Source organism: Neorhizobium descurainiae (assembly GCF_051400715.1).
Taxonomy (GTDB): Bacteria; Pseudomonadota; Alphaproteobacteria; order Rhizobiales; family Rhizobiaceae; genus Neorhizobium.
The window spans coordinates 55,134-110,362 of the sequence record NZ_JBLFFK010000020.1 but is presented as its reverse complement, the minus strand read 5'-3'; the positions used below and the strand labels follow the sequence as shown (position 1 = coordinate 110,362).

57 protein-coding genes (2 of these 57 cut by a window edge) are annotated in these 55,229 nt (G+C 62.2%); 30 read left to right on the top strand and 27 right to left on the bottom strand.

Annotated elements, in window-relative coordinates:
- The 5 genes from livM to ACMGE0_RS26430 form a co-directional block, all read left to right on the top strand.
- Positions 1 to 1,155, top strand: partial view of a high-affinity branched-chain amino acid ABC transporter permease LivM gene (livM, locus tag ACMGE0_RS26450; protein ID WP_436818868.1) — the 3' portion only. Its footprint begins 234 nt before the window's first position; the window shows 1,155 of its 1,389 coding nt (coding positions 235-1,389); its start codon lies beyond the left edge, outside the window; it ends in the stop codon at positions 1,153 to 1,155.
- On the top strand, positions 1,155 to 2,021 hold the full coding sequence (locus ACMGE0_RS26445) for an ABC transporter ATP-binding protein (protein ID WP_436818867.1): 867 nt from the start codon (positions 1,155 to 1,157) through the stop codon (positions 2,019 to 2,021). The genes livM and ACMGE0_RS26445 overlap by 1 nt, the downstream gene beginning before the upstream one ends.
- Positions 2,021 to 2,749, top strand: a complete 729-nt coding sequence (locus ACMGE0_RS26440) for an ABC transporter ATP-binding protein (protein WP_436818866.1) — start codon at positions 2,021 to 2,023, stop codon at positions 2,747 to 2,749. Before ACMGE0_RS26445 ends, ACMGE0_RS26440 begins: the two co-directional genes overlap by 1 nt.
- A gap of 11 nt (positions 2,750 to 2,760) precedes the next feature.
- Positions 2,761 to 3,114: a DUF6867 family protein gene (locus ACMGE0_RS26435; protein ID WP_436818865.1), complete on the top strand. Its 354-nt coding sequence runs from the start codon at positions 2,761 to 2,763 to the stop codon at positions 3,112 to 3,114.
- 142 nt (positions 3,115 to 3,256) lie between these two features.
- On the top strand, positions 3,257 to 4,375 hold the full coding sequence (locus tag ACMGE0_RS26430; RefSeq protein WP_436818864.1) for a branched-chain amino acid ABC transporter substrate-binding protein: 1,119 nt from the start codon (positions 3,257 to 3,259) through the stop codon (positions 4,373 to 4,375).
- A 143-nt stretch (positions 4,376 to 4,518) separates the two neighbouring features.
- Here ACMGE0_RS26430 and ACMGE0_RS26425 read toward each other — a convergent pair whose 3' ends face one another.
- The 3 genes from ACMGE0_RS26425 to ACMGE0_RS26415 all read right to left on the bottom strand — a co-directional run bounded on the left by ACMGE0_RS26425 (position 4,519) and on the right by ACMGE0_RS26415 (position 10,337).
- Complete coding sequence (locus ACMGE0_RS26425; RefSeq protein WP_436818863.1) at positions 4,519 to 5,763, bottom strand: hypothetical protein; 1,245 nt, start codon at positions 5,761 to 5,763, stop codon at positions 4,519 to 4,521.
- Between the two features lie 259 nt (positions 5,764 to 6,022).
- Complete coding sequence (locus ACMGE0_RS26420; RefSeq protein ID WP_436818862.1) at positions 6,023 to 6,958, bottom strand: response regulator; 936 nt, start codon at positions 6,956 to 6,958, stop codon at positions 6,023 to 6,025.
- Entirely contained in the window at positions 6,951 to 10,337 is a 3,387-nt protein-coding gene (locus ACMGE0_RS26415; protein ID WP_436818861.1) for a hybrid sensor histidine kinase/response regulator, read from the bottom strand. The genes ACMGE0_RS26420 and ACMGE0_RS26415 overlap by 8 nt, the downstream gene beginning before the upstream one ends.
- 350 nt (positions 10,338 to 10,687) lie before the next feature.
- Between ACMGE0_RS26415 and olsC the strand changes: the two genes are divergently transcribed.
- Positions 10,688 to 11,524: an ornithine lipid ester-linked acyl 2-hydroxylase OlsC gene (olsC, locus tag ACMGE0_RS26410; RefSeq protein ID WP_495885025.1), complete on the top strand. Its 837-nt coding sequence runs from the start codon at positions 10,688 to 10,690 to the stop codon at positions 11,522 to 11,524.
- An 18-nt stretch (positions 11,525 to 11,542) separates the two neighbouring features.
- Here olsC and ACMGE0_RS26405 read toward each other — a convergent pair whose 3' ends face one another.
- From ACMGE0_RS26405 to ACMGE0_RS26390, 4 genes are all read right to left on the bottom strand, one after another.
- A complete protein-coding gene (locus tag ACMGE0_RS26405) occupies positions 11,543 to 11,986 on the bottom strand; it encodes a DUF488 domain-containing protein (protein ID WP_436818859.1) in 444 nt (147 codons plus the stop codon).
- A gap of 82 nt (positions 11,987 to 12,068) precedes the next feature.
- The gene (locus ACMGE0_RS26400; protein WP_436818858.1) at positions 12,069 to 13,730 is read right to left on the bottom strand and encodes an alpha-amylase family protein; all 1,662 of its coding nucleotides are present in this window, start codon (positions 13,728 to 13,730) and stop codon (positions 12,069 to 12,071) included.
- A 118-nt stretch (positions 13,731 to 13,848) separates the two neighbouring features.
- Positions 13,849 to 14,505, bottom strand: a complete 657-nt coding sequence (locus ACMGE0_RS26395; protein ID WP_436818893.1) for a phytochelatin synthase family protein — start codon at positions 14,503 to 14,505, stop codon at positions 13,849 to 13,851.
- A gap of 89 nt (positions 14,506 to 14,594) precedes the next feature.
- The gene (locus ACMGE0_RS26390; RefSeq protein WP_436818857.1) at positions 14,595 to 14,915 is read right to left on the bottom strand and encodes a putative quinol monooxygenase; all 321 of its coding nucleotides are present in this window, start codon (positions 14,913 to 14,915) and stop codon (positions 14,595 to 14,597) included.
- A gap of 224 nt (positions 14,916 to 15,139) precedes the next feature.
- Here ACMGE0_RS26390 and urtA point away from each other — a divergent pair, with 224 nt between their 5' ends.
- The 16 genes from urtA (at position 15,140) to ureG (ending at position 29,046) form a co-directional block, all read left to right on the top strand.
- Positions 15,140 to 16,429, top strand: a complete 1,290-nt coding sequence (urtA, locus tag ACMGE0_RS26385; RefSeq protein ID WP_436818856.1) for an urea ABC transporter substrate-binding protein — start codon at positions 15,140 to 15,142, stop codon at positions 16,427 to 16,429.
- Positions 16,430 to 16,618: 189 nt separating this feature from the next.
- A complete protein-coding gene (gene urtB, locus ACMGE0_RS26380; protein WP_436818855.1) occupies positions 16,619 to 18,223 on the top strand; it encodes an urea ABC transporter permease subunit UrtB in 1,605 nt (534 codons plus the stop codon).
- Complete coding sequence (gene urtC / locus ACMGE0_RS26375; RefSeq protein WP_436818854.1) at positions 18,220 to 19,392, top strand: urea ABC transporter permease subunit UrtC; 1,173 nt, start codon at positions 18,220 to 18,222, stop codon at positions 19,390 to 19,392. Before urtB ends, urtC begins: the two co-directional genes overlap by 4 nt.
- Before the next feature lie 19 nt (positions 19,393 to 19,411).
- Positions 19,412 to 20,173 (top strand): urea ABC transporter ATP-binding protein UrtD, encoded by a 762-nt coding sequence (urtD, locus tag ACMGE0_RS26370; RefSeq protein WP_436818853.1) that lies wholly within the window; start codon positions 19,412 to 19,414, stop codon positions 20,171 to 20,173.
- Positions 20,174 to 20,404: 231 nt separating this feature from the next.
- Complete coding sequence (gene urtE / locus ACMGE0_RS26365) at positions 20,405 to 21,100, top strand: urea ABC transporter ATP-binding subunit UrtE (protein WP_436818852.1); 696 nt, start codon at positions 20,405 to 20,407, stop codon at positions 21,098 to 21,100.
- A 269-nt stretch (positions 21,101 to 21,369) separates the two neighbouring features.
- Positions 21,370 to 22,446 (top strand): CE1 family esterase, encoded by a 1,077-nt coding sequence (locus ACMGE0_RS26360; protein ID WP_436818851.1) that lies wholly within the window; start codon positions 21,370 to 21,372, stop codon positions 22,444 to 22,446.
- Complete coding sequence (locus ACMGE0_RS26355; RefSeq protein ID WP_436818850.1) at positions 22,383 to 23,207, top strand: urease accessory protein UreD; 825 nt, start codon at positions 22,383 to 22,385, stop codon at positions 23,205 to 23,207. Before ACMGE0_RS26360 ends, ACMGE0_RS26355 begins: the two co-directional genes overlap by 64 nt.
- 34 nt (positions 23,208 to 23,241) lie before the next feature.
- Positions 23,242 to 23,544 (top strand): urease subunit gamma, encoded by a 303-nt coding sequence (locus ACMGE0_RS26350; RefSeq protein WP_085420014.1) that lies wholly within the window; start codon positions 23,242 to 23,244, stop codon positions 23,542 to 23,544.
- Between the two features lie 19 nt (positions 23,545 to 23,563).
- A complete protein-coding gene (locus ACMGE0_RS26345; protein ID WP_436818849.1) occupies positions 23,564 to 23,869 on the top strand; it encodes an urease subunit beta in 306 nt (101 codons plus the stop codon).
- A 76-nt stretch (positions 23,870 to 23,945) separates the two neighbouring features.
- Entirely contained in the window at positions 23,946 to 24,215 is a 270-nt protein-coding gene (locus ACMGE0_RS26340) for an AbrB/MazE/SpoVT family DNA-binding domain-containing protein (protein WP_436818848.1), read from the top strand.
- Entirely contained in the window at positions 24,212 to 24,619 is a 408-nt protein-coding gene (locus tag ACMGE0_RS26335) for a type II toxin-antitoxin system VapC family toxin (protein WP_436818847.1), read from the top strand. The genes ACMGE0_RS26340 and ACMGE0_RS26335 overlap by 4 nt, the downstream gene beginning before the upstream one ends.
- A 3-nt stretch (positions 24,620 to 24,622) precedes the next feature.
- Complete coding sequence (gene ureC, locus ACMGE0_RS26330) at positions 24,623 to 26,332, top strand: urease subunit alpha (RefSeq protein WP_436818846.1); 1,710 nt, start codon at positions 24,623 to 24,625, stop codon at positions 26,330 to 26,332.
- Between the two features lie 10 nt (positions 26,333 to 26,342).
- A complete protein-coding gene (locus ACMGE0_RS26325) occupies positions 26,343 to 27,206 on the top strand; it encodes an AbiJ-NTD4 domain-containing protein (RefSeq protein WP_436818845.1) in 864 nt (287 codons plus the stop codon).
- Between the two features lie 35 nt (positions 27,207 to 27,241).
- Positions 27,242 to 27,718: an urease accessory protein UreE gene (gene ureE / locus ACMGE0_RS26320; protein ID WP_436818844.1), complete on the top strand. Its 477-nt coding sequence runs from the start codon at positions 27,242 to 27,244 to the stop codon at positions 27,716 to 27,718.
- Positions 27,719 to 27,724: 6 nt separating this feature from the next.
- Complete coding sequence (locus ACMGE0_RS26315; protein ID WP_436818843.1) at positions 27,725 to 28,396, top strand: urease accessory protein UreF; 672 nt, start codon at positions 27,725 to 27,727, stop codon at positions 28,394 to 28,396.
- A gap of 38 nt (positions 28,397 to 28,434) precedes the next feature.
- Positions 28,435 to 29,046: an urease accessory protein UreG gene (gene ureG / locus ACMGE0_RS26310; protein ID WP_436818842.1), complete on the top strand. Its 612-nt coding sequence runs from the start codon at positions 28,435 to 28,437 to the stop codon at positions 29,044 to 29,046.
- Positions 29,047 to 29,209: 163 nt separating this feature from the next.
- On the opposite strand, the gene ACMGE0_RS26305 is transcribed toward ureG, so the two are convergent.
- The 7 genes from ACMGE0_RS26305 to ACMGE0_RS26275 form a co-directional block, all read right to left on the bottom strand.
- Positions 29,210 to 32,545 (bottom strand): efflux RND transporter permease subunit, encoded by a 3,336-nt coding sequence (locus tag ACMGE0_RS26305; RefSeq protein WP_436818841.1) that lies wholly within the window; start codon positions 32,543 to 32,545, stop codon positions 29,210 to 29,212.
- Between the two features lie 22 nt (positions 32,546 to 32,567).
- Positions 32,568 to 33,767 (bottom strand): efflux RND transporter periplasmic adaptor subunit, encoded by a 1,200-nt coding sequence (locus ACMGE0_RS26300; protein WP_436818840.1) that lies wholly within the window; start codon positions 33,765 to 33,767, stop codon positions 32,568 to 32,570.
- 290 nt (positions 33,768 to 34,057) lie between these two features.
- Positions 34,058 to 35,029, bottom strand: a complete 972-nt coding sequence (locus tag ACMGE0_RS26295) for an ABC transporter substrate-binding protein (RefSeq protein ID WP_436818839.1) — start codon at positions 35,027 to 35,029, stop codon at positions 34,058 to 34,060.
- Positions 35,030 to 35,083: 54 nt separating this feature from the next.
- A complete protein-coding gene (locus ACMGE0_RS26290) occupies positions 35,084 to 36,214 on the bottom strand; it encodes an ABC transporter permease (protein WP_436818838.1) in 1,131 nt (376 codons plus the stop codon).
- Positions 36,211 to 37,095, bottom strand: a complete 885-nt coding sequence (locus ACMGE0_RS26285; protein WP_436818837.1) for an ABC transporter permease — start codon at positions 37,093 to 37,095, stop codon at positions 36,211 to 36,213. The genes ACMGE0_RS26290 and ACMGE0_RS26285 overlap by 4 nt, the downstream gene beginning before the upstream one ends.
- Complete coding sequence (locus ACMGE0_RS26280; protein WP_436818836.1) at positions 37,092 to 37,472, bottom strand: endonuclease domain-containing protein; 381 nt, start codon at positions 37,470 to 37,472, stop codon at positions 37,092 to 37,094. The genes ACMGE0_RS26285 and ACMGE0_RS26280 overlap by 4 nt, the downstream gene beginning before the upstream one ends.
- Before the next feature lie 208 nt (positions 37,473 to 37,680).
- Positions 37,681 to 38,478 carry an ABC transporter ATP-binding protein gene (locus ACMGE0_RS26275; protein WP_436818835.1) on the bottom strand — a complete coding sequence of 266 codons (798 nt, stop codon included), beginning with the start codon at positions 38,476 to 38,478 and terminating at the stop codon, positions 37,681 to 37,683.
- Between the two features lie 127 nt (positions 38,479 to 38,605).
- On the opposite strand from ACMGE0_RS26275, the gene ACMGE0_RS26270 reads away from it, so the two are divergent.
- The gene (locus tag ACMGE0_RS26270) at positions 38,606 to 39,025 is read left to right on the top strand and encodes a cupin domain-containing protein (RefSeq protein ID WP_436818834.1); all 420 of its coding nucleotides are present in this window, start codon (positions 38,606 to 38,608) and stop codon (positions 39,023 to 39,025) included.
- 230 nt (positions 39,026 to 39,255) lie between these two features.
- Here the strand turns inward: ACMGE0_RS26270 and hydA are convergent, their stop codons facing one another.
- Genes hydA through ACMGE0_RS26250 form a run of 4 tightly spaced genes read right to left on the bottom strand, consistent with a single transcriptional unit; the run spans position 39,256 to position 42,581 of the window.
- The gene (gene hydA, locus ACMGE0_RS26265; RefSeq protein WP_436818833.1) at positions 39,256 to 40,710 is read right to left on the bottom strand and encodes a dihydropyrimidinase; all 1,455 of its coding nucleotides are present in this window, start codon (positions 40,708 to 40,710) and stop codon (positions 39,256 to 39,258) included.
- Complete coding sequence (locus tag ACMGE0_RS26260; RefSeq protein WP_436818832.1) at positions 40,707 to 41,063, bottom strand: type II toxin-antitoxin system PemK/MazF family toxin; 357 nt, start codon at positions 41,061 to 41,063, stop codon at positions 40,707 to 40,709. Before ACMGE0_RS26260 ends, hydA begins: the two co-directional genes overlap by 4 nt.
- A gap of 20 nt (positions 41,064 to 41,083) precedes the next feature.
- Positions 41,084 to 41,296, bottom strand: coding sequence for an antitoxin MazE-like protein (locus ACMGE0_RS26255; RefSeq protein WP_436818831.1), 213 nt, complete (start codon positions 41,294 to 41,296; stop codon positions 41,084 to 41,086).
- A gap of 34 nt (positions 41,297 to 41,330) precedes the next feature.
- Entirely contained in the window at positions 41,331 to 42,581 is a 1,251-nt protein-coding gene (locus ACMGE0_RS26250; RefSeq protein WP_436818892.1) for a Zn-dependent hydrolase, read from the bottom strand.
- A 245-nt stretch (positions 42,582 to 42,826) separates the two neighbouring features.
- Between ACMGE0_RS26250 and ACMGE0_RS26245 the strand changes: the two genes are divergently transcribed.
- Positions 42,827 to 43,471, top strand: coding sequence for a TetR family transcriptional regulator C-terminal domain-containing protein (locus ACMGE0_RS26245; protein WP_436818830.1), 645 nt, complete (start codon positions 42,827 to 42,829; stop codon positions 43,469 to 43,471).
- A gap of 77 nt (positions 43,472 to 43,548) precedes the next feature.
- Here ACMGE0_RS26245 and ACMGE0_RS26240 read toward each other — a convergent pair whose 3' ends face one another.
- Complete coding sequence (locus ACMGE0_RS26240) at positions 43,549 to 44,589, bottom strand: glutamine synthetase beta-grasp domain-containing protein (RefSeq protein WP_436818829.1); 1,041 nt, start codon at positions 44,587 to 44,589, stop codon at positions 43,549 to 43,551.
- Positions 44,590 to 45,034: 445 nt separating this feature from the next.
- Between ACMGE0_RS26240 and ACMGE0_RS26235 the strand changes: the two genes are divergently transcribed.
- Positions 45,035 to 45,232, top strand: coding sequence for a DUF2735 domain-containing protein (locus ACMGE0_RS26235; RefSeq protein WP_436818828.1), 198 nt, complete (start codon positions 45,035 to 45,037; stop codon positions 45,230 to 45,232).
- 53 nt (positions 45,233 to 45,285) lie between these two features.
- On the opposite strand, the gene ACMGE0_RS26230 is transcribed toward ACMGE0_RS26235, so the two are convergent.
- Positions 45,286 to 46,326: a YeiH family protein gene (locus ACMGE0_RS26230; protein WP_436818827.1), complete on the bottom strand. Its 1,041-nt coding sequence runs from the start codon at positions 46,324 to 46,326 to the stop codon at positions 45,286 to 45,288.
- A gap of 111 nt (positions 46,327 to 46,437) precedes the next feature.
- Between ACMGE0_RS26230 and ACMGE0_RS26225 the strand changes: the two genes are divergently transcribed.
- Complete coding sequence (locus ACMGE0_RS26225) at positions 46,438 to 47,331, top strand: LysR substrate-binding domain-containing protein (protein WP_436818826.1); 894 nt, start codon at positions 46,438 to 46,440, stop codon at positions 47,329 to 47,331.
- Between the two features lie 54 nt (positions 47,332 to 47,385).
- Here ACMGE0_RS26225 and ACMGE0_RS26220 read toward each other — a convergent pair whose 3' ends face one another.
- Positions 47,386 to 48,285: a LysR family transcriptional regulator gene (locus ACMGE0_RS26220; RefSeq protein ID WP_436818825.1), complete on the bottom strand. Its 900-nt coding sequence runs from the start codon at positions 48,283 to 48,285 to the stop codon at positions 47,386 to 47,388.
- 101 nt (positions 48,286 to 48,386) lie between these two features.
- Here ACMGE0_RS26220 and ACMGE0_RS26215 point away from each other — a divergent pair, with 101 nt between their 5' ends.
- Together ACMGE0_RS26215 and ACMGE0_RS26210 are read left to right on the top strand one after the other, a co-directional pair.
- Entirely contained in the window at positions 48,387 to 49,400 is a 1,014-nt protein-coding gene (locus ACMGE0_RS26215) for a zinc-dependent alcohol dehydrogenase family protein (protein ID WP_436818824.1), read from the top strand.
- Positions 49,401 to 49,508: 108 nt separating this feature from the next.
- Positions 49,509 to 49,988 carry a hypothetical protein gene (locus ACMGE0_RS26210; RefSeq protein WP_436818823.1) on the top strand — a complete coding sequence of 160 codons (480 nt, stop codon included), beginning with the start codon at positions 49,509 to 49,511 and terminating at the stop codon, positions 49,986 to 49,988.
- A gap of 32 nt (positions 49,989 to 50,020) precedes the next feature.
- Here ACMGE0_RS26210 and ACMGE0_RS26205 read toward each other — a convergent pair whose 3' ends face one another.
- From ACMGE0_RS26205 to ACMGE0_RS26190, 4 genes are all read right to left on the bottom strand, one after another.
- Positions 50,021 to 50,353, bottom strand: a complete 333-nt coding sequence (locus tag ACMGE0_RS26205) for a HigA family addiction module antitoxin (RefSeq protein ID WP_436818822.1) — start codon at positions 50,351 to 50,353, stop codon at positions 50,021 to 50,023.
- Between the two features lie 9 nt (positions 50,354 to 50,362).
- Positions 50,363 to 50,653 carry a type II toxin-antitoxin system RelE/ParE family toxin gene (locus ACMGE0_RS26200; RefSeq protein WP_436818821.1) on the bottom strand — a complete coding sequence of 97 codons (291 nt, stop codon included), beginning with the start codon at positions 50,651 to 50,653 and terminating at the stop codon, positions 50,363 to 50,365.
- 71 nt (positions 50,654 to 50,724) lie between these two features.
- Entirely contained in the window at positions 50,725 to 52,038 is a 1,314-nt protein-coding gene (gene preA / locus ACMGE0_RS26195; protein ID WP_436818820.1) for an NAD-dependent dihydropyrimidine dehydrogenase subunit PreA, read from the bottom strand.
- 14 nt (positions 52,039 to 52,052) lie between these two features.
- Complete coding sequence (locus tag ACMGE0_RS26190; RefSeq protein ID WP_436818819.1) at positions 52,053 to 53,426, bottom strand: NAD(P)-dependent oxidoreductase; 1,374 nt, start codon at positions 53,424 to 53,426, stop codon at positions 52,053 to 52,055.
- Between the two features lie 222 nt (positions 53,427 to 53,648).
- Between ACMGE0_RS26190 and ACMGE0_RS26185 the strand changes: the two genes are divergently transcribed.
- On the top strand, positions 53,649 to 54,059 hold the full coding sequence (locus tag ACMGE0_RS26185; RefSeq protein WP_436818818.1) for a DUF2325 domain-containing protein: 411 nt from the start codon (positions 53,649 to 53,651) through the stop codon (positions 54,057 to 54,059).
- Positions 54,040 to 54,261: a hypothetical protein gene (locus ACMGE0_RS26180; protein ID WP_436818817.1), complete on the top strand. Its 222-nt coding sequence runs from the start codon at positions 54,040 to 54,042 to the stop codon at positions 54,259 to 54,261. The genes ACMGE0_RS26185 and ACMGE0_RS26180 overlap by 20 nt, the downstream gene beginning before the upstream one ends.
- A 207-nt stretch (positions 54,262 to 54,468) precedes the next feature.
- On the opposite strand, the gene ACMGE0_RS26175 is transcribed toward ACMGE0_RS26180, so the two are convergent.
- Positions 54,469 to 54,789, bottom strand: a complete 321-nt coding sequence (locus ACMGE0_RS26175) for a DUF423 domain-containing protein (protein ID WP_436818816.1) — start codon at positions 54,787 to 54,789, stop codon at positions 54,469 to 54,471.
- A 55-nt stretch (positions 54,790 to 54,844) separates the two neighbouring features.
- Positions 54,845 to 55,229, bottom strand: the 3' portion of a protein-coding gene (locus tag ACMGE0_RS26170) for a group II truncated hemoglobin (RefSeq protein ID WP_436818815.1). The gene runs 5 nt beyond the window's last position; 385 of the gene's 390 nt are visible here — the last part of the coding sequence; its start codon lies off the right edge, out of view; it ends in the stop codon at positions 54,845 to 54,847.

Here is a 55,229-nt window from a genome sequence, read left to right as displayed (position 1 = left end):
GACCGCCGCAAGCTTGCCAAGGCCAAAAGCGGCATCCTGGAGATTTCCGAGGAAAAGGGCTTTCTGCGCACGCATTTCCTCAAGATCGCGCTGATCGCCCTGCTGCTCTACCCGCCGGTCTCGGTGATGCTGTTCGGACCGCAGGGTTCGCTGAAATATGTCGACAACTTCGGCATCCAGATCCTGATCTACGTGATGCTCGCCTGGGGCCTCAACATCGTCGTCGGCCTCGCCGGCCTGCTCGACCTCGGCTATGTCGCCTTCTACGCGGTCGGCGCCTATTCCTATGCTCTGCTGTCCTCGTATTTCGGCCTTTCGTTCTGGGCACTGCTGCCGCTTGCCGGCATTCTCGCCGCCCTGTGGGGCGTCATACTCGGCTTTCCGGTCCTTAGGCTGCGCGGCGACTATCTCGCCATCGTGACGCTCGCCTTCGGTGAGATCATCCGCCTCGTCCTCATCAACTGGACGGACGTGACCAGGGGCACGTTCGGCATTTCCGGCATCGCCAAGGCTTCGATCTTCGGCTTCTATTCCTTCGATGTCGGGGCGCCGAACAATTTCGCCAAGGCTTTCGGCCTGCCGATGTCGTCCGCCTATTACAAGATCTTCCTCTTCTACGTGATCCTGGCGCTCTGCCTCGTCACCGCCTACGTGACGATCCGGTTGCGCCGCATGCCGATCGGCCGCGCCTGGGAGGCGCTGCGCGAAGACGAGATCGCCTGCCGCTCGCTCGGCATCAACACGGTGACGACCAAGCTCACCGCCTTTGCGATCGGCGCGATGTTCGGCGGCTTCGCCGGCTCCTTCTTCGCCACCCGCCAGGGCTTCGTCTCGCCGGAAAGCTTCGTCTTCCTGGAATCGGCGGTGATCCTGGCGATCGTCGTTCTCGGCGGCATGGGTTCGCTCACCGGCATCGCCATCGCCGCGGTGGTCATGGTGGGCGGCACCGAGCTGCTCCGCGAAATGGAGTTCCTGAAGCTCGTCTTCGGCCCGGATTTCACGCCGGAGCTCTACCGCATGCTGCTCTTTGGCCTTGCGATGATCGTCGTCATGCTCTTCAAGCCGCGCGGTTTCGTCGGCAGCAGAGAGCCGACCGCCTTCCTGAAGGAGCGCAAGGCGGTCTCCGGCAGCTTTACCAAGGAGGGCCACGGCTGATGGCCTCCGGGATCGATACGATGACGAGCGATACCATCCTCAAGGTCGAGCACCTGTCGATGAAGTTCGGCGGCCTGATGGCCATCAACGACTTCTCCTTCGAGGCGCGGCGCGGCGAGATCACCGCGCTGATCGGACCGAACGGCGCCGGCAAGACGACCGTCTTCAACTGCATCACCGGCTTCTACAAGCCGACCATGGGCATGATCACGCTCAGGCAGCGGGACGGCAAGGAGCACCTTCTGGAGCGGCTGAGGGATTTCGAGATCACCAAGCTCGCCAAGGTCGCGCGTACCTTCCAGAATATCCGGCTGTTTTCGGGTCTTACCGTCCTGGAAAACCTCTTGGTGGCGCAGCACAACGTGCTGATGAAGGCTTCTGGCTACACGATCCTCGGCCTGATCGGCCTGCCGACCTATCGCAACGCCGCCAAGGCGGCGATCGAGAAGGCGCAGTATTGGCTCGAAAAGGCGGACCTCGTCGACCGCGCCGACGATCCGGCCGGCGATCTGCCCTATGGCGCGCAGCGGCGGCTCGAAATCGCTCGCGCCATGTGCACCGGCCCGGAACTGCTCTGCCTCGACGAGCCCGCCGCGGGCCTCAACCCGCGTGAATCGGCGGCGCTGAACACGCTGCTGCATTCGATCCGCGACGAAGGCGTCTCGATCCTGCTCATCGAGCACGACATGTCGGTGGTGATGGAGATTTCCGACCATGTCGTGGTGCTGGAATATGGCCAGAAGATTTCCGACGGCACGCCGGACCATGTGAAGAACGACCCGAAGGTGATCGCCGCCTATCTCGGCGTCGAGGATGACGAGGTGGAAGAGGTGATTGCGGAAGAACTCGAAGGAGGGGCGCACTGATGGCCGGCGACACCCTTCTGAAGGTCCAGGGCGTCGAGACCTATTACGGCAATATCCGTGCGCTCGCAGGCGTCGATGTCGAGGTCAACAGGGGCGAGATCGTCAGCCTGATCGGCGCCAACGGCGCCGGCAAGTCGACGCTGATGATGACCATCTGCGGCAGCCCGCAGGCCCGCGACGGGCAGGTGATCTTCGACGGCGAGGACATCACCCGGCTGCCGACGCACCTGATCGCCCGCCGCCGCATCGCCCAATCGCCGGAGGGCCGGCGCATCTTTCCGCGCATGACGGTTCTCGAAAACCTGCAGATGGGCGCGGGTCTCGACAACCTCAAGCATTTCAAGGAGGACGTCGAGAAGATCTTCGTGCTCTTCCCGCGCCTGAAGGAGCGCCAGAGCCAGCGCGGCGGCACGCTTTCCGGCGGCGAGCAGCAGATGCTGTCGATCGGGCGTGCACTGATGGCGCGGCCGAAGCTGCTCCTTCTCGACGAGCCGTCGCTCGGTCTGGCGCCGCTGATCGTCAAGGGCATTTTCGAGGCGATCAGGAAGCTCAACCAGGAGGAGGGGCTCACCGTCTTCCTCGTCGAGCAGAACGCGTTCGCGGCGCTGAAACTCTCCGACCGGGCCTATGTCATGGTCAACGGCAAGGTGACGATGAGCGGGTCCGGCAGGGAGCTTCTCGCCAATCCGGAAGTGCGCGCCGCCTATCTCGAAGGCGGAAGGCATTAAGGAGACTGGATATGCAGGGACTTTTCTTCGAAGACGATACCGGCGTCCGCTACGTCCTGCGCTTTCTCGTGGTGCTGATCGGCTTCTGGACCGCCTGGCGCACCGGCAAGGCGGTCGCGGAAGGCTGGAGCGGCATTCCGACGGTGGTCGTCTACACGCTTCTGCTAGGCATCGTGATGCGTTTTCTGCACTACGCGCTGTTCCAGGGGCCGTTCATCAGCGGCTTCTACTACGTCGTCGACGTCGTGCTTCTGCTGATCTTTTCGATCGCCGGATTCCGCCTGCGCAGGACGCGTCAGATGGTGCAGAATTACTATTGGCTCTACGAGCCGACCTCGGCTTTTTCCTGGAAGAAGAAAGATTGACAGGCAGGTGAAACTGTCCTCAGATTGCTTGAGGTCAATCCTCCAATGGAACCTAGAGTGGAACAATTTCCGGCACGGTCATGGTGGGTATCGCGCCGGCTTTTCAAAACCAAACCCGCTTCAAGAAACTGGGAGTAAATCAATGAAGAAGTCTCTTCTTTCCGCTGTTGCGCTGACGGCCATGGTCGCTTTCAGCGGCAGCGCATGGGCCGATATCCTCGTCGGCGTCGGCGGACCGCTCACCGGCCCGAACGCAGCCTTCGGCGCGCAGCTGCAGAAGGGCGCCGAGCAGGCCGCCGCTGACATCAACGCCGCCGGCGGCATCAACGGCGAAAAGATCAGGATCGTCCTCGGCGACGACGTATCCGACCCGAAGCAGGGGATTTCGGTCGCCAACAAATTCGTTGCCGACGGCGTCAAGTTCGTTGTCGGTCACTTCAACTCCGGCGTGTCCATTCCGGCATCGGAAGTCTATGCGGAAAACGGCATCCTGGAAGTGACCCCGGCGGCTACGAACCCGGTCTTCACCGAGCGCGGCCTCTGGAACACCTTCCGCACCTGCGGCCGTGACGACCAGCAGGGCGGCATTGCCGGCGCTTACCTGGCCGAAAAGTTCAAGGATGCCAAGATCGCGATCATCGACGACAAGACGCCTTATGGTCAGGGCCTTGCCGAAGAGACGAAGAAGGCGGCCAACGCAGCCGGCCTCAAGGAAGTCATCCGCGAAGGCGTCAATGTCGGCGACAAGGATTTCTCCGCGCTGATCTCCAAGATGAAGGAAGCCGGCGTTTCCGTCATTTACTGGGGTGGCCTCCACACCGAAGCCGGCCTGATCATCCGCCAGGTCAAGGACCAGGGCCTCAAGGCAGTCCTCGTCTCGGGCGACGGTATCGTCTCGAACGAACTTGCCTCCATCGCCGGCGACGCGGTCGAGGGAACGCTGAACACGTTCGGTCCCGATCCGACGCTGCGCCCGGAAAACAAGGACATCGTCGCGAAGTTCAGGGCTGCCGGCTTCAATCCGGAAGCTTATACGCTCTACTCCTACGCCGCTCTGCAGACGATCGCGGAAGCCGCGAAGGCCGCAGGCTCCACCGACCCGCAGGCGGTTGCCGAAGCCATGAAGAAAGGCTCCTTCCCGACCGTTCTCGGCCAAATCTCGTTCGACGAAAAGGGTGACCCGAAGCTCCCCGGCTACGTCATGTACGAGTGGAAGAAGGGCCCGGACGGCAAGTACAGCTACTTCCAGCAGGGCAGCTAAGCCTTCATTCCTACCGCGTTTCGGAAGCCCGGCATTGCCGGGCTTCCTTGCGTTCAGGGATGACGGAAGAAATGGCGTTCCGAATTCCTGCAGCATCGGCCTGAAGATCGGAACAGATCTTTGGAACGCACGGTTGCGTGGATTCAATAAGTTGGAGCGTTTCCGGGACCGGGCTGCCGGCGACCGGGAAGATATTGAGGCAGAAAATTCGCAAACCGTGCCGCCGGCAGGGGGCCGGCGGTCATGAGCGTGAAGTCGAAGTTTGATCTGCTGTCCGAGCCAAGCACATATTGCCGATGGACCCTTAATAGGTCGAACCTGATCCTCCTATACCGCTCCGGGGACACCATTTGCCTTACGCGTACGAAGGCGATCCGGGCCTGCGGCGCCTCCGGGTGCCCGGCCAGGCTGACGACACGGCTTTTATAGAAATTGATGCTGTCGGTCAGGCATTGGATCTCCAGCCAAAACACCTCAGGTGCGCGTGCGATCCTGCCGATGCAGGCCCGCAGGCCTGCGGCGGAGCGCAGCAGGGAGCATTGGAGAATGGCGCCGCCAAGCGTGACGAATGTCACCCGTTTTCCTTTGAAGATGTCCGGATCCTCGGCGAGCAGCATGCCGACCGTATGGGCTGCCATGGTCGAGCCCATGCTATGGGAACTGATGACATACTCGTCCGCTTCGTCCTTCAGTGCGCTCCCGATGTCGGCCATGCAGGTTTCGATCCATCGATTGACTTCGGGGCGATCGAGGCGTGCCATCGCGACGGCAAGCTCCCAGTCGGCAAACAGATGCAGCGTATGAAGCCTCCGGAAGACCGGTACGAAGACGAACCGGAAGACTGCCAGCGCAAGCGGCAGGCTCCACAGATAATTCCAGCTTTCGATCCGAAGCAGGGACGGCAGGCCGGCTGTAGCCAGGCTCGACAGGAGAGCAAGCATCAGCAGAAGAAACGGGGATACGAAAAACAGGCCGAACCGCCAGGCATGCCGAAAATATCCGGTAAGGCCGCCTTCCAGAACAACGCGGCACGCACTCGCGTAGCCGGAAAGGACGCGGCTCAGAACCGGCTTGCCGGTAAGGGCCGTCACCAGCGAAGAATGGTCGAAACAGTAGATGCGGCTTTCCGTAAGGTGACCGGCGTTCCGAGAGGAAACGTCAAAATAGGCCGCCGATCCCGCCTGATGAAGCTGACCGACATTGACCGCCAGGTCCCAGGTCTTCGCGCTCTCGGCTGCGGATCGCTGGTATCTGGCGTGATGCAAACCGGCATCGAGCGGTTCGAAACCTGGAAAGTGCAATACCACTCTCTTCCTTACGATATCGGTCGAGCGGTCTTGTCCAGCACGCACGGGACGTGTGTCTGGCAGAAGCGCAATGAAATTCATGATACTCTATACTTTCGTGCCGTTTTGGCTTCGCGTTCAAGGAATTAAGGGATATCGGCCGCCCATGAAATCCGGCCGCGAAGTTCTGGCACACCTCGAATTAACGTCACCCTAACCATGCAATGGGGCAAATATCCGTCCCGAACGGTTCCGCTGCATCGTTTCGTCGGGTAGGCCGACCCGTGTCGTTTGCGGGCCTTCGCGAAGGCTCGGGCCGTTCGTCGCTGCAATCGATTCAGCGGACCGGTTGGTTGCCTCGCTACGCGGACCGCTCCTCGCCATGCAGAACATGGGCGGCCTTGACGGCGGCGGAGGCGCGGTTCTCGACGCCGAGCTTCACATAGATTTGTTCGAGATGCTTGTTCACCGTGCGGGCGGAAAGTCCAAGGATATCGGCGATATCGCGGTTCGACTTGCCCTTGGCGATCCACAGCAGCACTTCCGATTCGCGCTGGGTGAGCGGAAAATGCTGGCGCAGCACCTCGTCGTCGGGGCGCCTGTTGGCGGCAGTCAGGCGGAAGAGATGTTCGTCGGCGCCGATCGCCCCGAGGAAGGTGAATTGCAGGCTCGCCTGGCCGTTCTGGTTCAGCGAGAAGGCGGCGTCGCGGGCAAAGCCCGGCCTGTTGCGTTCCGCCATCCAGGCGGCGATGCGGCGGGAGACGATGTCGAGCCCGTCGTCCCTGCCGGTCGCGGCATTGATGAGCCTGGTCGCCTGCGGCGTCGACCAGTGGATCGTTCCATTGGCTTTGACGGCCAGCAGATGCCGGCCGGCGGCGTCGAGCGCGACACGGGCGCTCTGGGCGGAGCGGGCGTTGGAGAGATGCACGCGGATGCGGGCGCGCAGCTCGTCGATATTGATCGGCTTCGTCAGATAATCGACGCCGCCGGAATCGAGGGCGTGGACGATGTGTTCGGTCTCGGTAAGCCCGGTCATGAAGATCACCGGCACCTGCGTCACCGCGGCATTGGTCTTGAGCTTCCGGCAGGTCTCGAACCCGTCCATGCCGGGCATGACCGCATCGAGCAGGATGAGATCGGGCGTGATGCGCTCGACGATGTTGAGTGCGGCCTGGCCGGAGGTGGCGATAAGCACGGAGAAGCCGGATTTCTCCAGCGCCTCGGTCAGGAACCCGAGCGTCTCGGGGCTGTCGTCCACCAAAAGGACGATGTCGCGCGGCAGGGCGATCTCAGCCATCACTCGTCCTCTCTTCTTCCATGCGGGTGAGGAATTTCATATAGCCGGCGAGATCAAAAGCCTGCACGTAGGCGCCGAGTTCCTCGGCGAAGGGCCGAAGCTCTTCCTGCCTGGCGAGATCGGCAAGCTTCGCCTCGATGCCGCGCACGTAGCCGATTTCGCCGAGCCGCAAAAGGTCCTGCACATGGTTCATCCCCGGACTTTTGATCGGCCTTTTCGGACCGACGGGAAGGGGAAGCGCCGTCTCGTTCTCGTAGATCCAGACGAGGCCGAGATGGGCGGCGAGCTTGTCGGCGAGGCGGCGGATGTCGACGGGCTTGGAGATCGTGTCGTTATGGCCCTCGTCGCCTGAATGGACCGCGCCGCCGTCGCCGATATTGGCCGACAGCATGACGATCGGCGCCGTCTGGCCGATCTCGCGAAGCCTGGCGACGAGCTGCCAGCCGCTCATGCCGGGCATGGAAATATCGACCAGGAAGAGGTCCGGCGCCACGCCCTCGATCAGCGTCAGGCAATCGGGGCCGCTGTTTGCGGTCAGCACGACGAAATCCATCGGCGCCAGCACTTCGCGCATCAGGTCGCGATGGTCCTCGTTGTCGTCCACCACGACGATCGTGCGGCGCGGGCCGGTATAGGAGACGATCTTCTTCTCCGCCGCCGGCGCGGTGTTCGGCCTCTCGACGGCCGAGAGCATCAGACGCACCTTGAAGATCGAGCCTTCGCCCCTGGTGCTGGCGACCGCAATCTCGCCGCCGAGCGTGTTGGTGAGAAGCTGGGTAATCGTGAGCCCGAGACCGAGGCCCGGCATCGGACGCACGCTGTCGGCCTCGCCGCGCTGGAAGGGTTCGTAGATGCGGGCGAGGTCCTTCTCGGCAATGCCGCGGCCGGTATCGGAGATGGTGAAGGTCGCGACCTGGCTGCGATAGGCGACTTCGAAGCGCACCTTGCCCTCGTCGGTGAACTTGATCGCATTGGAGAGGATGTTGACGAGGATCTGGCGCAGGCGCTTCTCGTCGGTTCGGACATATTGGGGCAGGGCGCGGGCGCGCTCGTGCTCGAATTCCAGGCCCTTCGCCTGTGCCTGCAGGGAGAACATCTCGACGATCTGGTCGAGGAAATCCTGGATGTTGATCTCGTTGGAATAGACCTGCAGGCGGCCCGCCTCGATCTTGGAAATGTCGAGCAGCCCGTCGATCAGGCCGGAAAGATGGTCGGCGGAACGCTTGATGACCTTGATCGCCGACTGGCGCGGCGCGGGGATCGTCTCGTCGCGTTCGAGGATCTGCGCGTAGCCGAGCACGGCGTTCAGCGGCGTGCGCAGTTCGTGGCTGAGGCCGACGACATAGCGGCTCTTGGCGCGGTTCGCGGCTTCGGCCGTCTCCTTCGCCTCCTGCAGGGCCGCATCGGTCTTCTTGTGGGCGGCGATTTCCTTGAGGAGCAGCGTGTTCTGACGGGAGGATTCCTCCTCCGCCACGACCCGGCTGTCATGGGCGAGCACGTAGAACCAGGAGACGATGCCGGCGATGATGGCGAAGACGAAGAAGACGATGAGCACAGTGCCGTAGATCACCTCGGCATTGGCGGGCGTGGCCTGCCCGACCTGATAGGCGATCATGGCGAGGATCGTGCCGATCACCGAGATCGACAGGACGGCTGTGATCGCATAACGGCCGAGGCGTGTGGTGAGCCGCGTGATCACGCTCTCCGGCAGGAAGGAGCGGGCGACGGTGCCGACCTGGGCGTTCAGCCGCGCATGCGGCTTGCACATGTCGTGGCAGCGGCTGTCGAGCGAGCAGCAGAGCGAGCAGATCGGCGCGGCATAGGCCGGGCACCACGCCATGTCTTCGTGTTCGAAGGGATGTTCGCAGATGGAGCAGGTGATCGAGCCGAGGCTCTTCCAGCTCTGACGCGGCTTGCGGGCAAGATAGAACTTGCCGCGCGTGGCGAGCGCGATGGCCGGCGAGATCAGGAAGGCGATCAGCGTCACGTAAGTGGCGAGCGAGGCCATCAGGTCCCCGAACAGGCCGAAATGGGCGGCGAGCGCCACGCCGGCCGAACCCAGCATCGAGCCGAGACCGACCGGGTTGACGTCGTAAAGGTGGGCGCGCTTGAACTCGATGCCCTCGGGCGACAGTCCGAGCTTCTTGTTGATGAAGAGGTCGGCTGAAATCGTGCAGAGCCAGGCCATGGCGATGATCGAGAAGATGCCGAGCGTCGCCTCCAGCAGCCGGTAGATGCCGAGCTCCATCAGGAGCAGCGCGATCACCACGTTGAAGACCAGCCAGACGACGCGGCCCGGATGGCTATGGGTCAATCGCGAGAAGAAATTCGACCAGGCGAGCGACCCCGCATAGGCGTTCATCACGTTGATCTTGAGCTGCGAAACCACCACGAAAGCGGCCATCAGGAGCAGTGCGGCGGTCTCGTTCGGGATCATGTAGCCGAAGGCGGCGAGATACATATGCGCCGGGTCGGCCGCCTCCCGCACCGGCACGCCGGTCGAGAGCGTCAGGACCGCGAGGAACGAACCGGCGAGCAGTTTCGGGACGCCCACCACGACCCAGCCGGAGCCGGCGAGGAAGACCGCCAGGCGGTGGCGCCACTTGCGCAAACCTTCGGGCGGCAGGAAGCGCAGGAAATCCACCTGCTCGCCGATCTGCGGCATCAGCGCCAGGATGACGGCCGAGGCCGCGCCGAACTCGACGAGATCGAAGGGAGCCGCGCCGCCCACTTCCGCATTCGAATGGTTGACGCCGGCAAAGGCGCGCCAGAGATCGAATTTCTCCCAGTCCAGAAAGGCGATGAAGACGAAGGGCAGGATGTTCAGCACGATCCAGAAGGGCTGGGTGAGGAGCTGGAAGCGCGAGATGAGCTGCACGCCGTAGATGACGAGCGGGATCACCACTGCGGCGCTGATAATGTAGCCGATCCAGGGCGGGATGCCGAAGGCAAGCTCCAGCGCGCCGGTCATGATCGAGGCTTCGATCGCAAACAGCATGAAAGTGAAGCTCGCATAGATCAGCGAGGTGATCGTCGAACCGATATAGCCGAAGCTCGCGCCGCGGGTCAGGAGATCGATGTCGACGCCGTGGCGGATCGCATAACGGCTGATCGGCAGGCCGATGACCAGCATGGCGACGGCAGCGGCGCAGATCGCGAAAAAGGCATTGGTCGTGCCGTAGGAGAGGGTGATCGTGCCGCCGATCGCCTCCAGCGCCAGGAAGGAGATCGCGCCGATCGCCGTCTGGGAAATGCGGCTCGAGGAAAAACGCCGGGCGCTCTTGGCCGTGAAGCGCAGCGCATAGTCCTCCAGCGTCTGGTTGGCGACCCAACGATTGTATTCACGCCGGACAGGAATGATGCGTTGCCGCGCTGCCATGCCTAATTTCTAGCACCTTGCAAGGAAAGACTGTCGATTAGGCACTTTCAACTGCGGCGCGCGGTTTTGCAAGCGCGTGATGATGCGGTGCGAAAAATCCTTATCGCATCTTTCGGTAAGTTGGACCGCCCGCGGCGGGACGAGGACGATCGACGTCCATGTCCGACGTCTTGCCCGACTTCTGCTCCCGGAGTGCCTGTCACATAATTGTCATGCCGGAATTGAAGCAATATGGTCACGGCGTTCCACAATGCTGTTCCAGAGACTTGCAAGTCGCCTGCGACCTCCCATGTCAAGGGACGCAAATCAGGAGCAAACCTTCCTGTCTAAATCAACTTTCATTCTTAGGCGTGACTACCGTGAAACCGTCATCTCCCAGCGTCCCTGAACCCGAACAGAACTTCGGTACCACCGGCATTGCCCCGATGGATCGCCCGAGCGCAGTCACCCGCTTTTTCATGGGCATCGTCGCCTGGGCGGAGCGGCTGAATTTCAAATATGCCAAGCTCGGCAACCCGCCGGTCTACGACATCGCAACCTTCCCCTGGGCGACGGAGGTCGAGAAGGCAGCGCCCGCCATCCGCGCCGAGCTCGACCGCATTCTCCTTCGCAAGGACGAGCTGCCGACCTTCCAGGACATCTCCACCGACGTGAAGACGATCTCGACCGACAAGGGCTGGAAGACGTTCTTCCTGCTCGGCTTCGGGGTGAGGTCGGAGCAGAACATCCAGGCATGCCCCGAGACCTGGAAGGCGATGCAGAAGATCCCCGGCCTCACGACCGTGATGTTCTCGATCTTCGAGCCGGGAAAACACCTGCCGGCTCATCGCGGCCCCTATAACGGCGTGCTGCGCCTGCATCTCGGCCTCATCGTGCCGGAGCCGCGCGACAGGCTGGCGATCCGGGTCAAGGACCAGATCTGCCATTGGGAAGAGGGCAAGGTGCTGATCTTCGACGACGCCTACGAGCACGAGGCCTGGAACCATACCGACAAGACCCGCGTGGTGCTGTTCGTCGATTTCGTCAAGCCGCTGAAATTCCCGGCCCGGCTGGTGAACTGGATGCTGATGAACCTGGCGATCTTCACGCCCTTCATCAAGGAGGGCCTGGACAACCACAAGGAATGGGAGAAGAAGTTCTACGCCCAGGCCGAAGCCTGGCGCAATCGTCCCGGCGCGAGCGGCTGATCCGTTCGCGCGGCGGGCTCAGAGATGGCGGACGCTGAGCCTGCCGCCCCATTTGCCGTTCAGGTAGTCGCAGACGAGCCGGCGATGGCAGCGGTGCGGCTTGTCTTCCGAGCAGAGCAGGCAGGAGCCGTCGAAGGCCTCGGGCTTCAAGTGCTTTTCAATCCGGCGTTCCGCCATCAACCCCATGAAATCGTTCTGGAAGACGTTCCAGTCGCCCTTCTCCTTCTTGAAGGCGGTCATGATCTCCTCGGTCGGCGCAAGCAGCGGCTCGTGCACATAGCCGGCGCCGCAGATTGTCTTCAGGAAGAAGGCGAGGTCGTCGGACTTGGCGAAGCCGGCAAGCTGCGAGGTGCTGTGCAGCCGCACGTCCATTATGCGCTTCACGCCCGCCGCCTTGATGCGGCCGAAGAAATCCTCGGCCGTCGTCTTGGTGAAGCCGATCGTCGTGACATCCATCTGCATCTGCCGATCCCCTCCGTGTCCGCCCATCTTTGCGGAAAGGCGGACATTCCGCCAGTCCAATCTCGGCCTTGCCCGAGACCCCTCAAATCTCGCGCCGTCTCAAGAGATAATCCAGCCCTCCGACGCGGAACCATTGGTAGCCGTAGGCATCCAGAAGCAGCCGATGCCGGCCGCTCGCGTCAGCCTCGCTGCTGGCGCCGTCGGCGATGTCGATCAAGAGATTGCCGTGTTCTCCGACACCGGCCACGAAACTTGTTTCCACCGGCCGCGAATGCAGATTGTGGACCACCAGCACCGAATTGTTGCGCCAGTCATAGCGCAGCGCCAGCACGCCGTCGTCACCGGTATTGAGGGACACGCAATCGCCCCAGCCGATCTCGGGCACTTCCTTGCGCATCCGGATCAGGCGCTCCATCCAGTTCAGCAAGGAATCCGGATCGCGCCGCTGCTGGGCGACGTTCAGATGTTCGAAGCCGAAGGGGCCGCCGCTGATGACCGGCAGGACAGGCCTCTTGCTCCCGGTGAAGCCGCCATGCGGTTCCGCCGACCATTGCATCGGCGTGCGGGCGCAGTTGCGTTCCGGAAGCGAGAGGTCGTCGCCCATGCCGATTTCGTCGCCATAGCGGAGCACCGGGGTGCCGGGAAGCGAGAACATCAGGCTGTAGGCGAGCTCCAGCCGGCGCCGGTCGCCCTCCAGCATCGGCGCCAGCCGCCGCCGGATGCCGCGGTCGTAAAGCTGCATGTCCTTGTCCGGCCCGAATTCCTCGAAAACCTTCCGGCGCTGTTTCTCCCCCAGCCGGCCGAGATCGAGCTCGTCGTGATTGCGCAGGAAAATCCCCCATTGGGCGGTGGGCGGCCGTTCTCGCGTCGCCTCCAACGCTTTGACGAGCGGGCGCGCGTCCGAGCTTGCGAGCGCATAGAACAGCGCCTGGTTGACGTGGAAATTGAACATCATCTGCAGACGGTCGCCGTCCTCGCCGAAATATTTGAGGTTCTCCTTCGGCACCACGTTGGCTTCCGCGAGGATGATCGAATCTCCGAGCCGCCATTGCAGGAATTCCCGGAAGAAGCGGAGCATGTCGTATTGCTCACGCGGCTTCTTCACATCCGGCCCCTTCTCGGCAATCACGAAGGGCACCGCGTCCATGCGAAAGCCGGAGACGCCGAGCTGAATCCAGAAGCCCATGATCTTGAGAATTTCCGCCTGCACATGCGGGTTCGCCGTGTTGAGATCCGGCTGGAATTCGTAGAAGCGGTGGAAGTAATACTGCCCGGCCTTCTCGTCATAGGTCCAGGTGGTTTCCTGTATGCCCGGGAAGACCATGCCTTCATCGGCATTGGCAGGCTTATTGTCCGACCAGATATACCAGTCGCGATAGTGAGAATTCGGGTCACTGCGGGCTTCCTGGAACCAAGGATGCTTGTCGGACGTGTGGTTGACGACAAGGTCGATCAGCACACGTATGCCGCGCTGTTTGGCGCTGTGAGTGAATTCCACGAAGTCGCCGAGCGTGCCATAGCGTGGATCGACATTGTAATAGTCCGAGACGTCGTAACCGTCGTCACGTTGCGGCGAGGCCTGAAACGGCATAAGCCAGATGGCGTTGACGCCGAGACCGGCAAGATAGTCGAGCCGGCGCTGCAATCCCTGAAAGTCGCCGACCCCATCGCCGTTGGCGTCCATGAAGGTCTCGACGGACAGGCAATAGATGACGGCGTTCTTGTACCAGAGATCGTTGATCACGGTGCGGGCTCCTCCGGCAGTTTGCAGGTCCGGGGAGGCAATAGCTCAGCGGCAAAAATGTTCCGGAACGAGGTCGCAAATGCGGCCGAGGGACTCATCCGTCCGGGCTTCGGCGCCGCTATTCGATCAGAAGCAGGCCCCGCTTCTTGTCCCCGTCGAGGGTATCCATCGCTGAAAACAGTCGTTCCCGCTCGACCAGCCAAGGTTTGTAGTTCTCGTTTACATCGAGAACGAACACCATGTCCTCCTCTTCCAGATACCCTCCGATGGGGGAATGGTGGCCGCTGCCGGCGCCGAAGATTTCCTCGCGTGTGAAGTTGATGATGTAGCGGCGCCCTGGATCGTTGGCGCGCTTCATGTGCTCCTGGAATTCCTCGGCGGTCAAATCCCGGAGAACCGAGACCTTGCGTTCGGTTTTCGCTTGTGCGAGTTCGGCAAGTTCGTCCAGCGTCAGCCCGATTATACAAAATCCCGTCCAGCACATTCCCGTCCCGTCCAGAACCTCGGATTCGGTCGTCTCTTCTTCGCCGACAGAGCGAAATGTATTGGCTATACTCGCCGGGCCACACCGGGAGCCATTCGATTGCCACGTGACGTCCCTGGCGAAAGTCGCGGCGACAGGCAGCGCCCAGGCCCTTTCCACCAGGTCGGGAGTGCGGACGACGGAGGATTGGATCGCTTCCGGCGGGACCTTGGTCTGGCCGACGATGACAAGTGCAGCGGCAGCCAGCAGGCCAGCGGCAGCGATCATGCCGAAAAATCGAGCGCGCTTCATCTTCAGGCCCTCGAATGACGAATGATCCAGAGGATGCCCCAAAGGGGCCGCGCCTTCAATCCGGCGGGCGATCAGCGGCAACTTTCCCGTCAGAGGGCGAATTGTTCGGATCGGTCGCTACGGACCGGATGCCAGATCGAGATATCGCGCGGGCTTGCAAGCAACTCCGGCAGCGCGGCATGCCATGCCTCCCGGTAGGGGCGCTTCACCTGCACCTCCAGCACGTCCTCGTGATCCTCCCAGGTTTCGTAGAGCATCATGCGGTTCTCGTTCTCGGGATCGGCATGCAGCACCGCCTCGTGGAACATCGGTTCATGGCGCATGGCGTCCAGCAGGCCTGTCAGCAGCGTCATGAAACGCTCACGCTGGTCGGGACGGATGTCGAACCGGATGACATAAGTGACGGCCATGGTTTTCTCCTCTCGGTTGTTTCCACCGGTATAACCTTGCCGGAGCGCCGGGTCGATTACCCCGGAGGTAAATGAGCCCGCAGCGCCGTGCCGGTCTTCCTGCCCCTTTCGCCCCCTGCGGTACGTCATTTTACGTATACGGTTTTGCGATGCAGCAACCGATAGTCGGTCAAGCAACGGTCAAGGTCTTCGTTGCGGACGAACGAGAAGAGGGGTTCGAACCAATGACATTCAAGGCAAAGCTTGGCGGGGCGCTCATCGCCGCCATATTGTCGACGACGGCGTTTCACGGCGCCTTCGCTCAGGAGGACACGATCAAGATCGGCGTTCTCCACTCGCTTTCGGGCACCATGGCGATTTCCGAGACGACGCTCAAGGATGTCATGCTGATGCTCGTCGAGGAGCAGAACAAGAAGGGCGGCGTGCTCGGCAAGAAGCTCGAAGCGGTCGTCGTCGATCCGGCTTCCGACTGGCCGCTGTTCGCCGAAAAGGCCCGCCAGCTCATCAGCCAGGACAAGGTTGCCGCCGTCTTCGGCTGCTGGACGTCGTCCTCCCGCAAGTCCGTCCTGCCGGTCTTCGAAGAGCTGAACTCGATCCTCTTCTACCCGGTCCAGTACGAGGGTGAGGAATCCTCGCGCAACATCTTCTACACGGGCGCCGCGCCGAACCAGCAGGCGATCCCCGCCGTCGATTACCTGATGAATACCGAAGGCGTCGAGCGCTGGGTTCTCGCCGGCACCGACTACGTCTATCCGCAGACGACCAACAAGATCCTGAAGGCCTATCTGGAATCGAAGGGCGTCAAGCCGGAAGACATCATGATCAACTACACGCCGTTCGGTCATTCCGACTGGCAGACGATCGTCTCCGACATCAAGAAGTTCGGCTCGGCCGGCAAGAAGACCGCCGTCGTCTCCACCATCAACGGCGATGCCAACGTTCCCTTCTACAAGGAACTCGCCAACCAGGGCATCAAGGCGGAAGACATTCCGGTCGTCGCCTTCTCGGTCGGCGAAGAAGAGCTCGCCGGCCTCGACACCGGTCCGCTTGTCGGGCATCTCGCCGCCTGGAACTACTTCCAGTCGGTCGACGCGGAGGTCAATGCCGAGTTCATCAAGGAATGGCACGCGTTCACCAAGAACGACAAACGCGTCACCAACGACCCGATGGAGGCCGCCTATATCGGCTTCAACGCCTGGGTGAAGGCTGTCGAAGCGGCCGGCACCACGGACACGGACGCGGTGCTCGATTCGATCATCGGTGTTTCCGTTCCGAACCTTTCGGGCGGCACCTCCACCGTCATGCCGAACCATCACATCACCAAGCCGGTGCTGATCGGTGAAATCCAGGCCGACGGCCAGTTCGAGATCGTCCAGCAGACGCCGGCCGTCGTCGGCGACGAATGGTCCGATTACCTGCCGGATAGCAAGGACCTGATCTCCGATTGGCGCAAGCCGATGTCCTGCGGCAACTTCAACGTCGCCACCGGGAAGTGCGGCGGCAAGGGCAGCTGATCCGGCTGGTGCGGAGCTCGATGCTTGCTCCACCTTCTCCCCGCCGGGGAGAAGGTGGTCCGAAGGACCGGATGAGGGGAGGCGAAGCCTTATGTGCACCCCCTCATCGCCTCGCATCAGCTCGGCACTTCTCCCCGCAGGGGAGAAGAGGAGTAAGGCGAACCGCTCGCCTTCCAAGAGGACATTGACATGTTCATTCGTCTTGTTTGTTTGATTTTTCTTGTTTTTTCCCTCGCCGCGCCCTCCCTGGCGCAGAGCGATCCCAAGACCTTGATCGACGGGCTCGCCAAAGCCGATTTCAACGAGGCGGAGAAGCTCATCGGCCGGATCGCCGCGACCGGCGATCCGCGCGTCGTTCCCGCCCTCCAGGCATTCGTCGACGGCGATCTCCATTTCCGCAAATCCGACGGCTTGGTCTTCATCGCCAAGACCGCCGGTTCCAATTTCGAACTGATCGACCCGCTGACAGGGGCTTCCGCCGGTGAGGCGCCGAAGGGTGCGGTCACCAAAATCCGGGTGAACAACAATCTTCGCCGCGTCATCCGCTCCGCCATGGGCGGTCTGACGCTCCTGAGCCCCGACCGTGCCGTCCGGCTGCAGGCCGCCGATGCCGTGCTGCGCTCGCCGAGCCCGGAAAACCTCGAGCTCGTCGAGGCGGCGCTTGCCAAGGAGACCGACGCGCACGTCAGGGCCCGCATGGAAGAGGCACGTGCCGTCTCGCTGCTCTCCTCGGACCGTTCGGTCGATGAGAAGCGCGCGGCCATCGAAACCATCGGCAATCTCGGCGGCCGCGACGCGATCGGCATCCTGCGCTCCGTCTCCGGTTCGATCGACGAAAGCCTCAAGCCCGATCTCGACCGCGCCATCTCTTCGATCGAAAGCGAACTCCAGCTCTGGGACATGGTCCAGAACGTCTGGTATGGCCTGTCGCTCGGCTCCGTGCTGCTGCTCGCGGCGATCGGGCTCGCCATCACATTCGGCGTCATGGGCATCATCAACATGGCGCATGGCGAGATGGTCATGCTCGGCGCCTATTCCACGTTCGTCGTGCAGGAGGCGATCCGTTCCAATGCGCCGGGCCTGTTCGACTGGTCGCTGGCGATCGCGCTGCCCGTCGCATTCCTCGTCACCGGCGCGGTCGGCTTCGTCATCGAGCGCGGCGTCATCCGCTTTCTCTACGGCAGGCCGCTCGAAACCCTGCTCGCCACCTGGGGCGTCTCGCTCATCCTGCAGCAGGCGATCCGCTCGATCTTCGGTCCCACCAACCAGGAAGTCGGCAACCCGTCCTGGATGTCCGGTTCGTTCGCGCTCGGCGGCCTGACGATCACCTGGAACCGCATGTGGATCGTGCTGTTCTCGCTGTCGATCTTCGTGGCGCTTCTCGTCGTGATGAAGAAGTCGGCCTACGGGCTCAACATGCGCGCCGTCACCCAGAACCGCCGAATGGCCTCTTCCATGGGCATCAAGACGCCGTGGGTGGATGCTCTTACCTTCGCGCTCGGCTCTGGGATCGCGGGCATTGCCGGCGTGGCGCTTTCGCAAATCGACAACGTCTCGCCGAACCTCGGCCAGAGCTATATCATCGACAGCTTCATGGTCGTGGTCTTCGGCGGCGTGGGCAACCTCTGGGGCACGCTGGTCGGCGCGCTTTCGCTCGGGGTGCTCAACAAGTTCCTCGAACCCTCCGTCGGCGCCGTGCTCGGCAAGATCCTCGTGCTGGTGCTGATCATCCTCTTCATCCAGAAACGTCCGCGCGGCCTTTTCGCGCTCAAGGGAAGGGCGGTGGAAGCATGATCACGGGCTTCATCCTCCGCGCGCTCGAAGGCAAGATCGTCGTCGCCGTCGCGATCCTCATCGGAGTGGCGATCCTCGTGCCGGCGCTCAACCTGCTGACCCCGCCGGACAGCGCGTTGCATATCCCGACCTATCTCATGGCGCTGATGGGCAAGTATCTCTGCTACGCCCTGCTGGCGCTGGCGCTCGATCTCGTCTGGGGCTATTGCGGCATCCTTTCGCTCGGCCACGGCGCCTTCTTCGCGCTCGGCGGTTATGCAATGGGCATGTATCTGATGCGCCAGATCGGTTCGCGCGGCGTCTACGGCAACCCGGTCCTGGCGGACTTCATGGTCTTCCTGAACTGGAAGGAACTGCCGTGGTTCTGGTACGGTTTCGACTGGTTCGGCTTCGCCATGCTGATGGTGCTCTTCGTGCCGGGCCTGCTCGCTTTCGTGTTCGGCTGGTTCGCCTTCCGCTCGCGTGTCAACGGGGTCTATCTGTCGATCATCACCCAGGCGATGACCTATGCGCTGATGCTCGCCTTCTTCCGCAACGACATGGGCTTCGGCGGCAATAACGGCCTTACCGACTTCAAGGACATCCTAGGATTTTCCGTCCAGGCGGACGGCACGCGCGCGGTGCTCTTCGCCATGTCGGCGATCATGCTGGCGCTCTGCCTCTTGGTCGCGTCGGCCATCACCCGCTCGAAATTCGGCAAGGTGCTGGTGGGCGTGCGCGATGCGGAAAGCCGGGTGCGCTTCCTCGGCTTCCGTGTGGAGAACATAAAGCTCTTCACCTTCGTCGTCTCGGCGATGATGGCGGGCATTGCCGGCGCGCTCTTCGTGCCGCAGGTCGGCATCATCAATCCGGGCGAGTTCGCACCGGCGAACTCCATCGAAGTGGTGGTGTGGACCGCGGTCGGCGGCCGCGGCACGCTGATCGGCCCGATCATCGGCGCGATCCTCGTCAATGCGGGCAAGAGCTTCTTCACCGGCGCCTTTCCGGAATTCTGGCTCTATGCGCTGGGCGGCCTTTTCATCGCCGTCACGCTCTTCCTGCCGAAGGGCATCGTCGGCACGATCCAGCACGGCTTCAAGGCGCGGAAAGCGCTGAAGGCCGCAGCGGTTGCGGAAAAGGGCAGGGGGAACGAACAGACCGTGGTGCGGGCCGCACAGGCGGCGGAATAGGGGCGGGGGACACAAGATCATGAACACGATTGCCGAGACGCGACAGAAAAGCCTGCTCTATCTCGAAAACGTCTCCGTCTCCTTCGACGGGTTCAAGGCGCTCAATTCGCTGTCCTTCGTGGTCGAGCCGGGCGAACTGCGCGCCATCATCGGCCCGAACGGCGCCGGCAAGACGACGATGATGGACATCATCACCGGCAAGACGAGGCCGGATACCGGCACCGTGCTGTTCGAGGATGCGATCGACCTCACGAAAAAGGACGAGGCGGATATCGCCCAGCTCGGCATCGGCCGGAAATTCCAGAAGCCGACCGTGTTCGAAAGCCATACCGTCTGGGACAATCTGGAACTGGCGCTCAACCGCGACCGCGGCGTCTTCGCCACCCTGTTCTACACGCTCACGCCGGAGGACAAGACGCGCATCGAGGAAATCCTTTCGACGATCCGGCTTACCCATCGCAAGGACGAATATGCCGCCAACCTGTCGCACGGCCAGAAGCAATGGCTGGAGATCGGCATGCTGCTCGCCCAGGAGCCGAAGCTTCTGCTGGTCGACGAACCCGTCGCCGGCATGACCGATGCGGAAACGGCCGAAACCGCCGTGCTTCTGAGGGAAATCGCCAAGACGCGTTCGGTCGTGGTGGTCGAACACGACATGGGCTTCATCCGCGACCTCGGGGTGAAGGTGACGTGTCTTGCGGAAGGTTCGGTGCTGGCGGAGGGCTCGATCGACTTCGTCTCGAACGATCCGAAGGTGATCGAGAATTATCTGGGGCGGTGATATGGATAGTACTTCGCTGATACCCCCCTCTGCCCTGCCGGGCATCTCCCCCTCAAGGGGGGAGATCGGCAAGCCGCGGCGTCCTTGTTTCCCTCGTGCTGCTCGGCATTTCTTTTTCCATGAACGGCAGTCGTTTGTGGGAAAGGCTTGCGTCAAATCGATCTCCCCCCTTGAGGGGGAGATGCCCGGCAGGGCAGAGGGGGGTGATGCCTCCACCAAGGGAGGTGCAACGTGCTGACAGTCAACAACGTCAATCTCCACTACGGCGCGGCGCAGGCGCTGCGCGGTGTCTCGGTCACCGCCGAGATGGGCAAGATCACCTGCGTGCTGGGGCGCAACGGCGTGGGGAAGAGCTCTCTTCTCCGCGCCGTTACCGGCCAGCATCCCGTCAGCGCCGGCACGATCAGCTTCGAGGGCGAGGCCCTGAACGGCCTGCCGCCCTATGCCCGCGCCAAGCACGGCATCGGCTACGTGCCGCAGGGACGTGAAATCTTCCCGCTCCTTACCGTGCAGGAAAATCTCGAGAGCGGTTATGCGCCGCTCGCCCGCAAGGACAGGTTCATCCCGGATGAGATCTTCTCGCTCTTCCCGGTGCTGAAGTCGATGCTCGGCCGGCGCGGCGGCGACCTCTCCGGCGGACAACAACAGCAATTGGCGATCGGCCGCGCCATGGTCACGCGCCCGAAGATCCTCGTGCTGGACGAGCCGACCGAAGGTATTCAGCCGTCGATCATCAAGGATATAGGCAGGGCGATCCGCTATCTCCGCGACAGCACCGGCATGGCCATCCTGCTCGTGGAACAGTATCTCGACTTCTGCCGCGAGCTCGCGGACCAAGTCTATATCATGGATCGTGGCGAGATCGTGCACGAAGGGCCGGCCGAAACACTGGATACGGCGGAAGCAAGGCGGCATCTTACTGTTTGAAACCAGCCTTTTACTGATGAATGTTTGTATCCTGCCGCAGCATTTCGTGCGTTTCATCGCGATCGGGGATGTGTTACCAAGGCCGTGTCAGGGCAGACCCCGCACATTGTTGACACCACTCCTGCACTCATGATGAGGCGCTGATGGATTTTGCTCGCGTTGCCGGTTCCTTTTCCAGTCCTGCTCTTACTCGCACGATCGCGGTAGGGGCTTTTTTCTTGGCTGCTTGCCTCGCTTCGGGGGGAGCCTATGCCGGATGCGGTCAGCCGATGCAGCCGGGACGTCATCCGATCACCATCGAAACCGGCGGCGCTGCCCGCTCCGCGGTCTATTTCGTCCCGTCGTCCTACACCGGCAACGACAAGGTTCCGGTCGTTTTCGATTTCCACGGCAGCAACAGCAATCCCGAAGCGCAGCTGAACAGAAGCTCCTGGGACAAGGTTGCGGAGAAGAACGGCTTCATCGTTCTGGCGCCGCAAGGCAGCCTGCCCGGCAAGACGGCGGGCACCCATGCCTGGAACGTGCCTTTCGTGACCAGGCAGGAAGGCGGGCTCGACGAGATCGCCTTCATCGAACAGGCCGTGAAGACCGTGAAGGAGACGTTCTGCGTCGATCCCGCGCGCATCTATGCCTCCGGCTATTCGGGCGGCGGGCGCATGCTGTCGGCCTATCTCTGCTCCGGCCATGACGATTTCGCCGCCGCCGGCTTCGTGCATTCGCTGCGCGCCGGCCGGCCGGTGGAGATCAACGGCAAATGGGAACCGGACGACAGCAACTGCAGCCCCGTCCGGCCGGTCTCCATCATGGCTTTCGCGGGCGTGAAGGATACGTCCAACCCCTATGCCGGCGGCGGCAGCGCCTATTGGCAATACGGGTTCAAGATCGCCGTCGAGCGCTGGACCGAGCTCGACGGCTGCAAGGGCAACGGCGATCCGAAAACCGTCGAGGGTGTGACCTTCAGCCTTTACGGCACCTGCAAGAGCGGTGCGCGGATCGCTTCCTATGTCTTCGCCAACGGCACGCATGACTGGCCGAAGCCGGCCGCAGCGACGGAAGCGGTGATTGCCGCCGCCAAGGAGACCGCAAGCGTCGCCAAGGTGACGACCGTTGCAGCAGTGAAGCCCGCCTTCGATCCCAATGTTGATCCGGCCTCGCGGATGTGGGAATTCTTCGGCAAGGCCGACAGCACCGATGTCATCGCCACCGCCGCCCCGGCAAAACCCAAGTCTGGCACGGGCATTGCATCGGACTGCGCGACCGAAACCGGAGTTCAGGGAACGACGTGCAGCAGCAGCCAGCCGATCGATACGCGCCGCAGCGGGCAAGGGGTGCAGGACGCCTTGTGACCAAAACGTTCGGCGGGCGCACCAGGCTTGCCGAATTCTTTCAGGAAGGTTGCGCAAAAATACGCCTTCCGGAGACATTTTCGCCTGAAATGGAGGCGATCCTCATCAACACGTCAGGGGGACTGACGGGCGGCGACGTGATCGAATGGTCCGTCGCCGCCGCGGCTTCCACCAGTCTCACGGTCACCACCCAGGCGAACGAGAAGATCTACAAGGCGGCCGCCGGCACGGCCTCCGTCTCCGCCGATATCACCGTCGGCGAGAATGCCTCCGTCCACTGGCTTCCCCAGGAAACCATTCTCTTCGACCGGGCTTCGCTGACGCGGCGGCTGGACGTCGATCTTGCCGAAAATTCCGAATTCCTCGCCGTCGAGGCCGTTCTGCTCGGCCGAAAGGCGATGGGCGAGGCTGTCGCGAACGGGTTTTTCCGCGATCGCTGGCGGGTGCGGCGCGCGGGCAGGCTGGTCCATGCGGAAGAGATGCGGTTCGACGGCGAGATCGAGCAGCTCTCCCGGGCTGCCGCCGTGCTCTCCGGTCAGGTCGCCTTTGCGACTCTCTTCTATACCGGTCCACTCGCGGAGGCGCTTTTCCCGAAACTCCGGCAATGTCTCGACGGTACCTCCGGAGGAGCGAGCCACTGGAACGGCAAGCTGATCGGCCGTCTCGTGGCCCCCACCGGCTTCGACTTAAGAAAAATCCTGGTACCGGCAATTTCCGTATTGCGTAACGGCGCGCCGGTGCCGAAAGTCTGGAACATCTGATTTTGCCATACCTGAAATTCACTGCGGGATTCCCATGAACCTGACGCCCAGAGAAAAAGACAAGCTCCTGATCGCCATGGCGGCGATCGTCGCCCGCCGCCGCCTGGAGCGCGGCGTCAAGCTCAACTATCCGGAAGCGATCGCGCTGATCACCGATTTCGTGGTGGAAGGCGCCCGAGACGGCCGTTCCGTCGCCGATCTCATGGAGGCCGGCGCGCATGTCGTCACCCGCGATCAGGTGATGGAAGGCATTGCCGAGATGATCCACGACGTGCAGGTGGAGGCGACCTTTCCGGACGGCACCAAGCTCGTCACCGTGCATGAACCGATACGTTAAGTCTCTGGGAGGTTGATTCATGATTCCGGGTGAAGTCATTGCCGCAGAAGGCGAAATCGAACTCAATTCCGGCGCGCCGACCATTGCCGTCGAGGTTTCGAATACCGGCGACCGGCCTATCCAGGTGGGCAGCCACTACCATTTCTTCGAAACCAACAATGGCCTTTCCTTCGACCGGGAAAAGGCCCGCGGCATGCGGCTCGACATTCCGGCCGGCACGGCGGTGCGGTTCGAACCGGGCCAGACCCGTTCCGTGACGCTGATACCGCTTTCGGGCAAGCGCGAGGTCTACGGCTTTCAGCAGAAGATCATGGGGCCGCTGTGAAGGCGCCGAGTGGAAAAGTATGGAATTTTATGCTAAGTATGAATTCTTGGAAAAGTAGGAATTCATGGAGGCGGCAATGGGCCGGTTCGAGGCAAAGACTTCAATGAAAGGCCAAGCTACGATCCCGATCGAGGTTCGCAAGGCTCTTGGATTGTCGCCTGGTGGCTCCGTGCAGTTCATCGTCTCGGATGATGGCAAGGTTAGTGTCGTCGCAAAGAAAAAAGGGCTCTCCCACCTCCGCGGCATTTTCGGAAAACACGAAGGCCCGCCGCTGGATATCGATGAAGCGATCATGGAGAGCATTGCCGAAAAGACCAAACTGTCACGCAGCGGCGGGGACGAATGATCGGGATCGATACGAATGTTCTGGTTCGATTCATCCTTGACGACGACCCTGTATGGTCGCCAGCGGCTGCTAAGTTCATGGCCGAAGCCCTTACACCGCAAAATGCGGGTTATATCAATTTGTTGACACTCGCCGAAGTAGTTTGGGCGCTGAAGAAAGAGGCTCGCTTTGATCGTGCGAAACTGGTTGGAGTCATTGAAGCCTTGCTGGAATCCGAAAACCTCGTGCTGGGTGAGGCGGGTGTTGTCGAACGCGCTTTAGGACGCTTTCGAAAGGGCAATGCCGATTTTGCCGACTATCTCATTGCCGAATTGAACAGCGCAAACGGTGCCGAGCCTACCGTAACAATCGACAAGCGCGCTGCACGAAACGAAGCGTTTCTCCAACTTCCGTCCGGAGCCTGAACCATGCCCCACAAGATGTCCCGCGTCGCCTATGCCTCGATGTTCGGTCCAACCGTGGGCGACAAAGTGCGGCTTGCCGATACCGAGCTCTTCATCGAGGTGGAGAAGGATTTCACCGTCTATGGCGAGGAGGTGAAGTTCGGCGGCGGCAAGGTGATCCGCGACGGCATGGGGCAGAGCCAGGCGACAAGGGCCGAAGGCGCGGTCGATACCGTCATCACCAATGCGCTGATCATCGACCATTCCGGCATCTACAAGGCAGACGTCGGCTTGAAGGACGGCCGTATCCATGCGATCGGCAAGGCGGGCAATCCGGATACGCAGCCGGGCGTCACCATCATCGTCGGGCCATCGACGGAGGCGATTGCCGGCGAGGGCAAGATCCTGACGGCCGGCGGCATGGACGCGCATATCCATTTCATCTGCCCGCAGCAGATCGAGGAAGCGCTGATGAGCGGCGTCACGACCATGCTCGGCGGCGGCTCCGGTCCCGCGCATGGCACGCTTGCCACCACCTGCACCGGCGCCTGGCATATCGAGCGGATGATCGAGAGCTTCGATGCTTTCCCGATGAACCTCGCGCTCGCCGGCAAGGGCAATGCCTCGCTTCCCGCGCCGATCGAGGAGATGATCCTTGCCGGCGCTTCGTCCTTGAAGCTGCACGAGGACTGGGGCACGACGCCCGCCGCGATCGACAACTGCCTTTCGGTCGCCGACCAGTTCGACGTGCAGGTGATGATCCACACCGATACGCTGAACGAGAGCGGGTTCGTGGAGGATACGGTTGCCGCGATCAAGGGCCGCACCATCCATGCCTTCCATACGGAAGGGGCAGGCGGCGGGCATGCGCCCGACATCATCAAGGTCTGCGGCCAGCCGAACGTCATCCCGTCCTCCACCAACCCGACCCGGCCCTATACGGTCAACACGCTCGCCGAGCATCTCGACATGCTGATGGTCTGCCATCACCTGTCGCCGTCCATTCCCGAAGACATCGCCTTTGCCGAAAGCCGCATCCGCAAGGAGACGATCGCGGCGGAAGACATCCTGCACGATATCGGCGCCTTCTCGATCATCTCGTCGGACAGCCAGGCCATGGGCCGCGTCGGCGAGGTGGCGATCCGCACCTGGCAGACGGCCGACAAGATGAAGCGCCAGCGCGGTCAGTTCAAGGAAGAGACGGGCGACAACGACAATTTCCGCGTCCGCCGCTATATCGCCAAATACACGATCAACCCGGCGATCGCGCACGGCGTTTCCCACGAGATCGGCTCGGTGGAAGTGGGAAAACGCGCCGACCTCGTGCTCTGGAACCCGGCCTTCTTCGGCGTGAAGCCGGAAATGGTGCTGCTCGGCGGTTCGATCGCGGCGGCCCCGATGGGCGATCCGAACGCATCCATCCCGACGCCGCAGCCGATGCACTACCGGCCGATGTTTGCCGCCTATGGCAAGCTGCGCACCAATTCCTCCGTCACCTTCGTTTCCCAGGCTTCGCTGGATGCCGGGCTTGCGCACAAGCTCGGCGTCGCCAAGAAGCTGGTGGCGGTGAAGAACGTCCGCGGCGGCATTTCCAAGGCTTCGATGATCCACAATTCGGCGACGCCGCATGTGGAGGTCGATCCGGAGACGTATGAAGTCCGCGCCGACGGCGAGCTGCTCACCTGCCAGCCGGCCACCGTGCTGCCGATGGCGCAGCGCTATTTTCTGTTTTGAGGTGGCAGGCTTGCGCTTTTCACAACGATTGGGTTTGGCAGCTTCGACTGTACCGATTCAGACGGATTCGATTTCCGATGAACTGCGCAACGGTTTGTGGAATGCCGTTTATCTGACCTTTATTGACCGCATTCCATTGGATTTCTATTGGCAAAGCTCCGATTTAGGTCTGATTGCAAAACTTGGCCATAACAACTTCTTCAAGCTGCCCCTTGATGAGTTGCCTGATAACGGTGAAGTCTACGTAAGATGGCTAAAACAGTGGTTTATGTTGCAACCATGGTTTGCAGTTTATGATTTCGTTGATTGGTTGGCAAACTACGGCTCTCACTGGAAGGATTGGCAACCAGGAGACTCAAGTTACGAGAAAGCTGCAAAGTTTCGAGCTACCGTCAATCATCATCTTGAAACTGAAAACTCGGGCTACCGATTTGTCGATAGCAATCTAATAGCGATTTCAAACGAACATGAAGTTGCAGAAATCGAAAAGGCGCTTTCCACTCGCGGACAATTCAGTTCTATCTCTAGCCACGTTGGCGCTTCGGCTCGGCTGCTCTCGAACCGCGTAAATCCAGATTATCGAAATTCGATAAAGGAATCGATCTCCGCTGTGGAGGCAGCCGCAAAGATCGCTACTGATGATCCCAAAGCCACGTTGGGGCAGGCTCTCAAGTTGCTCGCTCGAGAAGAGCATCTGCACCCGGCCTTACAGGATGCGTTCTCAAAACTCTACGGCTGGACCAACGATGCTGAAGGTATTCGACATGCAATGATGGAGCAGTCCAAGCTCGACCTCGCTGACGCGCGCTTCATGTTGGTGGCGTGCAGTGCTTTTGCAAACTACCTTGTTGATCGTATTAAGGCATCACAATAGCCTTCTGACATTTCCAGTTTGAGAGTTCCGCAATCATGCAGCATATCCATTCCTACCGCCCCGCCGGCGAGATCACCGATCCGCCGATCGATACCGTCACCCTGCCGCATGATCTCAGGCATCTCCGCCGCAAGCTGCTGCATCTCTCCAACGGCGACATGGTGATGCTCGACCTCAAAGAGGCGGTGCTTTTCCACCACGGCGACCGGCTGGTGCTGGAGAGCGGCGATACGATCGAAGTGCAGGCGGCGCCCGAAAAGCTGTTCGAGGTGAAGGCGCGCGATACGCTGCATCTCATCGAACTCGCCTGGCATCTCGGCAACCGGCATCTTTCGGCGCAGATAGAGGAGGGGCGTATTCTCATCCTGCGCGATCATGTCATACGGAACATGCTCGAAGGGCTGGGCGCAACCGTCGCTGAGGTGGAAGAACCGTTCCAGCCGGCGCGCGGCGCCTACCATTCGCATGGGGGCCATTCGCATGGCCACGACCATCATCACCATCACGATTGAGCGGGCATGAGCCAGGGCCTCGACACGCAGGCATTGCTTCGATTGATGGCCTGGTTGTCGCCGGCGTTTCCGATCGGCGGCTTCGCCTGGTCCGGCGGGCTGGAAAGGGCGGTGTTCGACGGACTGGTGAAGAATGCCGCAGGCTTGACGGACTGGCTTTCGATGCTGCTCAGGCACGGCGTGTTGTGGAACGATGCGGTGCTGTTTGCGGAAGCCTGGCGGCAGTCCGGAAACGAGGCGATGCTGAAAGAGGCGGCGGAGCTGGGATTGGCCCTGGCGGGCTCGGCGGAGCGCTTCGCCGAAACGCTGTCGCTCGGCAAGGCTTTCGTTGCGGCGGCTGCCGCCTGGCCGGATGGGGTGCTGGAGCGCCCCCCGGCGAATGTGCCGTTCCCGGTCGCGGTCGGTGCGGTCGCTGCCGGGCATGGCGTACATACTGAGAAGGGGCTTGCCGCCTATCTGCATGCCGCCGTTTCGCAATCGGTTTCGGCGGGCATCCGGCTTGGGGTGGCGGGCCAGACGGAAGGTGTGGCGATCCTCGCCGGGCTGGAGGGACTGATTGCCGAGACCGCAGAGCGGGCCTCAGGGACCACGCTTGCCGATCTCGGCGGTGCGGCGGTGCAGGCGGAAATCGCCTCACTCCGGCACGAAACGCAGCATTCCCGGCTTTTCCGCTCCTGAAAGCGGGCTTAAGCTGGCATCAAAGGAAAGGACATCTCATGAAATCGGCGAACGGACCTTTGCGCGTCGGCATCGGCGGACCCGTCGGTTCGGGCAAGACCGCGCTCACGGAAAAGCTCTGCAAGGCGATGCGGGAGGATTATTCCGTCGCTGTCGTCACCAACGACATCTACACCAAGGAAGATGCAGAGGCGCTGGTTCGGATGCAGGCGCTTTCCTCCGACCGCATTATCGGCGTCGAAACCGGCGGCTGCCCGCATACCGCCATCCGCGAGGACGCGACGATCAACCTGCAGGCGATCGCCGGCTTGAACGAGCGCATTCCCGATCTCGATGTCGTCTTCATCGAATCCGGCGGCGACAATCTGGCGGCGACCTTCTCGCCCGATCTCGCCGATATCACCATCTATGTGATCTCCACCTGCCAGGGCGAGGAAATCCCGCGCAAGGGCGGACCGGGCATCACCCGCTCGGACCTTCTCGTCATCAACAAAAAGGACCTCGCGCCCTATGTGGGTGTGGATCTCGACGTGATGGACCGCGACGCCTCCCGCATGCGCGAGGCAAAACCCTTCGTCTTCACGGACCTGAAGCGTGGCGAAGGCGTCGATCATGTGGTGCGGTTTCTGAAGGAGCAGGGTGGTCTCTGAGCCATTCCGGCGCGGAGAAGGCGCGGGAAGGGCTTCCGGCGCCAGAATAGCAGTTTCATGAAGGCGGGTTTTGACGTCGATCAAACAGGCACTCTTTTGCGCAGACCATGAAAAACGCCGGACCTAAGGCCCGGCGTTTTCGAAATGCGGCTGGAGATGAAGCTTATTCCGCAGCCATCGGCGGCAGGCGAAGCACCTTGTTGCCCACCTGCGTCCCCGGCGAGCGGTCGTCGTTGGCGCCGGTCTGCCGTTCGATCTGGTTGAGGCGCTCTTCCAGCGAGGCGATCGACTGCGCCTGCTTGCGCGTCTCCTGGCTGAGTTCCTCGTTGGAGAGGCCGAGATCTTCCTCTTCCTTCTTGCCGACCATGCGGCCGAAGAGCTTGCCGAGCAGGCGCGACAGGTCGTCCATGATCAGGAAGAAGGACGGCACGACGACGAGCGAGAGCACCGTCGAGACGATGATGCCGCCGATCACCGCGATCGCCATGGGCGCGCGGAAGGAACCGCCTTCGCCGACGCCGAGCGCCGAAGGCAGCATGCCCGCCGACATGGCGATCGAGGTCATGATGATCGGGCGGGCGCGCTTGCGGCCGGCCTCCACCATGGCATGGACGCGTTCCAGGCCGTGGCGCTTCATCTCGATGGCGAAGTCGACGAGCAGGATGGCGTTCTTCGTGACGATGCCCATCAGCATCAGGATGCCGATCAGCACCGGCATGGAAAGCGCGTTCTGGGTGATGATCAGCGCCGCCGCCACGCCGCCGATCGCCAGCGGCAGCGAGAAGAGGATGGTGAAGGGCTGGATCACGTCCTTGAAGAGGAGGATCAGCACCACGAGCACCAGCATCAGGCCGAGCAGCATGGCGTTGCCGAAGCTCTGCGTCATTTCCGCCTGCACCTTGGCGTCGCCGCTTTCGGCCAGACGGACCGTCTTCGGGAACTCCGTCGAATCGACGATGCGCTTGAACTCGGCGCTCGCCGTGTCGAGCGCCGTGCCGAAAGGCACGTCGGAGCCGATCGACACGACGCGGCTGCGATCGTTGCGCTTGATCGAGCTCGGACCTTCCGAATAGTCGATGTCGGCGACGTTGTAGAGCGGCACGCTGGCCCCCGATGCCGTCTTGATCTTCAGCGCCCGGATGGCGGCGAGATCGCGGCGGACATCGAGCGACGCCTGCACGCGGATCGGAATCTGCCGGTCGTCGAGCGAGATCTTGGCGAGGTTCGCGTCGACATCGCCGATCGTGGCAACGCGAACGGTCTCCGAAATCTGCTGCGGCGTGATGCCGAGACGCGAGGCCTCATCCATGCGCGGACGGATCTGTAGTTCCGGCCGGGGGAGCGCGCCTTCCGACGAAACGTTGACGAGGATCGGCGAGGCGCGCAGCTTCGATTCCAGGATGCTGACGGCTTCGTTCAGGTCCGCCTCGTTGGTCGAGAGGAAGTTGAACGAAAGCTCGCGCTCGGCGCGGTCGTTGACCTTGGAGATGCGCACGTCCGGGATTGAGCGGACGGCCGCGAAGATATCCTTCTCGACGTCCCACTGCGGGCGCGTGCGGCCGTTCTCCTTCATCTTCGGCATATAATCGCCGAGAAGGGGGATGGAGCCCAGGCCCTTGTTGACCAGGGTCTTCACCAGCGAATGGTCGATGTTCCCGAGGATCACGCGCACGGTCGCGCGGCGCAGTTCGAGATCGCCCTTCGGCGAAGCGCCGCCCAGGATGAAGACGCTCTCCACGCCGTCGATGTTGCGAACGGCATCGTAGATGACGTCCGTGCTGGCGGCAGTCTCATCCAGCGTCGCATTCGGCGGCAGTTCGACCGAAAGCACGACGCGCGAGGAATCGTCCGGCGGCAGGAAGCTGCCCGGAACCTGGCTGAGCAGCATCACGGAGCCGACGAGGAAGCCGATAGCGGCGAGCAGCGTCGTATACCGCCAGTACCATTTGCGGGTCGTGCCGGTGACGAGGCGCGTGTAGGCCTTCATGATCCAGCCGTCGTTGTCGTGATGGTCTTCCATCGCGTCTTCGGCGCGCATCAGGTAGGCGGCCATCAGCGGTGTGATGAGGCGCGCCACCGCCAGCGAGAAGAAGACCGAGAAGGCGACCGTCAGGCCGAACTGGATGAAGTATTGACCCGGAATGCCCGGCATGAACGAGACCGGCACGAAGACCGCGATGATCGTGAAGCTGGTGGCGATGACGGCAAGGCCGATCTCGTCGGCCGCTTCCAGCGCCGCCCGGTAGGGCGTCTTGCCCATCTTGATATGCCGCGCGATGTTCTCGATCTCGACGATCGCGTCGTCGACGAGAATACCGGTTGCGAGCGTGAGCGCCAGGAAGCTTACGAGGTTCAGGGAGAACCCCATGACGTCCATGATCCAGAAGGTCGGAATCGCCGAGAGCGGCAGGGCGACCGCCGCGATCAGCGTCGCGCGCCAGTTCCTGAGGAACAGGAACACCACGATGACGGCGAGGATCGAGCCTTCCATCAGCGTGTGTAGGGCGGCTTCATAGTTGCCGTAGGTGAAATAGACGGAGTCGTCGACCATCTCGATCGAGACGTTCGGATTGGCCTTGCGCACCTCGTCGAGACTTTCCGCGACCGTCTCGGCGACCGAGACTTCGCTGGCGCCCTTGGCGCGGAAGACGGCAAACGTGACCGAGGGCGTACCGTTGAAGCGCGAGAAGGATTTCGGCTCCTCATAGGTGTCGGTGATGGTGCCGAGCTCGGTCAGCTTGACGAAGCGGCCGTTCGGCAGCGTGATCGTCGTATCGGCGAGCTGCTGGACGTTGCGGGCGTCGCCGAGCGTGCGGATCGTCTGCTCGTTGCCGGCCACCTGGCCGCGGCCGGAGCCCAGATCGACGTTGGTGCCCCGAAGCTGCTGGTTCACGTCGGCGGCCGTGATGCCGTAACCGTCGAGCTTGGCAGGGTTCAGCGACACGCGGATCTCGCGGTCGGCGCCGCCGTAGCGGTCGATGCGGCCGATCCCCGGCTGGCCCTGCAGGGCGCGCTTCACCGTGTCATCGACGAACCAGGAGATTTCCTCCAGCGTCATGTTCGGCGAGGAGACGGCGAATGTCTGGATCGCCTGGCCTTCGACGTCCACCTTGGTGACGACGGGTTCCTCGATGCCGGCGGGCAGGTCGCTGCGGATCTTGTCGATCGCGTCCTTGGTGTCCTGCACGGCCTCTTCGGTCGGCTTTTCGATGCGGAAGAGCACGACGGTCTGCGATTGGCCGTCGGTCACCGTCGACTGGATTTCATCGATGCCGCTGATCGAGGCGACCGCGTCCTCGATCTCCTTCGTCACCTGCATTTCCAGCTCGGCGGGAGACGCGCCGCTCTGGGTCACGGTGATCGAGACGACCGGGACGTCGATATTCGGAAAACGGGTGATCGGCAGGGCGTAGAACGACTGGATGCCGACATAGAGCAGCAGGGCAAAGCCGAGCAGCGGCGCAATCGGGTTGCGGATCGACCAGGCGGAGAAGTTCATGCGGGCTTACCTCGTTCTGGCCTCAGTTGGACACAGTGCCGGGTTCGGCCGGGACCGGGGCGATCCTGTCGCCGTCCCGGACGAAGGCGCCGGCCTTCGCAACGACCATGTCGCCGGCCTCGAGACCGCTGACGACCTCGACGAAACCGCCATCCTGGATGCCGGTTTCGATCTTCACCTGCTTGACCACATTGTCCTCGACCTTGCGGGCGGTGGAACCCTCGCGGCCGGTGGTGACGGCGGACAAGGGGAGCGCCAGCGCATTGGTCTCGGCGATGATGATCTCGGCACTGGCATACATGCCGGCGCGGGCACCGCTTTCGTCGTCGATGACGATATGCACGGAGCCGAGCCGTGTCGTGGCGTCGACCGTCGGAGAGACGAGCCGCACTTTGCCCTCGATCTTCGTCCTGCCGCCGGCGATCGTCACGATCGCCTTCTGGCCGGCCTTGATTTTCTGGATATCGGATTCGGAAAGATCGGCGACGAGCTCGATCGCGCCGTCCTTGATGATCGTGAAGAGTTGATTGCCCGCGCCCGTGGCGATCGCGCCGACCTTGGCATTGCGCACCGAGACGACGCCGGCGACGGGGGTCTTCACACCGGTGCGGGCGAGCCTCAGGTCGACGTCCTCGATCTGGCTGTCGACGACCTTGATGTCGGATTCTCCGACGCTGACGGCCTGCCTGGCGGCATTCAGCCGCGCCTCGGACACTTCCACCAGCGCTTCCGCCTGTTCGAGCTGGGAAACGGTGCTCGTGCCGCTTTGGCTCAGCCGCTTCGTGCGGTCGCGCTGGCGGGTCGCGTCGGCGAGATTGGCCTCGGCCTCGATCACCTGCGCCTTGTACTGGGCGACGGCGGCCTCGGCTTTCGCCTTGTTGGCCTCGTACTGGCTCTTCTGCAGCAGGAGCGCGTCGTCGTTGAGCGTGGCGAGCACGCTGTCGGCCTTCACCTCGTCGCCGACATCGGCGTTGAGCGTCTTGATCGACAGGCCGTCCACCAGCGGCTGGACATAGACCTCTTCCACAGGCTTGATCGTGCCGGTCGCGACCACACGATCGACGAGAGGCTTCGTCACCGCTTCGGTCACGACGATGGATGGGAGCTTGATTTCAGTCTGGGCCGGGGCCGGCGGAGCAGTTTCCTGCGCCAGCGCTGTGCTCGCGGCAAGCGAGATCAAGAGAGCCGTGAGACCGGCAGACTTCGGGAACTTGCGAAACATGCGACTACTTCCGACCTGAAGATAAGGGGCAAATATTCCGCTCGGGGCAGATCCCGTCTCGCCGCGCCCCCTCCGCGTGGCATCCCGCTTCGAGATGGTGACCGCACAAAACGGTTACAAGCCCGGCAGCGAAAGATTCATCAAGGCCGCACTTTTACGTGTTTGCGCTGCACAAATCAATCCATATACGTTATGAGATGAATGAGTTTTGGTTATGATTTACGTAAGAAAATTCTAAAAACGCGCGACCTGTAGTCGCGCGTTCTCTTTGAGTGGAGAGGCGGCGATTATTATTTCAGTGCTGCGTCGGTAATCTCGCTCGTATAGGCGCCTTCCGGCTGCTTGGTGATGATCTTCTGGTCGAGAAGCGCCTTCACCGTGCGGTCGTAGGTGGCCGTGTCGAGCTTGCCCGTGCCGGTGCCGATGAGCTTGGCCACTTCGCCCATCATGCGCTTCTGGTGGTTCTCGTCCTGCCCGCCATTGTCCATGACGATCTCGGCGGCTTCCTCCGGATTGTCGATCGCATATTTCCAGCCCTTCATCGAGGCGCGGACGAATTTGACCATGTTTTCCTTGAACTTCGGGTCCTTCAGCTTCGTGTCGAGCACGTAAAGACCGTCTTCCAGCAGGTCGTTGCCCATGGCGGTGTAATTGAAGACGATCAGGTCCTCCGGCTTGAAGCCGGCGTCGATCGCCTGCCAGTACTCGTTATAGGTCATGACCGAGATGCAGTCGGCCTGCTTCTGGATGAGCGGCTGGACGTCAAAGCTCTGCTTGAGAACCGTGACGCCGTTCGCGCCGCCGTCGGTCGAGAGGCCGAGCTTGTTCATCCAGGCGAAGAACGGATATTCGTTGCCGAAGAACCAGACGCCGAGCGTGTGGCCCTTGAAGTCGGCTTCGGTCTTCACCGGCCCGTCCTTCGGGCAGATGAGCTGGAGGCCGGATTTTTCATAGGGCTGGGCGATGTTGACCAGCGGCACGCCCTTTTCGCGGGCGACAAGCGCGCCGCCCATCCAGTCGACGATCACGTCGGCGCCGCCGCCGGCGATCACCTGTTCCGGGGCGATGTCCGGGCCCCCCGGCTTGATCTCGACATCGAGGCCTTCCTCCTCGTAGAAACCCTTGTCCTTGGCGACGTAATAGCCGCCGAACTGGCCCTGCGCGACCCATTTCAGCTGCAGGGTGACCTTGTCCGCGGCCATCGCCTGGGCGCTCGCGAGCGACATCGCGCCCGCCATCAATGTCATCATGATCTTTTTCATTTTCGTTCCCTCTGTTGTTTGCCGGCTCCATTGCCAGGGGCCGGATTTCAGCGCCTAACCCCCACGGTTAGACGGATGCCAGAACGTCGTCGCTCTTTCGCCAAGCGCCACGACACCATAAAAAACCGAACCGACAACCGCCGCAACAGCGATTTCGGCCCAGACCATGTCGACATTCATGCGACCGATTTCGGTGGAGATGCGGAATCCCATGCCGACGATCGGCGTGCCGAAGAATTCAGCCACGATGGCGCCGATCAGCGCCAGCGTCGAATTGATCTTCAGCGCGTTGAAGATGAAGGGCATGGCGGCGGGCAGGCGCAGCTTGAAAAGGGTCTGCCAGTAGTTCGAGGCGTAGGAACGCATCAGGTCCCGCTCCATATTGCCCGCCGCGGCAAGGCCCGCAACCGTGTTCACCAGCATGGGGAAGAAGGTCATGATGATGACGACGGCAGCCTTCGACTGCCAGTCGAAGCCGAACCACATCACCATGATCGGTGCCACGCCGATGATCGGGAGCGCCGAGACCATGTTGCCGATCGGCAGCAGGCCGCGGCGCAGGAAGGCGATGCGGTCGGCGAGGATCGCCACGGCGAAGCCGGAGGCGCAGCCGACGACATAACCGAACAGCACCGCCTTGAAGATTGTCTGCCGCACGTCGGCCCAGAGGATCGGGATCGAGCCGGCAAGCCGCGCGCCGATGGCGCTCGGTGGTGGGAGCAGAATGAAGGGAATGCCGCCGCCGCGGGTGACCGCTTCCCAGATGATCAGGATCCAGGCACCGAAGATCGCCGGGATGAGGAGCCTCAGGAACGTGTCGCCGGCCTTCGATTTTGTACGAATGGCGGACAGCACGGTGACAGAGCGCCAGGCGATCAGCCAACAGGCTGTGATCATAAGGAAGAAGGCGAGCGTCGCCTTGCCGTTTTCATTGCCGGAAAGCCCGCCGATCAAAAGCCAGGCAGCGAGATGGGCGCAAAGGAAGAGGATCGCCGCAAGAAACGTCGCAGGGACTTTGGTGAAGGAGGCGAGGGCGGCTCCCGCCACCAGGACGAAGATCAACGTCACGGTGTCGCTGCCGAAAGGCGCGGAGACGTCCGGCGCCAGTAGGGGCAGGGAGGCGAGTGCCCCGAGACAGAGGAGAAGCGCGGTCGCTCCCTGCCAGGAACGGAAGATCAGGCTCATGCCGGCCTCCCACCCATAGCGCGATCGACGATCTTTGCGACAAGACCGACGATGGTGACGAGCGCAGCGGCGAGCACGGAAGCTGCGATCAGCGCCGCGAAGAGATCGATCGTCTGGCTGTAATAAGAGCCGTCCAGAAGTTTCCGGCCGATTCCCGCCACCGCGCCGGTCGGCATTTCGCCGACGATCGCGCCGACCAGGCTTGCGGCGATCGCCACCTTCATGGACGTGAACAGGAAGGGGATCGAGGCCGGCACGCGCAGCTTCCAGAAGGTCTGGCCGGCGCTCGCATTGTAGGTGCGCATCAGATCGAGCTGAATGAGTTCCGGCGAGCGCAGGCCTTTCACCATGCCGACCGCGACCGGGAAGAAGGAGAGATAGGTCGAGATCAGCGCCTTGGGGATGAGGCCGGTGACGTTCACCGCCGCCAGCACGACGATCACCATCGGCGCGATCGCCAGGATCGGCACGGTCTGCGAGGCGATGATCCATGGCATGAGGCTGCGGTCGAGCGCCTTCACATGCACGATGCCGACCGCGATCAGGATGCCGAGAGCCGTGCCGAAGGTGAAGCCGACGACGGTGGACGAAAGCGTCACCCAGGCGTGATAGACGAGGCTGCGATTGCTGGTGACGCGCCGCAGGAAGGTGTTCTCGAAGACGTTGCTCACCACCTGGTGCGGCGCCGGCAGCACCGGCTTCGGCTGAGCCATCGTCTTCTCGAAGAATTCGATCGGCGTCGAGGCGACATTGCCGCGCCGGTCGAGGTCGCGCTGGAAGGGTGCGTTCATGAAATAAGCCGCGACGTACCAGACCGCCACGATGGCGACGAGGATGGCGACAATGGGGATTATGCGTTGGGTGAGGGTGTCGGGTTTCATGCGAGCTCCTTCTTCAGGAAGGGAGCGACATGCTTTTCGATGGTTAGGAAGACATAGTCGGGACCGTCGAGAACCTGACCGTTATCAAATCTGAGTACGATAAAGCCTTGGCTCTTTAGGAATTCGTCACGTTTCAAGTCGTGTCGGCGGCCGTAATCGGTCTCATGGGTATCACCGTCGACCTCGACGACGATCCGCGCGGACAGCCAGGCGAAATCGGCGATATATGGCCCAATCGGCGTCTCTCGGCGGAAGCGTGCTCCAAAGGGGCGGAGATCGCGGAGCATGGTCCACATCTCCACTTCGGCCTTGGTCAATTCACGGCGCAAGCGCTGGGCGCGCCCTCTTGTTTTGGAGTCGATATTCGAGTGGGGCATTCAGACCCCTCCTCGAATATTTGAGCCCAAGGCCCCTCCCCAACCCCTCCCCACAAGGGGGAGGGGCTTAATCTGCCGCCTTCGCCACGCGTTTTTGGCAACGTTGCTAACAGTAGCAGCGATGCGATATGGCGGGAGGAAGCGGCCCGGCAAGCCCCTCCCCCTTGTGGGGAGGGGTTGGGGAGGGGTTTTTGATATTTGCAAAACCTCACTCCTCATAGCTATGCCCCGCTCTCAGCCCCTCGCGCACCCGTTGGGCGATTTCCAGAAATTCCGGCGTCTCGCGGATTTCGAGCGGGCGCTCGGCCGGCAAAGTGGATTCGATGACGTCAGTCACCCGGCCGGGCCGGGGCGACATGACGACGATCCTCGTCGAAAGATAGACCGCCTCCGGAATGGAGTGGGTGACGAAACAGATGGTCTTTTCCGTCCGCGCCCAGAGTTTCAGGAGCTGCTCGTTCAGATGGTCGCGGACGATCTCGTCGAGCGCGCCGAAGGGTTCGTCCATCAGGAGAAGATCGGCGTCGAAGGCGAGCGCGCGGGCGATCGAGGCGCGCTGCTGCATGCCGCCGGAAAGCTGCCAGGGATATTTCTTGCCGAAGCCCGAGAGATTGACCAAGTCCAGCGTGCGCTCTATGCGGCTTTGCCGCTCCGCTGCCGAATAGCCCATGATTTCAAGGGGAAGGGCGATGTTCTTCTCGATCGTCCGCCAGGGATAGAGCGCCGGCGCCTGGAAGACATAGCCGTAGGACCGCGACTTTCGCGCCTCCTCGGGCGTCATGCCGTTGACGGTGATCTCCCCCGCCGTCGCCTTTTCCAGATCGGCGATGACCCGCAGGAACGTCGTCTTGCCGCAGCCGGACGGACCGATGAAGGAGACGAAATCGCCTTTCCTCACCTCCAGATCGACATTCGAAAGCGCATGCACCGGCCCGTCACTGGTCTCGAAGGTGAGCCCCAGCTTTCTGGCGGAAACGACGGAAAAGGGGGGAGGGCTCAATGACATTTCGAATAAGATCCATATGGAATGTCGGCCGTGAGACCGATGGTTTTTCGTGGCCCCAGCCTATCACGGGAAATCGCCGGATCGTGGTATCCTTGCAAAAGATCCCGCCTTACGGAGGAAGATGGCAATGGATACCGCATCAAAACCCACCTGCCGCATCGTGAAGCCCGATGCCGCCTATGACGGCAAGCAGGGCCTCAGCTATTTTCAGGGGATCGCCGCGGAGACGGTCGGCTCGCAAGGCATTTGCATGCATCTCCTGACGATACCGCCGGGCGTGAAGGCGAAGGCGCATCTGCACGAGACCCACGAGACGGCGATCTACATGCTCTCCGGCTCTGCGCATACGTGGTACGGCGACCGGCTGGAGAACCATGTCGTGCTGCATGCGGGCGAGCTGATGTACATCCCGGCCGGCGTGCCGCATCTGCCGGCCAATCTCTCCAGCACGCCGTGCACGGCCGTGATCGCCCGCACCGATCCCAACGAACAGGAAAGCGTCGTGCTTTTGCCGGAGCTGGATGCATTGGTGGAAACGCCGGGCTGATGTTTCTGCGGCCTTACCCCCCTCTGTCCTGCCGGACATCTCCCCCACAAGGGGGGAGATCGGAGAGTAGCTCGGCATCGCCTCCAATTTAGATTTGAAACTGCCGCTGCAGTGCCGCACGAACTTGATGTTTCGGGAAGCCGGCACGTCTTGCCGATCTCCCCCCTTGTGGGGGAGATGTCCGGCAGGACAGAGGGGGGGATTCCGGCCCTGCGGCGTCCGCTTCACCGTCACACCCCGCTTGCCGGAATGCCGGTACGTTCGACCTTGCGCGGGGCGGTCAGTTCCTTCCAGGTGGAGAGCGCCTTGTTCACCGCTTGGAACGGTTCGCGCTTGACGAACTGGCCATGGCCCTCCCGGGTCTTGATCGCACCGTCCTCGACGGCCACGACACCGCGGGTCAGGGTGTAGCGCGGCAGGCCGGTGACTTCCTTGCCCTCGAAGACGTTGTAGTCGATCGCCGACTGCTGTGTCTTCGCCGAGATCGTCTTCGACCGCTTCGGGTCCCAGACGACGATATCCGCATCGGCGCCCACCAGGATTGCGCCCTTCTTCGGATAGATGTTGAGGATTTTCGCGATATTGGTGGAGGTGACCGCCACGAACTCGTTCATGGTGATGCGGCCGGTCGCCACCCCGTAGGTCCAGAGCATGGGCATGCGGTCCTCAAGCCCGCCGGTGCCGTTCGGGATATTGCGGAAGTCGCCGACGCCATATCGCTTCTGATCCGTGGTAAAGGCGCAATGATCGGTCGCGACCACCTGCAGCGAACCGGAGGAGAGGCCGGCCCAGAGCGAATCCTGATGCTGCTTGTTGCGGAAGGGCGGTGACATGACCCGGCGGGCCGAATGGTCCCAATCCTTGTTGAAATACTCGCTTTCGTCGAGCGTCAGGTGCTGGATCAGCGGCTCGCCATAGACCCGCATGCCGTTCTGCCGCGCACGTCGGATCGCTTCATGCGCCTGTTCGCAGGACGTGTGCACCACATAGAGCGGGACGCCCGCCATGTCGGCGATGATGATGGCGCGGTTGGTCGCCTCGCCCTCGACGGAGGCGGGGCGCGAATAGGCATGCGCTTCCGGCCCGTTATTGCCTTCGTCCATCAGCTTCTGCTGCATGGCGGCGACCACATCGCCGTTTTCCGCATGAACGAGGGGCAGGGCGCCGAGTTCGGCACAGCGCTGGAAGGAGGCGAACATTTCGTCATCGTTCACCATCAACGCGCCCTTATAGGCCATGAAGTGTTTGAAGGTGTTGATGCCGTGGTTCAGAACGACGGCCTTCATCTCGTTGAAGACCTGCTCGCCCCACCAGGTGACGGACATATGGAACGAGTAGTCGCAATTGGCACGGGTCGCCTTGTTGTCCCAGCGCTTCAGCGCATCGAGGAGCGACTGGCCGGGTTCCGGCAGGCAGAAATCGACCACCATCGTCGTGCCGCCGGCAAGGCCCGCGCGCGTGCCGCTTTCGAAATCGTCGGAGGAATAGGTGCCCATGAAGGGCATTTCGAGATGCACGTGCGGGTCGATGCCGCCCGGCATGACGTAGCAATCCGCTGCGTCCAGCACCTGGTCGCCCGAGAGGTCCGGGCCGATCTCGACGATCCTGCCGCCGTCGATCCTGACATCCGCCTTGTAGGTGAGGTCGGCGGTGACGACGGTTCCACCCTTGATGACTGTGGTCATGGTTGTTCCCCTGATTGTCTGGTTTCGTTTGCAGGAGGTATCGAATATGAAAGGCCGGTGATGTGGATCAGGGCGATTTCAAGCCTTTTCATGTCTCCGGCGCCTAGTCGTCCAATCCGCTGCCGGACGACATCCTTCCTCAACGGCGAGATCTTTTCGACCATGATCTGGGAAAGCTCCTGCAATCCGTTTTCGGTGTTGGGTGCAATAATCGGCCGCAGCAAGGGGGCGTTAATCAGATGCGTCGTCATTGGGCAGGCCAAGACCGTACTGAAGATTTCGGTGAGGTCGTCGGCCTGTAGGACAATGGCTGGCCTAGGTTTGCCCAGTTCGCCCGGAAAAACAGCGATCACGACATCTCCCCGGCTTATCTTCACGGCTTGTCCCAATCGGTAGGGCCTGCAGCTTCGATCCAATCCAGGATGCCTTCCTGCGCATCAGCTTCAGCGATCCGCCGCGCTTCCTCCTGAAGCTGAACGCGAAGAGCCTCGTTATTGAGGTCGGGTACCCAGATCTCGATGGGGCGATAGCCGCGGCGGATCAGGTCAGCACGCTCCTCCGGCGATAGTTCTGTCGGGCGTCCCATTGGGTTCTCCTCTCGACCAGAATGTCTCCCGATCCTACTCCACAATCTCCGCGGTCTCCAGCACGGCATGGAACAGCACGTCGGCGCCCGCGGCCGCCCAATCCTTGGAAATGTCTTCCGCCTCGTTGTGGGAAAGCCCGCCGACGCATGGGCAGAAGATCATCGTCGCCGGCGCCACCTTCGCGGCCCAGCAGGCATCGTGGCCGGCGCCGGAAATGATGTCGCGGTGGCTGTAGCCGAGCTTTTCCGCCGCCTCGCGCACGCGGGCGACGAGAACCGGATCGAAGGTCACTGGATCGAAATGGCCGACGGCCTCGACCGAACAGCCGACGCCGAGTTTCTCGCAGATCTCCGCCGCCTGCTTCTCGATCTTTGCCCGCATCCGGTCGAGTTTTTCCTGGGAGGGCGTGCGGATGTCGACGGTGAAGGTGACCTTGCCCGGCAGGACGTTGCGGGAATTCGGCGAGAAGAACACCTGGCCGACGCCGCCGACTGCGCCCGGCTGTTCGCTCATCGCCACCTCCTGCACCATTTCGAAGATGCGCGACATGGCAAGCCCCGCATTGACGCGCATGTTCATCGGTGTCGAGCCGGTATGCGCTTCCCTGCCGGTCAACGTGAATTCGAGCCACCAGAGGCCCTGACAGTGGGTGACGACGCCGATCTGCTTCCCTTCCGCCTCGAGGATCGGACCCTGTTCGATATGGTATTCGAAATACGCGTGCATCTTGCGGGTCCCGACCTCTTCGTCGCCCACCCAGCCGATGCGCGTCAACTCGTCGCCGAAGGTCTTGCCCTCCGGGTCCTTGCGGGCATAGGCGTAGTCCATCGAATGCACGCCGGCAAAGACGCCGGATGCCAGCATGGCGGGCGCGAACCGCGCACCTTCCTCGTTCGTCCAGTTGGTCACGACGATCGGATGTTTCGTCTTGATGCCGAGGTCGTTCATCGTGCGGGCGACCTCCAGGCCGCCGAGCACGCCGAGCACGCCGTCGAACTTGCCGCCGGTCGGCTGGGTGTCGAGGTGCGAACCGATATAGACGGGCAGGGCGTCCGGATCGGTGCCGGGGCGGGTGGCGAACATGGTGCCCATCTTGTCGACGCCGACCGTCATGCCTTCGGCTTCGCACCATGTCTTGAAGAGGTGGCGGCCTTCGCCGTCCGCGTCCGTCAGCGTCTGGCGATTGTTGCCGCCGGCAATGCCGGGGCCGATCTTCGCCATCTCCATGAGCATGTCCCAGAGACGGTCGCCATTGACGCGCAAGTTTTCGCCGGGTGCTGCCACCATTTTTCCGTCCTCGCCAGTTTATGCTCCGCCCTTTTTGGACGGTATGTTTTTCGTTCCCCTCGATCCTTCGCGCGCTTCCAGCACTTGAAGATCGGCATTGCGTTTGTTCCGCTTGTCGCCGATAATTTGACCGGTTGGTAAAACATTACAATTTCCGTGCCGTCACTCAAGACGAAAATCACGAAAAATCCAGAGGAATTTCTGGAGCGTTGAGCGGGCGCGGAAGAGGGGCTGGGAAACGGATGGCCATCCCGAGGGCGGCGAAGACACTAAGACGCACGCGCATTCAGGAGGAGAAGGAGGAGCGCATCCTCGAGGCGGCGCTGGACGTCTTTTCGGTTAACGGGTTCCGGGGTGCGACGATCGACCAGATCGCCGATGCGGCCGGCATGTCGAAGCCGAACCTGCTCTATTACTTCCGCACCAAGGAGGCGATCCACCGCCAGCTCATCGACCGGGTCCTGTTCACCTGGCTTGAGCCACTCAGGGCCTTCGATGCGGACGGCAATCCCGAAGCGGAAATCCGGTCCTACATCCGCCGCAAGCTGGAGATGGCCCGCGACTATCCGCGGGAGAGCCGGCTCTTCGCCAACGAGATCCTGCAGGGTGCTCCGCGCATCGAAGACGAGCTCAAAGGCCCGCTGAAGGACCTTGTCGACGAGAAGGCGGAGGTGATCCGCGCCTGGGCGCGCGCGGGCAAGATCGCCAGATGCGATCCCTATCACCTGATCTTCTCGATCTGGTCGACGACACAGCATTACGCCGATTTCGACGTGCAGGTGAGGGCGGTGCTCGGACAGGATTATTCCGGCGAGGGCCGTTTCGAAGACGCCGCGCGCTTTCTCGAACAGCTCTTCATGGACGGATTGCGGGTCCGCAACGGCTGATCGGCGCCGCTTTCGACGCGGGCAAGAAAAACGCCGGCGCGAAGGCCGGCGTTTTGCTTGAGAGACGATCGGATCGATCAGGCAGCCGCCGAAGCGAAGCCGGAGGTCGGAACTTCCGAGATCGTCTTCAAAACCTGCGAAGCGATCTGGTAGGGGTCGCCCTGGGAATTCGGGCGGCGATCTTCCAGATAGCCCTTGTAGTCGTTCTTGACGAAGGAATGCGGAACGCGGATCGAAGCGCCGCGGTCGGCAACGCCGTAGGAGAACTTGTTCCACGGGGCCGTTTCGTGCTTGCCGGTCAGACGCATGTGGTTGTCCGGGCCGTAGACGTTGATGTGGTCCATCAGGTTCTTGTCGAACTGGGCCATCAGCGCTTCGAAATAGGCCTTGCCGCCGACTTCGCGCATGAACTTGGTCGAGAAGTTGCAGTGCATGCCCGAGCCGTTCCAGTCGGTGTCGCCGAGCGGCTTGCAGTGGAACTCGATGTCGATGCCGTACTTTTCGCAGAGACGGAGAAGCAGGTAGCGCGCCATCCAGATCTGGTCGGCGGCCTTCTTGGAGCCCTTGCCGAAAATCTGGAATTCCCACTGGCCCTTGGCCACTTCGGCATTGATGCCTTCGTGGTTGATGCCGGCAGCGAGGCAGAGGTCGAGATGTTCCTCGACGATCTCGCGGGCGACCGAGCCGACGTTCTTGTAGCCGACGCCGGTGTAATACGGGCCCTGCGGAGCCGGATAGCCCGTTTCCGGGAAGCCGAGCGGGCGGCCGTTTTCGTAGAAGAAATATTCCTGCTCGAAACCGAACCAGGCGTCCTCGTCATCGAGGATGGTGGCGCGGCTGTTCGACGGATGCGGCGTGACGCCATCGGGCATCATGACTTCGCACATGACGAGCACGCCGTTGGTGCGGGCCGGGTCCGGGTAGAGGGCGACAGGCTTCAGAACGCAATCGGACGAACGGCCTTCCGCCTGCATCGTCGACGAACCGTCGAAGCCCCACAGGGGGAGCTGTTCCAGCGTCGGGAACGCGTCGAATTCCTTGATCTGCGTTTTGCCGCGCAGGTTCGGTACCGGGGTGTACCCATCGAGCCAGATGTACTCGAGCTTATACTTGGTCATTTTTTATCTCTCAGGCCGTGAAGTTCCATGGTTGAGCCATCCTGAGGACAGCGGCCTCAAACGAAGCCGCCCCTCCGGGATATCTTAGCGAACGCATTTCCCGTGCCAGTTTGGCGCTCCCGCTGCCACTGCTTTCAAAAAAATGGAAGGAACTCCAATTCGGGTGGGAGCGAGGGCCGCGAACACCGCGATTAAATGAGGGTCGTCTGATGGAAGCCCCTTTTTTGAAGCTGCATGTCCTTCCTAAGGAACCGGAATCGCGAGCACACGTTTGCTTTGCGGCAGGTCCGAGGAGCAAAACGATCTCCTGGTGAGCTGCCGAGCTCAATTAGTGCCCTAGCGTCAAAGACGGAGTTGATGTAAAATAATGCAATAAGCACAAAAAATGTGCAGATTTGTGCTCAGTGTGTGTTTGAATGCACTCTTAAAGTTGGGAGACGATAGGATGACCACCGACATCCGTCGTGACACTGCGAAGATCTATCAGTTTCCGGTCCGTCCACGGCGGCGCCTGGAAAACGGCAGGACTGCATCGGCCAGTATCTATGAAATGTCCGCCAGCGTCGTTGATGACTGCTGGTATCATGACGAGGCTGTGAAGGACGAAGCCCCAAAGGCGGCCGACAAACCCAAGCCCTGTTGAACTGCAAAAGCCGCCCCTTCCGGGAGGCGGCCCTGTCTCGCAGTTCTTCCTTCTCAGAACGCGAAGAGTTTCAGCATCGCGTAGCCGAACGCCGCGATGAAGAGCCAGCCGAAGGCGCCGAGGGCGAGCGGCCGCCAGCCTTCCGCTTTCAGCTTGCGGATGTCGGTCTGCAGGCCCATGGCCGCGAGCGCCATGGAGAGCAGAAAGCTCGTGAGCGTTGCGAACATCTGGTTGACGTCCGCCGGAATGGCGACCGCGCTGTTGATCAGCATCATTCCCACGAAACCCAGCACGAACCAGGGCATCGGCGCCGAGGCTTTCGCAGTGCCCTCTGCGCCCGAACGCACGGCCAGCGCCAGGGTCATGACGAGCGGCGCCAGCATGACGACACGGGCGAGCTTGGAGATCGTGCCGAACTGGCCGGCAATATCGCCGCCCTGGAAAGAGGCCGCCACGACCTGCGCGACTTCGTGAATGGTCGCGCCGCTCCAGAGGCCGTAGCCGCGGGCATCCAGGCCCAATGGAGACGCCAGCAGCGGATAGGTGAGCATCGAGAGCGAGCCGAACAGCGTGACGCAGGCGACGGCATAGGCGACGTGCTCCTGCCTGCCGCGCACCACCGTATTGGCGGCGATCACCGCCGAGGCGCCGCAGACCGAGGTGCCGGCGGCGATCAGGTCCGTCAGCGACCGATCGACGCCCATCAGCCGACCGGCGAGGCGGATGACGACGAAGGTTGCCGTGAGCGTCAGCGCCACCATCAAAAGACCGGCGCCGCCGAGCGAGAGGATCTGCGTCGCCGTCACCTGCAGGCCGAGCAGGACGATGCCGAAGCGCAGGATCCGTTTCAGCGAGAAGCCGATGCCGGGCTCGACGGCAGCGGGAACGGGCAGGGCATTGCGGATCAGCATGCCGAAAACGATCGAGAGGATAAGCGGGCTGAGCGCCATCCACCCTGTCAGGCTGCGGACGGCGAATGCTGCGCAGGCGATGGCCGCGGTCAGGAGAAGCCCTGGAAGAAGCTGAGAGGCGGCCGAGAAATGAATGAAGGAGGCGGAGGTCTGTTGTTCCGCTGTCGGATGAATCGGCTTCATGATTTTTCCAGGAGCTTTTGATTTTGCCGAAAATCATTCTCTATCTTGCAAAAAGACAAATCCAATTGATAAGTCTTCTCATATTGTTCGACTAAGACGATTGATCGGCGGATGACACTGGATCAGCTCAGGATATTTCTCGAAGTGGCGGCCCGCGAACATGTGACCCGGGCGGCGGAGGCGCTGAACCTCACCCAATCCGCAGTGAGCGCGGCGATCTCGGCGTTGGAAGCGCGGCATGCGGTGATCCTCTTCAACCGGGTCGGGCGGCGGATCGAGCTCACGGAAGCTGGCCGTCTTTTCGTTCCGGAGGCGCGTGCCGTGCTGGAAAGGGCGCGGATGGCGGAGCATACGCTCGCCGATCTCGGCGGTTCGGCCTCCGGCGTGCTGCGCGTGCATGCCAGCCAGACGGTCGCGAGTTACTGGTTGCCGGCGCGCCTCGTCAGCTATCACGAGCGGTTTCCGCGCGTCGACGTGCGGCTGACCGTCGGCAATACCCAGAGTGCGGCCGAAGCGGTGCTGGCGGGGGCGGCGGAATTGGCCGTCGTCGAGGGCGAGGTGTTCCTCGCCGGTTTGAAGCGCCGCAAGGTCGCCGAGGACCGGCTGGTCCTCGTGGTCGGCAGCCGCCACCCATGGGCGGACGGGCGAAGGATCCGGTCCAGCGACCTTCTCGAAACCAACTGGATCATGCGCGAAAAGGGCTCGGGCACGCGCTCGGCCTTCGAGGCGCAGCTCGTCAATCTCGGCATCGAGCCGCAGTCGCTTTCCGTGGTCATGGAAATGCCCTCGAACGAGGCGGCCATGGCGGCGGTGGAAGCAGGTCTTGCGGCGACGGTGCTTTCCAGCCGGGCCGCGGCCTCTCATTCCTTCTCCGGCCGGCTGCATGTCGCGGATTTTCCGATGCCGCTGAGGCAGTTCTCGGCGCTCCATCATGCGGAACGGCACGTCACCCGCGCGCTCAGCGCCATGCTCGACCTTTTGAACGAGCCGGAAGACGAGGCTTGACCGGGCTCTGCCATTTTCTCGGAGAGGGGCAAGGTCGCGATCGGGCGGTCCGGGTTATTCCATGAAGGGCGGCAGTTCCCTTGCCAGGGTATCGATCGCCAGCCGCACCTTCGGCAGCATGACGGGCGATTTCGGCCAGACGGCGTGGGTCTCGAAGATCACGGGCGTGACGTTTTTCAGCACCTGCCGCAGCCTTCCGGCCGCCACGTGGTCGCGGACCATCCAGCAGGGCAGCCAGGCGAGGCCGATGCCGTCGCAGGCCGCATCCCTTATAGCATCGAGATCGTCGAGCCGCAGCCGCGTGCGCGGCAGGACGGTCCTCCACGGATCGTCCGGTGTCGGAAAGACCCACGTGCGGTGACTGTCCCGCTTGCCGTAGACAATGCCTTCGTGCTCGGGCAGTTCGTCAAGGCTTAGCGGTTCTCCGTGCTTTTCCAGGTAGGCCGGCGAGGCGCAGACCGTCAGGCGCTGCGTCGCGAGCCTGCGCGTCATCGTGTCGGCTTCGTCCTTCAGCGGCCCGTTGCGGACGGCAAGATCGAAACCGTCCTCCAGAAGATCGGCAACGCGATCGCTGAAGGAAAGGTCGAGCTCCAGGCCGGGATGTTTTTCCAGAAGCCTGATGAGGATCGGTGCGGCACATTGGCGGCCGAAGATCACCGGCATGGTGACGCGCAGCTTGCCCCGGACTTCGCGGCGTCCGGATTCCAGGAGCGCCTCGCCCAAACGGATTTCCTCGACCGCGCGCAGGCATCGTTCATAGAAGAAGCGGCCTTCCTCGGTCAGGCTCTGGCTGCGGGTGGTGCGGTGGAAAAGCCGGACGCCAAGCCTTTCCTCCAGCCTTGCGATCGTCTTGCCGACCGCCGACCGCGTGAGATTGAGCTTCTTTGCCGCGGCAGAAAAGCCGCCCGCTTCGACTGCCTCGACAAAGACCGGAATGCCGTTGAGCTGTTCCATTTTGTATCCGTTCAGGCACCATTATGGCGAGATACTATCGCAACTGCGGACGGATTTTCAACGATATGCTCACCTCATCGCAACTTTGAAGGAGCAATGTGATGAGAATGGCAAGGCAATGGAGCATGGCCGCGCCCGGGCCGCAGGATTTCCGTATCCGCGAAGCCGAGATCGCCGAACCCGGCGCCGGGGAGGTGCTGGTGCGGACCGAGGCAGTATCGCTGAACTTTCGCGACAAGCTGGTGCTGGAAACCGGCATGGACCTGCCGCTCAGATTTCCCTTCGTGCCGGCCTCGGACATGGCGGGCGTGGTGGAAGCGGTCGGCTCCGGCGTGACGCGCTTCAAGCCGGGCGACAGGGTCATCTCGACCTTCTCGCCGGGCCGCATCGAAGGCGGAGGATTGGGGGATGCCCGCCACCCGCCCTATAAGACGCTGGGCGGCTACTTTCCCGGTGTGCTTTCCGAATACGTCACTTTCCCGGAGGACTGGTTCGTGGCGGCACCGGCGACCCTCGATGCGGCGGAAGCAAGCACGTTGCCCTGCGCCGGGCTCACCGCCTGGTTCGCGCTGATCGAGGCGGGCAGTTTGAAGGCCGGCGACAAGGTGGTCATCCAGGGAACGGGCGGCGTCGCTCTCTTCGGGCTCCAGATCGCCAAGGCCCATGGCGCGGAAGTCTTCATCACCTCGTCCAGCCCGGCAAAGCTCGAACGCGCCCGGTCGCTCGGCGCCGACCATCTTCTGCCACGCGACGGCTGGGTGGAGCGGGTCTATGAGATCACCGGCGATTACGGCGCCGACCACATCCTCGAAATTGCCGGGGGGCCAGGCCTCGCAAACTCCCTGCAGGCGGTGGCGGTTGGCGGCCGCATCTCGGTCATCGGCGTTTTCGAAGGGTTCGACGTCTCCGGTCCGGCCCTGCCGCTGCTTCTCAAGGTGCCGACCATTCAGGGTATCTCCGTCGGGCATCGCCGGGCGCTCGAAGACTTCGTCCGCGGTGTCGATGCGACCGGCCTGAAACCGGTGATCGACAGGCGCTATCGTTTCGAGGAGGCGGCGGAAGCCTTCGCGCATCTCGATCGCGGAGCGTTCGGGAAGATCGTCATCGAGTTCTGACAGCCAGGCTCGCGCCCCGATTGGCGGTGCGAGCCTTCCATATGCTCACCATTCCGGAAATCGTGGTATAATGCCGATGTTGAAAAGAAGTCTTGGGAGGCATCGGCCATGGAGAGACTGCTTTTTAGAAACCTGCGGCCGCTTTACGGCTGGCTTTTCGTGGTTGCCTGGTTCGCCATTCTCCTGCTCGCGACTTCGGTTTTCATCCGTGACGGCGGCATTGCCGACGATCCGTTCCGGTCGCTCGTCATCCTGTTCTTCTGGGGCGTGGGGGGCTGGCTCGCAATCCGCGCCTTTGCCCGGCCCGTGGTTTCGGTCCGGCAGAACGGAGCGGGCGACTGGCTGGTCACCCGTCGTTGGCTCTGGACCCATGACGAGCAGCATATCGATCCCGATCGCCTGCCTTCGCCGGTCATAGAGGAAGAGGATGGCGGGGAAGGCGGGCCGCAATATCGCTGCCTGCTCAGCACGCCGGGCGGCTCCATCGCCTTCAGCGAGCATGCCAAACAGGAGAAGGCGGCGCTTTCGCGCGACCGCATGGCGTTCCTGATCCGCAGCGCCCGGGCAAAAATGCCCCGGCCGAGCTGACCGGGCGTCCTATTGCGAGATGTCCGTGGAGATTATCGCTGTTTCGGGGCACTCGCGGCCGTCGGCGCTTTGTAGGGGAGAACGTGGATATCCCCCTCGCGTCGGCGTGCTTCGGCGATATCGAAGCTGTTCTGCATCCGCATCAGCGTGTCCATGGAGAGGCCGAAAGCTTTCTCGAACCGGAGTGCCATTTCCGGCGAAAGCGAGGAGCGCTCGTTCAACAGAGCGGAGAGCGCCGGGCGCGTGACACCCAATATCCCTGCGGCCTCGGTGACCGAGAGCTGCAGTTCATCGAGAACCTCATGCTTCAGGAAATCCCCGGGGTGCGCCGGGCTTTTCATGCGAATGCCGAGTGCCTCAGCCATTGGTCGCTCCTAGTGATAGTCTTCGTAGTCGAGATCAATGATTTCGATCTCCTTGGCCTCGATTCGGAATGTCAGCCGCCAGTTCTTGGTAACGAACAGACTCCACGTCCCCTTGCGATCGCCCGTCAATTGATGGGCCTTCCAGCTCGACACCGTCCGCAGCTCGCTTTCGGTTTCCATGTCCTGCAGAAAGGAAATCATGCGCCGCAGCTTCGGAACCACCGCCGGCTGCAGCGCCGTCGGATCATCGTCGACAACGAAGCGGCGCAACCCCTTGTGGACGATGTTCCGGATCCTCATGGGGATATATAAGCATGAGATCGTCATCCGTAAAGTGTCGCTTTACGGATGACGATCGCTCCGGGTGGAAATTACTCCGCGGCCTGTCTCGCCATCGGATTGTTCGGATGGGTCGTCCAGTTGGCATAGGTCGGCTCGACCACCTTGCCGGTGCGCCTGTCGAGCGCGCCTGCCGCGAGCGGCTCCATGGTGATGCAGTTCTCGACCGGACAGACGTTGACGCAGAGATTGCAGCCGACGCATTCCTCTTCCATCACCTCGAAATGGCGCACGCCATCGACCATCGCGGTGATCGCCTGGTGCGAGGTGTCCTCGCAGGCGATGTGACAGCGGCCGCATTTGATGCAGGCGTCCTGGTCGATATGCGCCTTGGCGATGTAGTTGAGGTTGAGATACTGCCAGTCGGTGACGTTGGGGGTGGCGCGTCCGATAACGTCGCCGAGGGTGCGGTGGCCCTTTTCGTCCATCCAGTCGGAGAGGCCGGTAATCATCTCCTGGACGATCTTGAAGCCGTAGGTCATCGCTGCCGTGCAGACCTGCACGTTGCCGGCCCCCAGCGCTAAAAATTCAGCCGCATCCCGCCAGGTGGTGATGCCGCCGATGCCGGAGATCGGCAGGCCGTAGGTCTCCGGATCGCGCGCGATCTCGGCCACCATGTTGAGGGCGATCGGTTTCACGGCCGGGCCGCAATACCCGCCATGGCTGCCCTTGCCGCCGACGGCCGGGTTCGGCGCGAAACTGTCGAGATCGACGGAAACGATCGAGTTGATGGTGTTGATCAGCGAGACGGCGTCGGTTCCGCCGGCTTTCGCCGCGCGGGCGGGCTTGCGGATATCGGTGATGTTGGGGGTCAGCTTGGTGATGACCGGCATGCGCGTATATTGCTTGCACCAGCGCACCACCATCTCGATATATTCCGGCACCTGGCCGACGGCCGAACCCATGCCGCGTTCGGACATGCCGTGCGGACAGCCGAAATTCAGCTCGATCCCGTCCACCTCTGTCTCTTCCACCAGCGGCAGGATCGCCTTCCAGGCCTCCTCGGTGCAGGGCACCATGATGGAGGCGATGATCGCCCGGTCCGGCCAGTTCTTCTTCACCTGCTTCATCTCGGTGAGATTGGTGTAGAGGTCGCGGTCGGTGATGAGCTCGATATTGTTGAGGCCGAGCAGGCGGCGGTCGGCGCCCCAGATCGCGCCATAGCGCGGGCCGTTGACGTTGACGACCGGCGGGCCTTCCTCGCCGAGCGTCTTCCAGACCACGCCGCCCCACCCTGCCTTGAAGGCGCGCTCGACGTTGTAAGCCTTGTCGGTCGGCGGCGCGGAGGCGAGCCAGAAGGGGTTGGGCGATTTGATGCCGACGAAATCGTTGCGGATATCAGCCATGGTCCAATCCTCCCTCAAGCCACTGCGGTGGCCGGCCGCGCCCCGGCGGCCAAGGCGCGGTTGATACTTTCAGCCGCGTCGCGACCCTGCGCGACGGCCGAGACGGTCAGGTCCTCGCCAACGCCGATGCAGTCGCCGCCGGCCCATACGCCCTCGATCGAGGTGCGGCCTTCGGCATCGACCACGATCTTGCCCCTTTCGAACTGCAGGGCGCCGAGACCGGAAGCGGAGAAGTTCTGGCCGATCGCCTTGAAGATCTGGTCGGCGGCAATGACGCCCGTTTCGCCGGTGCCGACGAGCCTGCCGTCTTGGACTGCGGTATATTCAACCTCGATGCCGCGCACCGTGCCGTCCTTGCCGATGATGGATTTCGGGGCCAGCCAATGGCGGATGATAACGCCGTTGGCGGTGGCGAGATCCTGCTCATAGCCTGAGGCGTTCATGCTCTCCTTGCCGCGGCGGTAGCAGATCGTCACCTCCTCGGCGCCGAGCAGCTTGGACTGGATCGCGGCGTCGATCGCCGTCATGCCGCCGCCGAGCACGACGACGCGCCTCCCGATAGGGATTGTCGCCTTGTCCTTCGCCTGCCGGAGTGCGGCGATGAAATCGACCGCATCCTCGACGCCGGTGAGATTTTCGCCTTCGATGCCGAGGCCGTTGACGCCTTGAAGCCCCATCCCGAGGAAGACGGCGTCATATTTGGATGTGAGATCGGAGAGCGAAAAGTCCCGGCCCAGCGCCTGGCCGTTCTGGATCACGATGCCGCCGATGGCGGTCACGTAATCCACTTCGCGGCTCGCGAAATCGTCGACCGCCTTATAGGTGGCGATGCCGTATTCGTTGAGGCCGCCCGATTTCTCGCGCGCTTCGAGGACCACGACGGAATGGCCATGCATGGCGAGCCGGTGGGCGGCGGCAAGACCGGCAGGACCGGCGCCGACCACCGCGACCGTCTTCCCGGTCGGAGCCTGACGGCTGTAGAACTGCCGGCCCTGTTCCATGGCGATATCGGTCGCGTAGCGCTGCAGCTTGCCGATCTCGACCGGCTTGTCCTCCGCCGTGTTGCGCACGCAGGCCTCTTCGCAGAGCGTTTCGGTGGGACAGACGCGGGCGCACATGCCGCCCAGGATGTTCTGGTCGAATATGGTCTTGGCCGAACCCAGCGGATTGCCGGTCGATATCTGCCGGATGAACAGCGGGATATCGATGGAGGTGGGACAGGCCGTCATGCACGGCGCGTCGTAGCAGAAATAACAGCGGTCGGCGGCGACCAGCGCCTCATGCCTATCGAGACGCGGGTGGAGGTCGGCGAAATTCGTCTCATACTGGGCCTGCGAAAGACGCCCAGCCGAAATCCCGGCCATCTGGCCGTTTCCCAGTCGATCCATCTTATGTTCCCTCTTTTGTCGGATTCATGGACAACTATTGCGGAAAAGGTATCACAGCCGAAAAATTTATCAAACGGTAAAATTTTGACGGCGAGTCGGCCTGTCAGGTGCCTGGATATATCCTGATAAAAAGAGTCGACTTTAATCTTTACTCTGAAAATCAAGTTTACTAAGGTGCGCTCCATCGAGGGTTCCGGCCCCGAGAGTCGGATGGGGAGCACCATGGCCAAGAAGCAGAAGCGGAAGAACGGCAATAGCGGCGCGGAGGACGCGTCCAAGGCACCGGCACGCGGTGACGGTGGCGCGATCGACGTCCGCAGTTTCCTCTATGTCGGAGGGCGCGACTGTCAGGTGGCGCATCTTCGGGAGATCGCCAGCAATTACGGGGCGGAACTGATCCACCACGACGGCGGTCTGCGTGAAGCCGTCTCGCGCATCGATACCGTGCTGCCCTCGGTCGACTGCGTCTTCTGCCCCATCGACTGTATCAGCCACGATGCGTGTCTGAGGGTGAAGTCCGGCTGCAAGAAGTTCGGCGTCGCCTTCGTCCCCCTGCGCAACGGCTCGAAATCCAGTCTGGAGCGGGCGCTCCAGACCATGAAGGAACGCAATGATGAACGAAGAACGTCGTGACGTCAGCCTCTTCATCGGCCTGCACAAGCTTGCCGAACAGAATGGCGACGGACTGGTGCCGGAACTTTATGCGCTGCTGACGGCGCGTGCGGAGGCGCAGGCCGACATGACCAATGTCGTGCCCTTCCCCGCCGGCGTGAAATCCCATTACTCCGATGTGCCGCCCGCCGAAGCGGGGCGGGTGCTGGCGTTCCGGCGGTAGGCAAAGTCCCGTCTGCGTCGGACTTGGAAACCCCTCCCGCCTGCCGGCCACCCTCCCCACAAGGGGGAGGGTTAGAGATGCCGGACCGCCTCACGTCCCATATGCGATCGCACAACTCACAGGGAGAGGGACTAACGGATGAGGCAAGGCCGTGCCACGAGTTTTCTCCCCCTTTGTGGGGGAGATGGCCGGCAGGCCAGAGGGGGCTTAAATCTCTCTGCGCCCGAAAAACGCCCCCGCAGCCACGAGCAGCCAGCCGAGCATCATGCCCATGCCGCCCAAAGGCGCGGCAAGCGGGAACAGCCGCGCGCCGAGATAGTGCCGCGCAACCAGGTCGCCGGCGAAGATGATCGTTCCGAGCCCCAGCACAAGTGCTGCCGGCGTCGCCGTCCGGAACGCCTTGTGGCCAAGATAGAGGCCGAGCAGGACCGGTGCATGCGCCAGGCACATGGTGGACGCAGAGCCCAGGAAGAGCGTGTCGCCGCCATGGCTTGCCGCCGCCGCCAGAGCGACGCCGGCAGCTCCCATCGCGCCGCTCACAAACAGAATCAACGGCCTGAAATACCCGAGTCCTTCCAAAGCACTATTCCCTGTTCTGCATGTGAAAGGCGAGCCGTTCGATCGGCGGCCAGATGATCTCGCGCAACTTTTCGTTCTCGATCGTCTCCTCCATGGCGCGGCGGAAGCAGAGCATCCATTCGTCGCGCTCCTCAGGGCCGATCGCCGCGCCGAAATGGCGGGAGCGAAGCCGGGGGTGGCCGTATTTCTCGACATAGACCGGCGGACCGCCGAGATAGCCGGTCAGATAATCGTAGAGCTTCGCCTCGCTGCCTTCGAGGCTCGGCGGATGGATGGCGCGGCAGCGGGCGGCTTCCGGCAGCGTGTCCATCAGTTCGTAGAAACGCTTCACCAGCGCGCGCACCGTCCGGTCGCCGCCGATCGCCTCGTAGAGTGTGATTGTTTCGCCT

Excerpts from the sequence above, each read along its gene's own strand:
- ACMGE0_RS26445 (WP_436818867.1), top strand. The coding sequence starts at position 1,155 with ATGGCCTCCGGGATCGATACGATGACGAGCGATACCATCCTCAAGGTC.
- ACMGE0_RS26440 (WP_436818866.1), top strand. The coding sequence starts at position 2,021 with ATGGCCGGCGACACCCTTCTGAAGGTCCAGGGCGTCGAGACCTATTAC.
- ACMGE0_RS26435 (WP_436818865.1), top strand. The coding sequence starts at position 2,761 with ATGCAGGGACTTTTCTTCGAAGACGATACCGGCGTCCGCTACGTCCTG.
- ACMGE0_RS26430 (WP_436818864.1), top strand. The coding sequence starts at position 3,257 with ATGAAGAAGTCTCTTCTTTCCGCTGTTGCGCTGACGGCCATGGTCGCT.
- ACMGE0_RS26425 (WP_436818863.1), bottom strand. The coding sequence starts at position 5,763 with ATGAATTTCATTGCGCTTCTGCCAGACACACGTCCCGTGCGTGCTGGA.
- ACMGE0_RS26420 (WP_436818862.1), bottom strand. The coding sequence starts at position 6,958 with ATGGCTGAGATCGCCCTGCCGCGCGACATCGTCCTTTTGGTGGACGAC.
- ACMGE0_RS26415 (WP_436818861.1), bottom strand. The coding sequence starts at position 10,337 with ATGGCAGCGCGGCAACGCATCATTCCTGTCCGGCGTGAATACAATCGT.
- ACMGE0_RS26405 (WP_436818859.1), bottom strand. The coding sequence starts at position 11,986 with ATGCAGATGGATGTCACGACGATCGGCTTCACCAAGACGACGGCCGAG.
- ACMGE0_RS26395 (WP_436818893.1), bottom strand. The coding sequence starts at position 14,505 with ATGAAGCGCGCTCGATTTTTCGGCATGATCGCTGCCGCTGGCCTGCTG.
- ACMGE0_RS26390 (WP_436818857.1), bottom strand. The coding sequence starts at position 14,915 with ATGGCCGTCACTTATGTCATCCGGTTCGACATCCGTCCCGACCAGCGT.
- urtA (WP_436818856.1), top strand. The coding sequence starts at position 15,140 with ATGACATTCAAGGCAAAGCTTGGCGGGGCGCTCATCGCCGCCATATTG.
- urtB (WP_436818855.1), top strand. The coding sequence starts at position 16,619 with ATGTTCATTCGTCTTGTTTGTTTGATTTTTCTTGTTTTTTCCCTCGCC.
- urtC (WP_436818854.1), top strand. The coding sequence starts at position 18,220 with ATGATCACGGGCTTCATCCTCCGCGCGCTCGAAGGCAAGATCGTCGTC.
- urtD (WP_436818853.1), top strand. The coding sequence starts at position 19,412 with ATGAACACGATTGCCGAGACGCGACAGAAAAGCCTGCTCTATCTCGAA.
- ACMGE0_RS26360 (WP_436818851.1), top strand. The coding sequence starts at position 21,370 with ATGCAGCCGGGACGTCATCCGATCACCATCGAAACCGGCGGCGCTGCC.
- ACMGE0_RS26350 (WP_085420014.1), top strand. The coding sequence starts at position 23,242 with ATGAACCTGACGCCCAGAGAAAAAGACAAGCTCCTGATCGCCATGGCG.
- ACMGE0_RS26345 (WP_436818849.1), top strand. The coding sequence starts at position 23,564 with ATGATTCCGGGTGAAGTCATTGCCGCAGAAGGCGAAATCGAACTCAAT.
- ACMGE0_RS26340 (WP_436818848.1), top strand. The coding sequence starts at position 23,946 with ATGGGCCGGTTCGAGGCAAAGACTTCAATGAAAGGCCAAGCTACGATC.
- ACMGE0_RS26335 (WP_436818847.1), top strand. The coding sequence starts at position 24,212 with ATGATCGGGATCGATACGAATGTTCTGGTTCGATTCATCCTTGACGAC.
- ureC (WP_436818846.1), top strand. The coding sequence starts at position 24,623 with ATGCCCCACAAGATGTCCCGCGTCGCCTATGCCTCGATGTTCGGTCCA.
- ureE (WP_436818844.1), top strand. The coding sequence starts at position 27,242 with ATGCAGCATATCCATTCCTACCGCCCCGCCGGCGAGATCACCGATCCG.
- ACMGE0_RS26315 (WP_436818843.1), top strand. The coding sequence starts at position 27,725 with ATGAGCCAGGGCCTCGACACGCAGGCATTGCTTCGATTGATGGCCTGG.
- ureG (WP_436818842.1), top strand. The coding sequence starts at position 28,435 with ATGAAATCGGCGAACGGACCTTTGCGCGTCGGCATCGGCGGACCCGTC.
- ACMGE0_RS26305 (WP_436818841.1), bottom strand. The coding sequence starts at position 32,545 with ATGAACTTCTCCGCCTGGTCGATCCGCAACCCGATTGCGCCGCTGCTC.
- ACMGE0_RS26300 (WP_436818840.1), bottom strand. The coding sequence starts at position 33,767 with ATGTTTCGCAAGTTCCCGAAGTCTGCCGGTCTCACGGCTCTCTTGATC.
- ACMGE0_RS26295 (WP_436818839.1), bottom strand. The coding sequence starts at position 35,029 with ATGAAAAAGATCATGATGACATTGATGGCGGGCGCGATGTCGCTCGCG.
- ACMGE0_RS26290 (WP_436818838.1), bottom strand. The coding sequence starts at position 36,214 with ATGAGCCTGATCTTCCGTTCCTGGCAGGGAGCGACCGCGCTTCTCCTC.
- ACMGE0_RS26285 (WP_436818837.1), bottom strand. The coding sequence starts at position 37,095 with ATGAAACCCGACACCCTCACCCAACGCATAATCCCCATTGTCGCCATC.
- ACMGE0_RS26280 (WP_436818836.1), bottom strand. The coding sequence starts at position 37,472 with ATGCCCCACTCGAATATCGACTCCAAAACAAGAGGGCGCGCCCAGCGC.
- ACMGE0_RS26275 (WP_436818835.1), bottom strand. The coding sequence starts at position 38,478 with ATGTCATTGAGCCCTCCCCCCTTTTCCGTCGTTTCCGCCAGAAAGCTG.
- ACMGE0_RS26270 (WP_436818834.1), top strand. The coding sequence starts at position 38,606 with ATGGATACCGCATCAAAACCCACCTGCCGCATCGTGAAGCCCGATGCC.
- hydA (WP_436818833.1), bottom strand. The coding sequence starts at position 40,710 with ATGACCACAGTCATCAAGGGTGGAACCGTCGTCACCGCCGACCTCACC.
- ACMGE0_RS26255 (WP_436818831.1), bottom strand. The coding sequence starts at position 41,296 with ATGGGACGCCCGACAGAACTATCGCCGGAGGAGCGTGCTGACCTGATC.
- ACMGE0_RS26245 (WP_436818830.1), top strand. The coding sequence starts at position 42,827 with ATGGCCATCCCGAGGGCGGCGAAGACACTAAGACGCACGCGCATTCAG.
- ACMGE0_RS26240 (WP_436818829.1), bottom strand. The coding sequence starts at position 44,589 with ATGACCAAGTATAAGCTCGAGTACATCTGGCTCGATGGGTACACCCCG.
- ACMGE0_RS26235 (WP_436818828.1), top strand. The coding sequence starts at position 45,035 with ATGACCACCGACATCCGTCGTGACACTGCGAAGATCTATCAGTTTCCG.
- ACMGE0_RS26230 (WP_436818827.1), bottom strand. The coding sequence starts at position 46,326 with ATGAAGCCGATTCATCCGACAGCGGAACAACAGACCTCCGCCTCCTTC.
- ACMGE0_RS26225 (WP_436818826.1), top strand. The coding sequence starts at position 46,438 with ATGACACTGGATCAGCTCAGGATATTTCTCGAAGTGGCGGCCCGCGAA.
- ACMGE0_RS26220 (WP_436818825.1), bottom strand. The coding sequence starts at position 48,285 with ATGGAACAGCTCAACGGCATTCCGGTCTTTGTCGAGGCAGTCGAAGCG.
- ACMGE0_RS26215 (WP_436818824.1), top strand. The coding sequence starts at position 48,387 with ATGAGAATGGCAAGGCAATGGAGCATGGCCGCGCCCGGGCCGCAGGAT.
- ACMGE0_RS26210 (WP_436818823.1), top strand. The coding sequence starts at position 49,509 with ATGGAGAGACTGCTTTTTAGAAACCTGCGGCCGCTTTACGGCTGGCTT.
- ACMGE0_RS26205 (WP_436818822.1), bottom strand. The coding sequence starts at position 50,353 with ATGGCTGAGGCACTCGGCATTCGCATGAAAAGCCCGGCGCACCCCGGG.
- ACMGE0_RS26200 (WP_436818821.1), bottom strand. The coding sequence starts at position 50,653 with ATGAGGATCCGGAACATCGTCCACAAGGGGTTGCGCCGCTTCGTTGTC.
- preA (WP_436818820.1), bottom strand. The coding sequence starts at position 52,038 with ATGGCTGATATCCGCAACGATTTCGTCGGCATCAAATCGCCCAACCCC.
- ACMGE0_RS26190 (WP_436818819.1), bottom strand. The coding sequence starts at position 53,426 with ATGGATCGACTGGGAAACGGCCAGATGGCCGGGATTTCGGCTGGGCGT.
- ACMGE0_RS26185 (WP_436818818.1), top strand. The coding sequence starts at position 53,649 with ATGGCCAAGAAGCAGAAGCGGAAGAACGGCAATAGCGGCGCGGAGGAC.
- ACMGE0_RS26180 (WP_436818817.1), top strand. The coding sequence starts at position 54,040 with ATGAACGAAGAACGTCGTGACGTCAGCCTCTTCATCGGCCTGCACAAG.
- ACMGE0_RS26175 (WP_436818816.1), bottom strand. The coding sequence starts at position 54,789 with ATGGGAGCTGCCGGCGTCGCTCTGGCGGCGGCGGCAAGCCATGGCGGC.